45 protein-coding genes and 1 tRNA gene (1 of these 46 cut by a window edge) are annotated in these 45,247 nt (G+C 40.6%); 27 read left to right on the forward strand and 19 right to left on the reverse strand.

Translation table 11 applies throughout. The annotated features are described in order from the left end of the window. The 3 genes from GWP43_RS13905 to GWP43_RS13915 form a co-directional block, all read left to right on the forward strand. Positions 1-239, forward strand: the end of a protein-coding gene (locus GWP43_RS13905) for a 1-acyl-sn-glycerol-3-phosphate acyltransferase (protein WP_162664655.1). The gene continues 631 nt to the left of window position 1, outside the view; the window shows 239 of its 870 coding nt (coding positions 632-870); the start codon falls outside the window, past its left edge; the stop codon is at positions 237-239. Between the two features lie 95 nt (positions 240-334). After that, positions 335-544 carry a 30S ribosomal protein S21 gene (gene rpsU, locus GWP43_RS13910; protein WP_006188264.1) on the forward strand — a complete coding sequence of 70 codons (210 nt, stop codon included), beginning with the start codon at positions 335-337 and terminating at the stop codon, positions 542-544. Positions 545-751: 207 nt separating this feature from the next. Further along, complete coding sequence (locus GWP43_RS13915) at positions 752-1,408, forward strand: MBL fold metallo-hydrolase (RefSeq protein ID WP_162664656.1); 657 nt, start codon at positions 752-754, stop codon at positions 1,406-1,408. 14 nt (positions 1,409-1,422) lie between these two features. Here GWP43_RS13915 and pbp4b read toward each other — a convergent pair whose 3' ends face one another. The 8 genes from pbp4b to GWP43_RS13955 form a co-directional block, all read right to left on the reverse strand. Next, entirely contained in the window at positions 1,423-3,405 is a 1,983-nt protein-coding gene (gene pbp4b / locus GWP43_RS13920; RefSeq protein ID WP_162664657.1) for a penicillin binding protein PBP4B, read from the reverse strand. Beyond that, entirely contained in the window at positions 3,380-4,429 is a 1,050-nt protein-coding gene (locus GWP43_RS13925) for a hypothetical protein (RefSeq protein WP_230977743.1), read from the reverse strand. Before GWP43_RS13925 ends, pbp4b begins: the two co-directional genes overlap by 26 nt. A 55-nt stretch (positions 4,430-4,484) precedes the next feature. Then, a complete protein-coding gene (locus tag GWP43_RS13930; protein WP_162664659.1) occupies positions 4,485-4,814 on the reverse strand; it encodes a hypothetical protein in 330 nt (109 codons plus the stop codon). Positions 4,815-4,835: 21 nt separating this feature from the next. Continuing rightward, positions 4,836-6,206 carry a tRNA (N6-isopentenyl adenosine(37)-C2)-methylthiotransferase MiaB gene (gene miaB / locus GWP43_RS13935; protein ID WP_162664660.1) on the reverse strand — a complete coding sequence of 457 codons (1,371 nt, stop codon included), beginning with the start codon at positions 6,204-6,206 and terminating at the stop codon, positions 4,836-4,838. Between the two features lie 91 nt (positions 6,207-6,297). Beyond that, positions 6,298-7,461: a D-alanyl-D-alanine carboxypeptidase family protein gene (locus GWP43_RS13940; protein WP_230977744.1), complete on the reverse strand. Its 1,164-nt coding sequence runs from the start codon at positions 7,459-7,461 to the stop codon at positions 6,298-6,300. A 343-nt stretch (positions 7,462-7,804) separates the two neighbouring features. Continuing rightward, on the reverse strand, positions 7,805-8,707 hold the full coding sequence (locus GWP43_RS13945) for a M23 family metallopeptidase (protein ID WP_162664661.1): 903 nt from the start codon (positions 8,705-8,707) through the stop codon (positions 7,805-7,807). 227 nt (positions 8,708-8,934) lie between these two features. Continuing rightward, positions 8,935-9,528 carry a CDP-diacylglycerol--glycerol-3-phosphate 3-phosphatidyltransferase gene (gene pgsA, locus GWP43_RS13950; RefSeq protein WP_203232420.1) on the reverse strand — a complete coding sequence of 198 codons (594 nt, stop codon included), beginning with the start codon at positions 9,526-9,528 and terminating at the stop codon, positions 8,935-8,937. A 159-nt stretch (positions 9,529-9,687) separates the two neighbouring features. Further along, complete coding sequence (locus tag GWP43_RS13955) at positions 9,688-10,452, reverse strand: BamJ family beta-barrel-assembly machinery protein (protein ID WP_162664662.1); 765 nt, start codon at positions 10,450-10,452, stop codon at positions 9,688-9,690. Between the two features lie 91 nt (positions 10,453-10,543). On the opposite strand from GWP43_RS13955, the gene GWP43_RS13960 reads away from it, so the two are divergent. The 3 genes from GWP43_RS13960 to GWP43_RS13970 all read left to right on the forward strand — a co-directional run bounded on the left by GWP43_RS13960 (position 10,544) and on the right by GWP43_RS13970 (position 12,496). Further along, positions 10,544-10,978 (forward strand): hypothetical protein, encoded by a 435-nt coding sequence (locus GWP43_RS13960; protein WP_162664663.1) that lies wholly within the window; start codon positions 10,544-10,546, stop codon positions 10,976-10,978. A gap of 180 nt (positions 10,979-11,158) precedes the next feature. Further along, entirely contained in the window at positions 11,159-12,094 is a 936-nt protein-coding gene (locus GWP43_RS13965; protein ID WP_162664664.1) for a helix-turn-helix transcriptional regulator, read from the forward strand. A 36-nt stretch (positions 12,095-12,130) separates the two neighbouring features. Further along, entirely contained in the window at positions 12,131-12,496 is a 366-nt protein-coding gene (locus tag GWP43_RS13970; protein WP_230977745.1) for a DUF3784 domain-containing protein, read from the forward strand. Positions 12,497-12,593: 97 nt separating this feature from the next. On the opposite strand, the gene GWP43_RS13975 is transcribed toward GWP43_RS13970, so the two are convergent. The 5 genes from GWP43_RS13975 to GWP43_RS13995 all read right to left on the reverse strand — a co-directional run bounded on the left by GWP43_RS13975 (position 12,594) and on the right by GWP43_RS13995 (position 18,433). Continuing rightward, positions 12,594-13,535 carry a hypothetical protein gene (locus GWP43_RS13975; protein WP_162664665.1) on the reverse strand — a complete coding sequence of 314 codons (942 nt, stop codon included), beginning with the start codon at positions 13,533-13,535 and terminating at the stop codon, positions 12,594-12,596. Between the two features lie 29 nt (positions 13,536-13,564). Further along, positions 13,565-14,131, reverse strand: coding sequence for a hypothetical protein (locus GWP43_RS13980; protein ID WP_162664666.1), 567 nt, complete (start codon positions 14,129-14,131; stop codon positions 13,565-13,567). A gap of 453 nt (positions 14,132-14,584) precedes the next feature. Continuing rightward, the gene (locus GWP43_RS13985) at positions 14,585-17,137 is read right to left on the reverse strand and encodes a S8 family peptidase (protein ID WP_162664667.1); all 2,553 of its coding nucleotides are present in this window, start codon (positions 17,135-17,137) and stop codon (positions 14,585-14,587) included. A gap of 19 nt (positions 17,138-17,156) precedes the next feature. Continuing rightward, positions 17,157-18,140: an AAA family ATPase gene (locus tag GWP43_RS13990; protein ID WP_203232421.1), complete on the reverse strand. Its 984-nt coding sequence runs from the start codon at positions 18,138-18,140 to the stop codon at positions 17,157-17,159. 53 nt (positions 18,141-18,193) lie between these two features. After that, positions 18,194-18,433, reverse strand: coding sequence for a single-stranded DNA-binding protein (locus GWP43_RS13995; RefSeq protein ID WP_162664668.1), 240 nt, complete (start codon positions 18,431-18,433; stop codon positions 18,194-18,196). A 577-nt stretch (positions 18,434-19,010) separates the two neighbouring features. Between GWP43_RS13995 and GWP43_RS14000 the strand changes: the two genes are divergently transcribed. The 14 genes from GWP43_RS14000 to efp all read left to right on the forward strand — a co-directional run bounded on the left by GWP43_RS14000 (position 19,011) and on the right by efp (position 31,729). Further along, the gene (locus tag GWP43_RS14000; protein ID WP_021674464.1) at positions 19,011-19,622 is read left to right on the forward strand and encodes a TetR/AcrR family transcriptional regulator; all 612 of its coding nucleotides are present in this window, start codon (positions 19,011-19,013) and stop codon (positions 19,620-19,622) included. 88 nt (positions 19,623-19,710) lie between these two features. Beyond that, entirely contained in the window at positions 19,711-20,325 is a 615-nt protein-coding gene (locus tag GWP43_RS14005; protein WP_009643529.1) for an MptD family putative ECF transporter S component, read from the forward strand. Next, positions 20,325-21,026 (forward strand): energy-coupling factor transporter transmembrane component T family protein, encoded by a 702-nt coding sequence (locus GWP43_RS14010; protein ID WP_022848571.1) that lies wholly within the window; start codon positions 20,325-20,327, stop codon positions 21,024-21,026. The genes GWP43_RS14005 and GWP43_RS14010 overlap by 1 nt, the downstream gene beginning before the upstream one ends. 9 nt (positions 21,027-21,035) lie before the next feature. Further along, positions 21,036-22,502, forward strand: coding sequence for an ABC transporter ATP-binding protein (locus tag GWP43_RS14015; RefSeq protein WP_162664669.1), 1,467 nt, complete (start codon positions 21,036-21,038; stop codon positions 22,500-22,502). Positions 22,503-22,513: 11 nt separating this feature from the next. Further along, positions 22,514-24,244, forward strand: a complete 1,731-nt coding sequence (locus GWP43_RS14020) for an ABC transporter ATP-binding protein (RefSeq protein ID WP_162664670.1) — start codon at positions 22,514-22,516, stop codon at positions 24,242-24,244. Continuing rightward, a complete protein-coding gene (locus tag GWP43_RS14025; RefSeq protein WP_162664671.1) occupies positions 24,241-25,977 on the forward strand; it encodes an ABC transporter ATP-binding protein in 1,737 nt (578 codons plus the stop codon). Before GWP43_RS14020 ends, GWP43_RS14025 begins: the two co-directional genes overlap by 4 nt. Beyond that, positions 25,974-26,240 carry a hypothetical protein gene (locus GWP43_RS14030; protein WP_162664672.1) on the forward strand — a complete coding sequence of 89 codons (267 nt, stop codon included), beginning with the start codon at positions 25,974-25,976 and terminating at the stop codon, positions 26,238-26,240. Before GWP43_RS14025 ends, GWP43_RS14030 begins: the two co-directional genes overlap by 4 nt. 102 nt (positions 26,241-26,342) lie before the next feature. Continuing rightward, positions 26,343-27,131, forward strand: coding sequence for an ABC transporter permease (locus tag GWP43_RS14035; RefSeq protein ID WP_162664872.1), 789 nt, complete (start codon positions 26,343-26,345; stop codon positions 27,129-27,131). Next, on the forward strand, positions 27,112-28,134 hold the full coding sequence (locus GWP43_RS14040) for an ABC transporter ATP-binding protein (protein ID WP_162664673.1): 1,023 nt from the start codon (positions 27,112-27,114) through the stop codon (positions 28,132-28,134). The genes GWP43_RS14035 and GWP43_RS14040 overlap by 20 nt, the downstream gene beginning before the upstream one ends. A gap of 42 nt (positions 28,135-28,176) precedes the next feature. After that, complete coding sequence (locus tag GWP43_RS14045) at positions 28,177-28,968, forward strand: ABC transporter permease (RefSeq protein ID WP_162664674.1); 792 nt, start codon at positions 28,177-28,179, stop codon at positions 28,966-28,968. Positions 28,969-29,083: 115 nt separating this feature from the next. Then, the gene (locus GWP43_RS14050; RefSeq protein WP_162664675.1) at positions 29,084-29,686 is read left to right on the forward strand and encodes a TetR/AcrR family transcriptional regulator; all 603 of its coding nucleotides are present in this window, start codon (positions 29,084-29,086) and stop codon (positions 29,684-29,686) included. Positions 29,687-29,704: 18 nt separating this feature from the next. Further along, positions 29,705-30,478, forward strand: a complete 774-nt coding sequence (locus GWP43_RS14055) for an EFR1 family ferrodoxin (protein ID WP_162664676.1) — start codon at positions 29,705-29,707, stop codon at positions 30,476-30,478. Next, the gene (locus GWP43_RS14060) at positions 30,475-30,912 is read left to right on the forward strand and encodes a DUF2141 domain-containing protein (RefSeq protein ID WP_162664677.1); all 438 of its coding nucleotides are present in this window, start codon (positions 30,475-30,477) and stop codon (positions 30,910-30,912) included. The genes GWP43_RS14055 and GWP43_RS14060 overlap by 4 nt, the downstream gene beginning before the upstream one ends. Positions 30,913-31,165: 253 nt before the next feature. Next, on the forward strand, positions 31,166-31,729 hold the full coding sequence (gene efp / locus GWP43_RS14065) for an elongation factor P (protein ID WP_162664678.1): 564 nt from the start codon (positions 31,166-31,168) through the stop codon (positions 31,727-31,729). 216 nt (positions 31,730-31,945) lie between these two features. On the opposite strand, the gene GWP43_RS14070 is transcribed toward efp, so the two are convergent. Together GWP43_RS14070 and GWP43_RS14075 are read right to left on the reverse strand one after the other, a co-directional pair. Continuing rightward, on the reverse strand, positions 31,946-32,272 hold the full coding sequence (locus tag GWP43_RS14070; RefSeq protein ID WP_162664679.1) for a type II toxin-antitoxin system RelE/ParE family toxin: 327 nt from the start codon (positions 32,270-32,272) through the stop codon (positions 31,946-31,948). Then, positions 32,272-32,538: a type II toxin-antitoxin system Phd/YefM family antitoxin gene (locus GWP43_RS14075; RefSeq protein ID WP_162664680.1), complete on the reverse strand. Its 267-nt coding sequence runs from the start codon at positions 32,536-32,538 to the stop codon at positions 32,272-32,274. The genes GWP43_RS14070 and GWP43_RS14075 overlap by 1 nt, the downstream gene beginning before the upstream one ends. Before the next feature lie 146 nt (positions 32,539-32,684). On the opposite strand from GWP43_RS14075, the gene GWP43_RS14080 reads away from it, so the two are divergent. Beyond that, complete coding sequence (locus GWP43_RS14080) at positions 32,685-33,347, forward strand: hypothetical protein (protein ID WP_162664681.1); 663 nt, start codon at positions 32,685-32,687, stop codon at positions 33,345-33,347. A 179-nt stretch (positions 33,348-33,526) separates the two neighbouring features. Beyond that, a tRNA-Gly gene (locus GWP43_RS14085) sits at positions 33,527-33,598 on the forward strand. Between the two features lie 10 nt (positions 33,599-33,608). On the opposite strand, the gene GWP43_RS14090 is transcribed toward GWP43_RS14085, so the two are convergent. From GWP43_RS14090 to dnaN, 3 genes are read right to left on the reverse strand one after another with little or no spacing between them, the layout of a single operon-like run. Beyond that, positions 33,609-34,109: a DciA family protein gene (locus GWP43_RS14090; protein ID WP_162664682.1), complete on the reverse strand. Its 501-nt coding sequence runs from the start codon at positions 34,107-34,109 to the stop codon at positions 33,609-33,611. Next, entirely contained in the window at positions 34,099-35,175 is a 1,077-nt protein-coding gene (gene recF / locus GWP43_RS14095) for a DNA replication/repair protein RecF (RefSeq protein WP_162664683.1), read from the reverse strand. The genes GWP43_RS14090 and recF overlap by 11 nt, the downstream gene beginning before the upstream one ends. A 5-nt stretch (positions 35,176-35,180) precedes the next feature. Then, positions 35,181-36,284, reverse strand: a complete 1,104-nt coding sequence (gene dnaN, locus GWP43_RS14100; protein WP_162664684.1) for a DNA polymerase III subunit beta — start codon at positions 36,282-36,284, stop codon at positions 35,181-35,183. Positions 36,285-36,629: 345 nt separating this feature from the next. Here dnaN and GWP43_RS14105 point away from each other — a divergent pair, with 345 nt between their 5' ends. The 5 genes from GWP43_RS14105 to GWP43_RS14125 all read left to right on the forward strand — a co-directional run bounded on the left by GWP43_RS14105 (position 36,630) and on the right by GWP43_RS14125 (position 43,719). Further along, the gene (locus tag GWP43_RS14105; RefSeq protein ID WP_162664685.1) at positions 36,630-37,772 is read left to right on the forward strand and encodes an N-acetylneuraminate synthase family protein; all 1,143 of its coding nucleotides are present in this window, start codon (positions 36,630-36,632) and stop codon (positions 37,770-37,772) included. Next, positions 37,772-38,197 carry a J domain-containing protein gene (locus GWP43_RS14110; RefSeq protein ID WP_162664686.1) on the forward strand — a complete coding sequence of 142 codons (426 nt, stop codon included), beginning with the start codon at positions 37,772-37,774 and terminating at the stop codon, positions 38,195-38,197. Before GWP43_RS14105 ends, GWP43_RS14110 begins: the two co-directional genes overlap by 1 nt. A gap of 253 nt (positions 38,198-38,450) precedes the next feature. Beyond that, entirely contained in the window at positions 38,451-40,220 is a 1,770-nt protein-coding gene (locus GWP43_RS14115; protein ID WP_230977746.1) for a hypothetical protein, read from the forward strand. A gap of 114 nt (positions 40,221-40,334) precedes the next feature. Beyond that, on the forward strand, positions 40,335-42,164 hold the full coding sequence (locus GWP43_RS14120; RefSeq protein WP_162664687.1) for a phosphotransferase: 1,830 nt from the start codon (positions 40,335-40,337) through the stop codon (positions 42,162-42,164). Next, positions 42,157-43,719, forward strand: a complete 1,563-nt coding sequence (locus tag GWP43_RS14125; protein ID WP_162664688.1) for a BCCT family transporter — start codon at positions 42,157-42,159, stop codon at positions 43,717-43,719. Before GWP43_RS14120 ends, GWP43_RS14125 begins: the two co-directional genes overlap by 8 nt. 116 nt (positions 43,720-43,835) lie before the next feature. Here the strand turns inward: GWP43_RS14125 and GWP43_RS14130 are convergent, their stop codons facing one another. Further along, positions 43,836-45,023: a MalY/PatB family protein gene (locus tag GWP43_RS14130; RefSeq protein WP_162664689.1), complete on the reverse strand. Its 1,188-nt coding sequence runs from the start codon at positions 45,021-45,023 to the stop codon at positions 43,836-43,838. Positions 45,024-45,247 lie beyond the last annotated feature (224 nt).

Below are 45,247 nucleotides of genomic sequence, written 5' to 3' on the forward strand. Positions count from 1 at the left end.
ATGTGATGATGTTGGTTTCTATTAATGGTAACTGTCTACGCATTTCGGATGATCCCGCCAATATGCTTGGCGATATTGTTTGCCAAGACAAGGTTGTCATAGAGGTCAGTCCCGTTATCAACTGTAATGAATTCCGTGAGCGCGCCAAGCAACGCTGCCATGAAGGAGACGACAAAAAACAGGCTGTCGTCGATCTTGTTATGGAAGAGCTTGAAATTATGCACAACCGAAACGCATAGTGTAGCCGAATTTCTCCTTACTTGACAGGAAACCGGAAAATCATTATCGTACAAGAAGATACTAAGGATATAATCCATTGGAGGTGATTCTGTAAGTGGCAAGTATCGTTATCGATGATTCCGAAAACCTTGAAAAAGCGATTAAGCGTTTTAAGCGCCAAGTTGAAAAAGAGGGAATTATCCGCGAGTGGAAAAAGCGCGAATACTATGAAAAGCCGTCTACTATTTTAAATAGAAAGAAGAAAGCTCTTCAGCGCAAATTAATGAAAAAAAACCGCAAGTCATATGATTCAAAATCATACTAATTTTTAACAATCATCAACAAAGCCGGTTTATCGATTCTAATTTTTATTTATAATGAATTGATAATCGGCTTTGTAATCTTTCTACAAAAAAGCCATCCATATATTTTCAAACACAGTCGGATGTGTTTGCTTGTTGTGATTGTTTTAATCCATAAAATCGCCTATACTATTCTCAACCATCCTCCAAGCTTGTAAAAGGACTTTATTATGGAATATTCAATAGAAAAGTTTGAAACCGGCTACCTTATGGTTAACACATGGGTGTTCCCGTTGAGCGAAAAGAGTGTTGCCGTCATCGATCCCGGCGGATTGAGTCCCGAATTATCCCAGTATTTAGATAAACTTCATCCTACTCACCTTGAAATTATGTTGACACACGGACACTTTGACCATGTCGGCGGTTTGCCTGCCTTAGTAAGAAAATATCCCGATTACCGCTTGTGGATTCACGAAAAAGATGCCGCATATCTTGGCACGACCGGTACGGAAACCCATTTTAAAAGCTTTGCTCCGCTCCATGTTCAAAAACTGATTGAACCGTTGGAAAAGCATCCGCTCCCCGACCCGACAGATTTTTATAAAGAGGGCGATAATGTAAACGGCTTTACCGTGCTGTACACCCCCGGGCATACGCAAGGCTCTATTTGCTTGTGGAGCAAAGAAGCCGGTATTCTTTTCAGCGGTGACACTCTTTTTTACGGTTCCCGCGGCAGAACCGACCTACTCGGCGGTAATGAGATGCAGATATGCCAATCACTCAAGCGGCTTTTTACTGAATTACCCGGAAGCACGCAGGTGTATCCGGGACACGGCTCCAATACGACAATCGAATTTGAAAAGAAATATCAAGGGGCGTACATATAAACGCGCTCCCGTTTCTATATTCGGCCGTCAACAACTTTCAGAATCTGTGCAGCCTTCTCAGTTTTGAGAAATGCTCGTAAGTCGGCAGACTTTTGAGCGCGTTGTTTAACGATTTTCATAATTGCTGCGAGGTCATTGATATAGCCTTGGTTGTTAAAGGCTGAAATTTGTTGCAGCATTTCATATTTCTTTTCGGCAAGTTCGATGAGCATACTCTCCAGCTGGGCTTGCGTCGGCTGACGAAAAGCCTCGTAAATAAGTGCCGTGATCGCCCCATACTGCTTTGCCAAATAATAATCGCCTTCGAATCGGCTGTTACGGGTGTTATGCGCCGGAACCGTATTTTTTGCATTGGTTAATAAAATAATGATAAGATGTTCGACGGGATCGATAATGGTAAGTGTTCCCGTCCAGCCGGTATGCCCGAAGGTTCCGGCAGAGGCAAGGGGAGAAAAAGCCCAAGTATATTCCTGCGCTCCCTGCCGCCGCCACCCGAACCCGATGCTTGAAACAAGCGCCTGTTGCGCCGTAAAATATCCTGCAACGGACGGATCAAAAAAACGCTTGACACCATATCCGCCCTTATTCAGCATTACTTGAGCAAGTACTGCAATACTTTCCGCATTTGCAAACAGCCCTGCATGCCCGCTAATCTCTTCCATCGCCGTATATGCTTCCGAATCGTGAACAGTTCCATGAATGAGTTCCGTTGTCTGCGCGCCATCAATAGCAGCTTGAGTGCGCGGTTTTGCACGGATTTCCGTTGCAGCAATCTCATCGAGTGTAAAACCCTGCCGGAGTGGTGTAAAGCAAATCCTATCCAAACCAAGCGGGCGATAAAAATTGTCGGCAACATATTCCGCAACGCCTATTCCTGTTACCTTTTCGATAATATAGGTGAGCAGCATATAATTGATATCGGAATAGAGCACCGTTTGCCGCGGCAGATACACCAACGGAGTTTCCATAATCAAGTCAAAGGTATGTTCGCGGTAGCTTTTTTCTGAAACATTTTTAAGTTTCTTAATTTTCTGCGAATACGCCCTTCCGACGGGAAGCCCCGATTGATGAGTAAGAAGATCAAAGATTGTAATATCGGCTTTGCCTTTTATTTTACTTTTCTTAGCATCAACAAATTGCGGAAAAAAATGGTGAACGGTATCGGTGAGCGCAAGGCGTCGTTCGGAAATCAGTTTTTGAATGGCAAAATTAACCGCATACATCTTTGTATTGCTTGCAAGGTCAAATAAAGTCTTTTCCGTTACAGGAATCACTTCGTCAAGCGTATTGCCTGCGCTATCAACCCTGCTGATGGCGCCGTAAGCGCTGTTCTTAATCATCTTGCCATCTTTAATAATGACAAGCTGAGCGCCGGGAAACCCCGCTTCCGTTTCAGCAGTCAGGAGTTGATCAACTATTTCGAGCGTTTCGGCTGAATACGGTGCATCTTTCTGTTGTTTTTTTAAAGCCTCCTGCGAATTGGAAAGCGGCAAAATAACAGGGTAGGGTATCTTTACCTGTAATGAAGGTTGTTCTTGTGCCATACCGTTTCCGGCAGGAGTAAGCGCCGCAATATAGAGCATATTTCTACCATTTTGAATATATGGTGATGCATCAAAGCACATCGGTTTACCCGTACAGATGGATTGTGTCGGAACTTTTTGATTATTGATGTACAAATCGAAAGAAGCAAGCCCCTGTGCCCAAAAATAAATATAAGCCTGCCCTTTATACGCGGTAAACGCAAGATAGTTATTCGGTAAAATAGAATCGTCGTATTCCTTCATCGGAATCGGAAACGTCTGTTCCGCTTGCATTTGTGTATCTGCAGAAAATACTGCTTCAATCATTCCGGCATCATCGGTAGGCAATACGCTGTCGTGTTTACGGGCAGAGGCAGAAGCGCATCCCAAAAGGCTCAACAGAAAATATGAAATAACAACCGATACAGCAAACGGCCAAAGGAACAATCTAAGGGAAAATCGGGAAGGCTTCATATCCGGCATCCTTTAACCGGAGCCCCATATCTCCGGCAGCGTTCTCTTTAACAAGTACGGCAAAATAAACAGTGCCGCTGGGACGCATTTCTTCTTTTATAATGGGAGTAAAATGTTTTTTTTGCAAATCAGTGGCAAGCGCTTCCGCATATTTTTTTGTCTTATAAAATCCAAGCTGATAATAGGAAGGCTTCGCCTGTGTTTCGGAGCCCGCTGCTGTTTTTGAGGATTGAGCAGGAGTGGCCTCTGCTTTTGATGCAGCGCTCGATTGCAGTGAAGTTTTCGTCGCTTCCGATGGCGTACCCGTTTTAGAGACTGTGCTTGTTTTAGAAGCGGTGCTTCCGGCGGCCGGTTTTTGCGCAAGTCCGCTCCTTGGCATTAAGTACCAAAAAGTTGACGGCTGTACGGTAACGGTTCCATTCACCGCCGCCGCTTCCATACCGGCAGGGTACTCTTTCAGCAGCCGCTGCTTTGCATCCTCATCACCATTGACCCACCAGAGTGTAAACAGCAATGCAGGATGATATTCCGAAAAAGCCTTTTTCTTAGTATAGGCGGTAATGAGGGGTACAGCTCGATCAACCCGGTCTTCGGCGAGCAGTCTCCACGTATCATACACGGCGGCTCTCCGGTAATATGGATCTTCATCGCTCACCGGTAGCGCGGCGGCGATTTCACTTAACAGGCTTCGGGCAGAATCCATACTGCCGCCGCAAAGCAACACACGAACCGCATCCAATAAAAGCGCAGTTTTTTTATCGGTAGTATCGAACCCCGCCGCCTGCCGGTAACAGTCCGCCGCATTGGAATAATTCCCGTTATGTTGTTCATACTCTGCCAACAGCGTCAGCGCTTGAACTTTTGCCTGAGCATTCGGGAGTGTCGCCAAATTCTTTTCAAAAAATTGCCGGACAGCCGCATCTGTCTTTTGTGCAAAGGCTTTTTGCGCCAAAGTTTGCACGGCGGGCTGCAACGCCGGTTCCGAAGATTCCGCAAAGGCTCCGGCAGCGGCATTTATCATCATTGCTCCGACGATAATGATAAAAAAAAGATATGGTTTTCTAAATCCTAAACAGCAGCTACGCATCCTGCTTTGCCGTCCCGTTCTCTTCGGAATGTTTCTTTTTCCCGAACCAACGGCGTTTTTCAGGTTTTAATTCAACTTTTTCAACATCATGGTACAAAGCCGCTTGCTTTTCAGCCTTTTTCATTTTATGACGGCTGCTGATAAGAAAGGGCAAAACCGCAATATTCCCAAGCAAAAATGCAAACAGCATACTTAAAAAAATCGGCACATCTTTAAATACGTAAAAAATGACGGAAATATCGCAACGGTTCGATAGATTAAAGCCCATAAACAGCACAAGCATCAGCATTACAATAATAAAATACACTAACTTTCCCGGCATTATATCCTCCCATGGAATTCCTTATACGACAGGGACAGCCCTAAACGTTTTCCCTTTTACGGATTGTAATTGAACTTTCATAAAATGTCCAATATGTTTCGGATCACACTTTTCCGCAAGCACAGTCATCTCCCCCTGTTCGGTATGTCCGAACAATTCATCGGGATTATTTCTCGACTGCGATTCAACCAACATCATAACGGTTGAACCAACCCGTTGCTGCATTTTAAGATCGGTAATATGTTGCTGTAAATCGATAACCTGTTGCAGCCGGTTAATCCGCTCGACATCGGGAATCCGGTCGGGAAAATCGTACGCTTTGGTTCCTTCACGCGGGTTATAATGATACATAAAAGCCGAATCAAACTGCACCGTCCTCATCAAGTTGAGCGTTTTTTCAAACTCTGCCTGTGTTTCTCCCGGAAACCCGATTAAAATATCGGTTGTCAGTACAATATCCGGTATCCGTTTACGGAGCTTTTCAACAATAGTAAGGTATTGCTCAACAGTATAGCAGCGATTCATTCGCGCAAGAATTTCGTTGGAGCCGTTTTGTACCGGCAAATGGAGCGATTTACATATCCGCGGATCCGCCGCCATCACCTCAATCAGCTCATCCGATAAATCTTTCGGATGACTTGAGATAAAGCGTATCCATTTAATAACGTCCTGTTCGGCACACGTCGCTGAAACGGCACGAAGCAAAGACGGAAAACTCACCGCTGCTCCCGTGGCAGGGTCAACTCCGTGATACGAATTGACGTTCTGCCCCAACAGCGTAATTTCCCGAACATTCTTTCCGCTTAAAAACCGAATCTCATCCAAAATGCTTTCAACCGGACGGGAAATTTCCCTCCCACGGATATACGGCACAATGCAGTACGTACAAAAATTATTACAGCCGTTCATAATCGGGACAAAGCTTTGAAAAGCCCCTTCGGTATACGAACATTTGGAAAAATGATAGCGCTGTTCATTGCTGGACTGCGGACTAAGCGCCGTCAGCTCAGCGATACCTTCCTTCGTGCCTGCCCAAAGCGTTTCCCTTTCAACTGCATCGAAGATTGCTGTAAATTGATCCCGTTCAAACATCCCGACGACATAATCAAGCAGCGGGAATTTTTCCTTTATCTGATCATGCAGCCGCTGTGCCATACAGCCCATTAAGACAATCGTAAAATTCCGCTTCTTTTTCATCGCGGAAAAAAGACCGAGCCGCCCGAATACGCGGGTTTCGGCGGTTATCCGTACTGAACAGGTATTCACAATCAGCAAATTGCAGTGCTGTATATCTTCGGCAGCCTCCCAGCCGCGTTCCCGCAAGAGCTGTTCCAATGCCGCAGACTCGGCAAAGTTCATTTGACATCCATACGTTTCAATAAAGTATTTCAAAATATGTATTCCTAAAATTATCTATAAAATAAATAAGGCAGCTCTCAACACTGAGTTTTTTAGCGATGCCTAATATAAAAAGTTTTCCACCTTACCGACGATTTAAAAAGCGATGCAATTTTAATGCAAGATTATCATATTTCCAACGGAGGACGCTCCCTTTTTCAAGGGTTTTGTTTGCAATAAGCGGAAATTCGGCAAGTACCAGCGGTTTCCCCTCATCTTCCGCAAAGAATTGCACCTTTCCGATTTTTTCTCCTGCTGCAATGGGAGCGGCGAGCGCACCGGGCACGAGTATACGCGAATGAATTTCAGCGATATTCTCTGCTGTACCGTTTAATTCAGTACCGGAAAGAGGAACGGTAAAAGCTCCGCCATTTCCGCACGGATCATCCGGCAGCGGCAACAGCGCCGTTCTGTTCGCCTGTTCTTTTGCCCCGACAACGGGAATAGCCGGAATATCCAATGGAAAATTCTGTGCATATCTTGTGGAAAAGTGAGAAAACGCCCATTCCATCAATATTGAGCAGTTCTCTTCCCGTAGTGCCTTCCCTTCCGCCATATTTTTACCGGCGCCGCCTAAAATAACCGCAATGAACCGGATACCGTTCCGCTGTGCGGTAAGCGCAATATTAAAACCGGACTCATAAATAAATCCCGTCTTAATGCCGTCGCATCCGTCCAGTTTACCCAATAGCGTATTCGTCGCCGGCTGGCGGATAATTGTTTGCGCTTTAAGCATATTATGCGGCTGCGGATAGCTGAATTCCCGCAGCGAGTGAAACTGTGCAAGGTGGTCAGGGTATTTCCGCACATACACTGCACAAAAACGGGCAAAATCACGGGCAGTTGTGCGGTTATATTCACTCAAGCCGTTTGCATCCTCAAAGTGCGTATTTTGTAAACCGAGCGCTGCGACGGCTTCATTCATCTGCCGAACAAAGGCCTCCACAGAACCGGCGGTATGCATTGCAAGCGCCACCGCCGCGTCATTACCGGAAACGACCGCAATACCCCTCATCAGCTCCTCAACGGTTACCCGCTGATTTTTTCCCAAAAACATTAGCGATGACCCCGATGGAATATTTACCGCCCACGATTCTGCAGGCGGCATGATAGTATCGGTCAAGCTGATTTCTCCCCGCTCAACAGCCTGCATCACCGTGTACATCGCAACCAATTTTGTTAATGAAGCAGGAGGAATACTTTGATCGGGATTTTTTTCGAATAAAAGAGCTCCACTCGCAGCGTCCATCACAACAGCGGAACGAGCGCTTATTGCAGCCGGTTGCGGAATACCTTGCGTACAAGGTGCAGGATGTAATAAAGGAGGTGTATAAAAAGATCTGCGAGCTTCGTTTCCAAGGGAATCGCGAGCAGCGGTTATATCTGCGCCGAAAGCCGCGTCCTGTCGAGCTTGTTCTTCCGGCAGGATAGTCAGTAATTGCGTACCGCGAACATACAGCGCAATGCCCGAAGCGACAATCCAACCGGCCGCTACGGCAACGGCTATGAGAATATAAAAAACCGATTCTATGGGATTTTGTATTAGTCATGTACAATTATTATAGAAGCTGCAATCTTTCAACAGCGCAGCGTTAATTTAATAGACCGGCAGGGTTAAGCGTTGCTCCGTTCCGATAGACGGTAAAATGAAGGTGCGGGCCGGTGCTCATTCCGGTATTTCCGACCGTTCCAATCTTTGAAGACACGGAAACAAAGCTGCCTTTGGAAGTAAGAATTGTATTAAGGTGTCCGTATAAAGTTTGATATCCTGAATGATGGCGGATCATAATGTAATTTCCATACACGGTACTGTATCCGGTCGCAATAACCTGCCCGTTTAATGCCGCATAAACAGCGGTTCCTTTAGGAGCTGCCATATCCATACCGTTATGAAAGCTTCGCTGACCGCTGAGGAATGGATTATCCCGCCAGCCGTAACGAGAAGTGATATAATAACTGCTATGCAACGGCCTTCGGAAAAGATCACCGTTGATTTCCTGCAAGGTAGCCCAATCAAGTTTGGCATCGGGCAAAAAGATAATAGAGGCCGTTTCTATCGTGTTATCGGTAAGCGTATTTATTGTTGCAAGTTTTTCCAAGGAAATTTTATATTTGTCGGCAATAGATTCAGGCGTATCGCCTTTTTTTACCGTATAGGAAATACCATCAATAGATGGTATCTTTAATATTTGACCGATTTGAAGTGTCCGCGTATTTTTGAGTTTATTAAGGCTGATAATCGCATCCTGACTTACCCCGTATTCGGCAGCGATGGTGCCGACTATATCACCTTGTTTAACCGAATATGCCCGATAATACAAGGACTGAGGAGCAGGAGACACCTCATGTTCTTCCGGTAATTCAGCAGGCAGAGAGGTGCCGCCGCCTACACCATGGTCAAAAGCGTCATTTTTGCCGCTATCGGACAACCATAAAACGAGGAATACGGAAGCGAAACATATAATACCAAAAATAAAAATACGCGTTACTTTCATTTTAATAATCACTTAGGCCTATTTGTATAATTATACCACGTATTGGGAAAAAATCAAGCGAGCTTTTGCAAATAGGCAGGGCATCTACTGCGTTACTGCACAAAAATTAATCCTCAACGTATCAAAGATACGCCTGCGGTTAATTTTTGCTCGCGCCTTGTATCTGCCTCGCCTATTTGCAAAAGCGCTGGATATGCAGAACTGCCACGTACGGCGTAACAATGAGGTCAATTTTTGGACTTGCCACGGATACTCTTCCTATATGATACAAGGTAGTCGATAAACGAGCAAACCGACAATAAGGCAGCGACCCAGTAAATACTTTTGTTGATAATAATCATCGTATCGGTAACGGATTTTTCCGCAAGCGAAAATACAATCAGCAGTTCAATCAGCAGCGTAAAACCTTCAGCAAGAATATAGCATACCGTTTTAGTCTTGCCACCTTTTTTCGCACCGATGGTAATACCATTCCCTCGTGCAAGCATCCGTAAAAATAAAATATTTAACTCACGATATAAAATAATGATAAAAACAGGCAGCGGCACATAACCTGACAGCATAAACGCCAACAACACCGTCAGATTTGCAAATACATCCGCAAAGGGGTCGAATAACTTACCGAAATCGCTCACTTGCTTCAACTTACGAGCGTAGTATCCATCTAAAAAATCGGTAAACTCCATGTAAATAAACAGCGGTATAAGAATAAGCATTACTGTTTGTTCCGATATTCCTACATAACGCGGAAGATAATAGATACAAATAAAAAGAGGAGCTGCGACCATTCTCGTTGCAGTAAAAAAATTTGCGATGTTCATAGTTTAAGTATCCAACATTAATTTGGTTTTATCAACTTGTATTCTTCTTATACCAAGTTTTTCTATTATTGATTATCGGCAGCAATACTGAAAAAAAAAGCCGCTCGATACCAAGTAATACCTTTGATATCGGGCGGCTCTTTTCGTAATTTTTTACGCTTACTTTGCCGGTTTTTCAGCTGCAGGGGGTAGGATTTCCAATAATTCAACTTCAAAAACTAACGTTGAATTAGGCGGAATAACCTGCGAAACACCGCGTTCTCCATAAGCAATTTTAGAGGGGATATAAAGCTTATATTTTGAACCGACTTTCATCAGCTGTAAACCTTCCGTCCAACCCGGAATAACGGCATTTAACGGAAATTCAACGGGATTCCCACGGTCGTAGGAGCTGTCGAAAACCGTACCGTCAAGTAATGTTCCTTTATAATGTACTTTTACCGTGTCGGTTGGCAAAGGTAAGGGGCCGGTTCCTTCGGTAATAACTTCGTATTGCAGGCCGCTTTCGGTTGTCTTTACACCGTCATTTTTTGCATTTTTTTCAAGAAATTCTGTTTCTTTTGCCAAGTTTTCCGCTGCCTCTTTTTTATGAGCAGCTTCGCTTGCCCGCTGTAATACCTTCTGTGCAGCAGCAACATCTACTTCTTTGTTCTTTTCGACATCCTTTAAACCTTTCACCAATTCACCGTAATCGACAGCCAGTTTAAAGTCTTTAAGCGATGTTCCCATCATAACACCAAACGCATACCCGACTTCTTTTTTCGTCGGAGGAGGAAGCTCTTTTCCTTCCTCTGTTTTGGTTTCTTCCGCGTTAGTGCCTGCTGCCGGAGCAGCAGTCTCGGCTGCCGATTGCTTTTTACAGCTTACTGTAAAAGAAAACACAAGAAGTGCCGCAGCAATAATCGATAGAATCTTTTTGTTCATTTTTCACATCCATAAATAATAAAATTAGGTTTTATGACGATACTAACAATGACTAAAAAAGTCAATGTTTTATGGTAGAAATGGAGAAAAAATGCGGATACTTATTGTTTGTATTATATATGCTATCGCAGTCACGGTTCTCGGTTCAATTGCCGTCAAAACCTTTTTAAATATAAAAGCGAAAAATGACCCGCTGCAGCGGCAGTACTTTTTTACCGCACTTATCTTCTTATTTCTCCTCATCATTTCTTTTATTGCAATCCTTTTAAAGCTGAAAGGCGATATACTTATCGGCAACGGCTCAGGTTCAGACATCTTTATAGGGTATTCCGATAAAACCGGCTATGGTCTTATTGGTTTTATCATCTTAATTATCCTTGGAATAGCAGCAATCGTCTTATTTGATCGGTTCTTCCTCAAACGGAGATCAAAAACCGAGCAAGAATACCGCACACGTCGAAAATTAGCCATCGCTATCGTCATAATTCTGATAGGAACGGTCGCAGCGCTGAAATTGATTTGGTAACAAGCACGGTTTTATTCGTACGGAGGATTTTATACCGCCGTTTTTCTACCGCCACGGATGGCGGTGGCTCCATACAGTAGCGATGTTTTGGTATATCCACAACATCGCAATCAAAACTATACACGGATGTATGGTTTTGACAAAGGCTCCGCGCCGAGGATGTTGATTGAAATTTTATCTATGAAACTTGAACGGATTCTTGAAATCATTATCTACTTATTAAATCATGAAAAAGTCTCTGCAAAATACTTAGCCGAGTATTTTAATGTATCGGTGAGGACTATTCAGCGTGATATGGCGAGTATCGCTGAAGCCGGTATACCGGTGTATACATTAGGCGGAAGGTACGGCGGTTATGCCGTTTTAGAACATTATAAAATAAAGAACCTCACTATCAAAAACAGCGAACAGCAAATCATTGTCAATGCATTGGAAAGCCTTGCAACGTCATACACAAACGAGAGCTTAAACTCTTTAATCAAAAAATACAATGCAATTATCGAAAAAGGAGACGGGCAAAAAGTCTTTTGGGATTTTAGTGTTACAAAAGAAAATAAAAAAGTACAAGATTTCAATCTGCTGTTGGAAAAAGCTATAAGCGATAAAAAATATATCGTATTCGATTATCGTAATTCAGAAGGAAAAAGTTCGCATATTTGTGCGGAACCGCTTGCCATTCATTACAAATGGTATGCGTGGTATTTGTTTACATACCTTAAAGAAACAAAAGAGTATCGAACTTTTAAAGTTGCACGGATTCAAACGCTTGCCATCTCAAAAGAAACTGCCGCTGCAAATCACGGTGATATACAGCAGAGGATGAGAGAAGCCGAACTTGCGTATTACAAGACCTGCATTGATATAGAAATCGTTTTTTCCGAAGCGGAAATTCCCCTCATCGAAGAGTATTTTCCCGACTCCGTTATCGAAACGCTGCCGTCTCAAAAATATAAAACCCATATCCGTGTTCCTGCAAAAGAACGGTTGTGGAAGGCCTTACTCCTCAGCTTCGGGAATGCGGTTACCGTCGTATCTCCAAAAGATTATCAGGCGGAACTTGTAAAAACAGCAAAAGGTTTTTTAGCTAATTACGATAATACTCAATTTTGCTTATGAAATGAATAAACACGCTAACGTGCTCGGAGGTGCTTTATGTTATATATTATTTTACTATTAATGTTCCTTTCATTCGCCGGCGGCGGTATTATAATTAGAGAATTAAAAGCATACGACTTAATAGCGGGGTACAATACTATGCCGGATGAAGAAAAGGCACAATATGATATTGAATCGGTCGCAAATCAGTTAGGTATACTATTATATTTTTTTGCGTTATTAGCTGCGATTGTAATGATATTGTTTTATTTTGCTCACCTTTCTTTACCAATGAAAGAGCTAATAATGTTTTGCTATGTAGCAATTATTTTGTTTATACTAGGTATAGCTATGTTGGTATTTAATAAAAAAAAAATATTCGTAAAATTCTTCCGGTTTTCATTATTTACAATGTTGTTATGATAGCATCATTAATACCGGCTTTCTTGAAGCTGGTAAAAAACTTTTGTAAAAAAATGTAATTTTTTTATCCAATTACGACAGATAGCGGTTCCTTTTTTTATTCCATCGCTCCGACAAGATAAAGATATTGAATTGGCAGCCCATATATTTCAGCTTCTTCAATATTTTCAACCTTGGGAAAATAGGTGTAGGTACGCCCGTCGATAAGTTCAATAATAATCATAAAGTCAGGCTCGCTATCGGGTACATTAGGATTTAAGCTGTAGGTTGCCTTTTTTATATCTTCCAGCCTATTCGGTGCAATGTAGCCAATGTTTTCAGTTTGGCCTGCAATAAGTTTACAAATGAATTGTTCAGCCCGTCCTTGGAACATATCCATACATTGGAATACGATATATTCAGGTTTAATATACTGCAAACAAGAAGCCGCATCATGGGCTTTAAGAGCTTTTACAAAACCGCTCAATAATATACTGTAAACATCTGATTCATCATCGGTTTCTTTTAGCACATAGTCGCTAATGCGGACAAATTTTTCATTTTTCCACTTAAAAATCATACAATCAAGTTGGTTTATCATTACCGCAAGCGAAGTGTTGTCCCGCAGCGGATAAAAACGTATCAAATCATTCATACCTTGAAATGCAGGGCTTTTTTTGATCTGTTCTTTTACGGTTTTTATGTCGAAATCGTTCGTTTCGGAAATTTTGCCTTTATTGTAAAGATAAAAGACTCCAGAGCCGGCACCGTCGTAACTTACCAAAATAAGTTTTTTACCGCCTTTTACATCCCAATAGCACATTTCAAAACCGTACTTGCTTTTAAGGCTCAAATACCGGTTTTTCTCATCGCAGACCTCAATGTACGAATCTCTGTTTGCCGTATCCAAGTTAAAATTATCAAAAACAGGCTTTAATGCTTTTTCAGGTAAGAGTTTAAAGAGCGTTTTGATCGTTACAGGTTCCTCTGCAAAAAGAGCGGAAGCTCCTGCAGTTAAAACGGCAAGAGTGAAAATAATCGATACAATTTTTCTATTCATATTGTGTTAACTCCATATTGCAAGCCTGATTACTCGGCTTTTTTGTAACGGGTCGTAACAAATGTCAATAGACCGTTTTCGATAACACATTTTTCCCAATTAGGTTTTTGGCCTTGACCGTCAAAAAAATCAACCGTTCCGATTTGTACCCATAACTCACCGTTCCTGTCTTCCCAAGGCTGAGGTTTACCAAGCATCATCATACCATGACGGAGCGTGATTACCCCCGCTTCGACGGCTTTATCAATTTTTTCTTGAGGTACATTATCAGGAATCGACATAAGCATATAAATCATACCGTCTTTACAAATTTCCAACACAGAGTTTATCCTAGTCTTTCTCTCGCGTCGTTCTTCTTCGACTGCAGCTGTATTATTTTTATCGATGAAATCAGGCAACGTGTTTAGATACTCCTCGGCATTAAGGAACGTAGTTCTGCCGCTTTCATCCATACTCATAATTGAATGAAATACCCATTTTCCTACATAGGACATAGAATTCTCCTTATTTTTTTCTGCAAAAAGCAGAGAATTAAAGCCCGTAAAAAGTGCAATACTTAGCATAATCAATGTGATGTTCTTTTTCATATTAAACATAGTTTTTCTCCGTAATATCTTATGTTTATTATAAAACTTTAATAACTAACCATCAAACCCCTTGAAATACAAGGATATTTGCAAGAGAACAGATTGAATTTACTACCAATTTACTACTTTTGAGGAAAGAACCTTGATGTGCTGTAAAAACTCTTACAGATAGAAACATTTTACCACAGATAGCACAAAGCAGGTTGTGGGGATCAAAATTAAATAGGAAATCTTAAAAGCGGTGATCTTTCGCTTCTCTAAAGGAAGCATAGAAACACCGCTTTTTTCATGCCCATGTTACGAAGTAGAAGTAAATAAGAGCTTGAAATACAAGGCTTTCATAGGGCGATTTTGAGAAAGTAAGGGTAATATACCTTTTCTTTCAAAATTGCCCTTTTACTGCATAACAAAATTGCACTGCCATAAAAACAAGTATGGCGTTTTTCAGTCAAGACATCACAACTACTGTTTATTATTTGATAGTTCGATTTCAATTTCACCACTTTTAACAGCCAATTCAATTTCAGTACGTATCGGTTCATAGATTGGTATGTCCTGATTGATAGCCTCAAAACTAATGGCTAACGAATACTTTGCTTTAAACAACCCTCCCCAACCTTTATGACCACGAACTGCAATGCAAAAGGCATCACTCAATTGATGAGATTTGACTATGCACCAATCCTTTTGGAGAGTACCATTTTTTCGTGAATATCCATACGCTATACCCCGATTAGTTGCCTCTCCTAGTACCCAATTAAAATCACCATCATCATCAATTATGGATCCTGTTTCAAAAATACGACGAGCAAATGTATCTGCATTCTCTCCAATCCGACTACAGCACCAATCTAACCATGTTGACAGATACCCTTTTACATAGCGCCGAGTACGGCGAGGGTTCGCTGCATAAGAAAGAGTAACTTCAACTAAAATATCATAATCCTCACCAATATTAGATAACTCTTCTGGGATAGGAACTTGAAAAATATGAGCCTCATCATCACCAAGTTCCATTTGAAAGGGTGTTACTAAGGTTATTCGATACTCGTTATTATGTGTAGCACGTTCAATATCTGGAATACCATATCCTATATGGCGTAGCGTAGAAACACACTCTTCCTTACTTATATTATTAACATTCTTGGTCCATCGGGCAGATTGAGCTATTAACGCTCTATATAGTAGTGCCGGTGATTCTGGCAAGACCTTTTCAATCTGTGATGCGATGTAAGTAACTTTTGGTGTTGAAAAAGATGTACCCACCTGATCATGTGCAAAAGCAGGCCCTTCCGGAGATTTACGAATTAGTTCCGGACATACCTCATAAGGAGTTGTAAATTGAGGTGGAAAACTTTCTTTAATGTATACATGTGTTCCGCCATATTCGACTACTTCAGGTTTTAATACATCCCATATACCTGGTCCCGAGCGTGAGAATGAAGAAATCTCCATTTGCTTTCCCAAGGCAACAAAATCATCCGTCTCCATTTCAGTCGCTGACACAGAGCCAACAGTGATTGCCTGTAGACTCTGCGCTGGATTTGAAATTCTACACAACTCTCTATCAAGATATTCTGGATAGGGATATCCCGCTTGCCAATAAGCTGATATTATATCTGTAGAAATATTCCCAGATGCTTGTATGAACAGGACGTCATTATTGTAAGACTGACTATCAATTTCAGCAGCCCAAGAAGTCATATGCTTCATTTCGCAAGAATTACGGCTCCCAATAGAATGATTAAATATTTTGGTTGGCGGTGCACCCTCAATACTATATTTTTGGACTGCAATAGCTACTGTCTTGGGTGGATATATATCCTCTGGTAGACAATTGTTTTTATCAAGAATTCGCATGTTTCGAATCCAACAAGGAAGTTGATAAACTCCATCTGTAGGAACTGTCTTTGGGTACAAGATTGCTCCAGTCACTCGTGTTCCATGTCCCCCTCCAGCAACTTCGTCACTTGTTTCCATATTATCTGGGAGCAAACTGATAGATTCACCACTAATAATTGCTGATTTTAAATACTTATGTTCTTCTTGAACTCCACTATCCATTACACAAACAATGGGAGCAGATTGGATAGGAGCTTCAATTTGTACGTTTTCAGTAAGAATATCGTTATTTTCGGGAGCTTCTCCCATAACTATTGTTTCCGCTTCAGATACTTCAAATATATACGCAAAATTCAACACTAAGTCAAGCAAACATTTACCGGATATTTTTAAACGTGCTGAAAAACTATCAGGTAAATCAGTCATTACTGATGTGCCATCGGCGAGTTGCATAATTTCACCACTATAGTCATCAATAAAATTTTCTATTGCTTCCTCTCGTTTCATCTTGATTTCGTCCCAAGTCATATAGGCAGCATTAAATTTTTCCGTCCACCGTTGCTCACGAATATAATAGTGTTCGTCGGTTTCACCATCTTTACGTTCGGGACGTTTTGGTAATTCGATGTTTCCGCAACAGCTTACACCAATATCGATTATATATACTCCATCTTGTGAAATAGTTGCCCATTTTTCATAGAGTTCTTTCGACAAAATCCGTTTAAGCCTATCATCGTCTTCGCAGAGTGCATAGACTCTTGCTGGCGAATTGCACCTTGCGGTTATATTGGTAATAAAAGCATCAGCTTTTTCATTTAAAACCGAAAGGTCAATATCTTCCGTAGCAACTATAATAAAGCCTTCCTCAATTTCGCAGACAATTTCAAATCCTAGTCCGCGTAGGAAATCAATATCAGCAGAAGGATCTATTTCTAACAGGATGGGAATGCCCGTTTCTATTCTGGGTAAGGTGTTTTCTAAGCGTTCTGCACGTCGCTCTTTCCAAAAGCGGGACAATTCAGCAGAGCGACGTTTTACATATCCACCATGATCAATTCGATTAATAATATTCTTCTTCGTCTGGGTAGATGTTGTGCCGCCGCCATGCAATTTAGGTTTCCCTTGAAATAAAAGCGGAAGAGGCAAATGTGTAAAATCTTTATTTTCTGCCATAGTAGTACCTCCTTATATATCAAAATTTAGAGCTTTCTTTCAATGCTTTTACAACATGTTCCTTACATACTTTTTTGCACCCTGCTAAAATAGCAATTTTTGCAGCACGTTGTGCAATTAGTACAATATTGGCGGCAGAGTATTCTTCTAGTTGGTTTGATATTTGATCCATATCAATATCTGGAGAAACGGGTATTGCAGATAATGTCATTTCCAATAGACGCTTGCGTTCTGATTTTCCCGGCATCGGTATTTCAATAACATCATCAAATCTACGGAAAAGTGCCTCATCAAGCGATATCTTCAAATTGGTAGTAGCTAAAACCAGTCCTGGCGCATCATATTCGTCTAGCAAAGTAAGTAGCATGTTAACAATTCTAGGGACTTCCCCAACATCCTGTGTCGTAACACGAGATTTAGCAATAAAATCACACTCGTCAAGAAGTAACACTACAGGTTCGGTTTTGCAATAGTCAAATACCATTCGAAGATTTGACGCTGACTCTCCAAAATAGGAAGAAAGCAAAGAATCAAAACGAACTTTCAACAATGGTAACCCGAGATTCCATGCAATTCGTTCAGCACTTAAAGTTTTCCCACATCCTGGAGAACCATAGAGAAGTATTTTTCTTTTAGGTAAAAGATTGAACTTTTTTAACCTTTCACGTGCAACATACTCTTGCTCAATTGAAAGAAGTCGCTCTTCAACTTCATTTGGTAAGATCATGTGATGCTTTAATTGTCCTCTCGGAATATAAGACATCAATTGTGAAGCTGTACGTTTGCTCTTTGGCAAAGTGGATAATCCATTTTCACTTTTTCTGCTCTCAAACAGAGTATATTTGGGCTTTTCTTCAATTGAAATTTTTTCTAATGAATTTGCAAGAATATTATGACCAAGTTTACGTTCCTCTTGAATGATTATCATAGCAATTTTCTTTAATGATGGTATATCTTCGGAAAAAATTGCTCGAAATAATCTTTTATATAATTCCGCTTTCATATAATTAATCCTCCCTTATAGAATAATTGTTCTTCTAATATTGTATAAAAGCATCAATTACCTATAACTTTATACTTTTGTTGTCCAGAGGAAGTTTTTTCGATTGGTTCTAAACAAGTTCTGGATGTGTGAACATAATTTAAAAATAAAGTCCCCAATAACAACCTGTCGCTTCTAGATATCCGGTTCCACTCATAACCTTTAAATAAATCTCGTACAAGAAAGATTTCATTAGTATTTAGATACTTTGTTTCTTCTATAGCTTGAGCTAACAAATCGTTTGCATTTAACATTTACATCCTCCACATTATAAATAATCTTATAAACAATGTTGTATATAGTATAATACGGAAATATAGAAAAATCAATGAATTTATATGTGAGGTGCTTTAGGATGAAATACACCACATTTATAAGTCTTAAATCTTATGTTTCTAATGTTATTAGAGGGTTTGGGACACTTCCCAAGGGTATACCCCAGCAGGCTTTGGCCTGCGAGGGTACAAGTAAAATCTCTGATGCCGGAACTGCGGAAAATAGAGATTTTTTACGGAAAGGGTACCCCTTTCCTATGCTTGCTATTCCACTTATTCCTTAATCTCTACAACAATGGAAAGTTGCTTTTTGCCAAAAATTCAAAAATCCAAATTTCTTGAAAAAACTTCAAAAGGTAGGTATGGAGAAATAAAATTTCATAGAGAGTTGGGATGATAATCAAACTTGATTTTCGTGCAAAGATTTTTATGATGATAGTTTTCATTGATAAAGTTTGTAGGTTTGTCAAATAAAAATAACACTGCTATCTTGACAAGGGTGTAAATTTAGGTATAATAAAAATAGCACCGCTATTTTTATAAAAAGGAGTTCATAATGAGTAAAAGCGACGATACAAAACAATTGATTTTGGATACGGCAAAAATCGAGTTCATGGATAAGGGTTATAGTGATGCTTCGGTTCGTAACATTGCAAAACAAGCCGGACTGACCACCGGAGCAATCTTTCGATATTTTGCTGATAAGGAAAGTTTGTTTGCGTCACTTGTTTCACCTGTAGCAGACCATATGTTGGAGTTATATCGCAAAGGTGAAAAAAGAGGATTTGATTCTCTAACAGATGGATGCCCTGAAAACATGTGGAACATTTCGGAAGAGGTCATTTCTATGCTGGTGGAATACATTTTTGCTAACAATGATGCATTCTATCTGCTCATCAGCAAATCAGCGGGAAGTGCTTACGAAAACTTTGTAGATCAGCTTGTTGCGGAAAGAGAAAAGCAAACTTATGAATTTCAGCAGGAGATGATCCGGCGTGGTTACCCTTGCCGTGCGTTAACTCCGGATGAAATCCACGTTCTACTTAGTGCACAGTATTATGCGATCTTTGAGATTGTACGTCATAAGCTGGAAAAAGAGGAGGCACTTGACAGAATACGCCTCATTGCGGATTTTTTTGGCAGTGCATGGAAATTGTACTTTGCGTAAGGAGGTGTTTTTTTGTACGTTAGTTAGCCTAATCTAACTTATCGCTTTGTGTATCCTACAGATCTATTTTTTGAAAGGAGTTATCTATATGAATACTACGACTGAAAAGAAAAAATTTGTTACACGAGATGTGATGGTGATTGCAGCCATGATGGTCTTGACCTTTGCAGTATACGGAGCCGTTGGCACGCTGACACTACCGTTTCCATTTTTCTACCTCTACCTTGCTGCCGGCATTCAGGAGTTTTTCTGCGCAACATTTTACCTCGTTGTTGCCAACCGTCTGAACAAACATGGGATTTTGCTGATTTGGAGTACTGTGTTTGGCATCATCAGCGCTCTCGGAGGTTATGTGTTCCTGCTTCCTTATTTCTTGCTGGTAGGCGTTCTTTGCGAGCTTGTTATGCTTGGTAAGGACAGTTATCGGAAACCTTTGCGCAACGCTATTGGTTGGTCTTGCTACGGGCTTGGTATGATTATCGGAAACGCTGTTCCAATTTGGGCAGCATGGGAAAGCTATGTGGCGAAGGCATCTACGGAGGGATTTTCAAAGGAAGTATTTGATATGCAACTGGGTATGCTCTCCAATCCGTGGCACATGATTGGAGCCTGCGCTATCACGGTGGTTCTTGCCTTACTCGGTTGCCTCTTCGGACAGCGGATTTTGAAACGCCATTTTCAAAAAGCCGGGATCGTGAAGTAATGGGGGAAATAATAAACAACGGAAAAATAATTCGCCGTGTCAATATTTTTACATTGCTGATACTGTCCATCTGTGTTTGTACCGTAGCCTTTTTCTGCAAAAATATGTGGCTGCATATTGCTTATACGACTGCGTTGTTTTTGGTGATGGCGATATTCGGATGCTTAAAAACGGGATTAAAGTTTTTAATCTCTTTTCTCATCAGCTACGGATGGCTCATTTTCAATGTGCGATATGGGATCAATATACCCTCTCCAATGCTCTTTACCTTTCTGATTGAGTTGATTCCCGTTTTTATGGCGGTCTACCTGCTTTCACAGGCACCGTCTGGCAAACTCACAACAGCGCTTCGGCAACTGCCGTTGCCATCCTCTATAAGGTTGACGGTGATTGTTATCTTGCGTTTTATTCCTACGGTCGCTTCGGAGTTTTCCGATGTGCTGGACGCTATGAAAACACGAGGACTTATGCGTTCTCCTTTTCAAGTCATCTTACATCCTCTTAATACCTTTGAGTATGTGATTGTACCTATGGTCTTTCGTTCGCTAAAAATTGCGGACGAACTTGCCGCATCCAGTGTTGTCCGTGGGATTGAGAGCCCATATAAGAAAAAGGGTTACTATCTGAATAAAATGGCTGTAAGCGACGGCATTATGATCGTTTTGTTTGTATCAACAGCGATAATATGTATCTTATTGTGAGGTGAGAAATTGAATCCGACAATTGAAATAAAAAATCTCAGCTTTTCTTATACAAGCACAGATGACCAGTTAAAAAATATCAATCTCAACATAAGACCGGGAGAGGTCATTGTACTTACAGGTCCATCCGGCAGTGGGAAGAGTACGCTAACCCGCGTAATAAATGGTTTGATTCCATATTTTTTTACAGGAGAATTGAGTGGCGAAGTCAAACTTTTCGGAAAAAACATGAATGAAATTCCCTCTTGGGAACGCGGCAAATATGTGGGGAATGTATTTCAAGATCCACGCAGTCAATTCTTTGCCAATGAGGTGGCCGGAGAAATTGCTTTCGGCTGTGAAAATTACGGTATCTCCCATGATGAAATTGTAAAAAGAGTTCAGGGTGCAGCGGAGACGCTGAGTATTACAAACCTGTTAGAACAAAAGGTCAGGTATCTTTCCTACGGTATGCGTCAGCGTGTAGCAATCGCCTCCGCCGAGGCCATTGACCCAGATATTTATGTTATGGACGAACCCTCTGGCAATCTGGACATGGGAGCCACGGAGGATTTTGCTGCATTTGTACGTCTTTGGAAAAAGCAAGGAAAAACGATTCTGATTGCGGAGCACAGACTCTACTATCTTCGTGATATTGCGGATAGGTTTGTCTATATGAATAATGGCGAAATTATCAGCATAATGACTCCGCAGGAAATGAAGGAATTATCCTACGAACAGATTTCGGAGTGGGGGCTTCGCAGTATGGAGCTTTTACGTTTGCCGATTTCTGCACAGATCTATAAAGAAACTGCATCCGGTCCGGTACTGAAAGTGGAGAATCTGTGCAAGCATTTTGGAACTCAATCGGTCTTGTCGAATGTTTCGTTTTCCTGTGCACCGGGAGAGATCGTTGCAATAATCGGTCCAAACGCTGCGGGAAAAAGTACGCTTGGGAAACTGCTGTCCGGACTTTTACAGGAGGATGCAGGTATGATTCGTTTCGCGAAAAAACCGATGAAAAAGAACAAGCGACGCGGACTAATCTGGTATATCATGCAGGATTTGGACAGTCAGCTGTTTGGAGAAAGTCTGACCGATGAGCTTTTGATCGGCAAAAAGGAGACATCCGCTTTGATGCAGCGGGCGAATAAGCTGTTGGCGCTCCTGAATTTAGATGAATTCTCAGAGCGTCACCCGGCTACCCTATCAGGTGGACAAAAACAGCGTCTTGCCTTGGCGATCGCGCTTTTGAATGAAGCTCCGGTGATTGTTTTGGATGAACCTACCAGCGGTCTGGATGGTCGCAATATGCACGCTGTAAGTGAGCAGCTTCACGCACTTGCGGCAAAGGGACACATCATCCTTATGATTACCCACGATCTGGAATGTGCTCTTGCCACTTGTAGCAGGGCTCTGGTGATCCGTAATGGTACTTTAATTGATGATTTTCAAATTGAGGAGGCGGCGAAGCTAATGGCTGCCATGCGGGAATAACAGGAGGAAATATGGAAAAGAAAAGAAAATCCGGCGCTGCTTACCTAATGCAACTGGCCGGGAAATACAAATTACATCTATTTGTATCTGCGTTGTTTGGAATAGCCAGTGCATTATGTACATTTTTGCCTTATGTTATGGTGTACCGAAGTATTCTGGTTTTGCTGGGTGGTGAAGGAAATGCCCTGTACTATGGTCTGATTGCCACAGTATCGATCCTTGGGAAGTTTATTTTCTCCATCATTTCGGGAACATTTTCTCACGTTGGAGCTTTTAATACGCTTTACAATGTTCGCGTGCAAATTAGCCGTCATATTGCGAAGATAAACTTGGGATTCTTTACAGATCATGCTTCGGGAGAAATCAAAAAAGTCATCATTGAGGATGTGGAACGGATTGAAAAATTCTTGGCTCATCAGATTCCGGATGTGACCGCAGCCATCTGCGTGCCGATCATTGTCTTTATTCACCTGCTGACAATCAATATCCCGATGTCCTTATCTCTTCTGGTTCCGGTGATATTGGGGCTCATCATCCAAGGCACGGCTATGGCGATTACCGGCAAGCAAATGCCGACCTATCATCGTCTGTTGGAAAAATTGAACACGGCAATCATGCAGTTTATCAACGGAATGCCTGTTATGAAAGCCTATAATATGACGGCAGAGAGCTATCGTGATTATGCAAGCACCGTAGATGAATACAACGCCTTTTGGAAGCAATGCACCAAGAGTCAGGGCTATACCTATGGACTTTTCGTCGCTCTCGTAGAAAGCGGAATCCTATTTGCACTGCCATTGGGCGGTATGCTCTACTTCCGTGGAACACTACCTAAGCACGATTACCTTTACTTTATGATTATGAGCATAGTATTTCTCTCCGGCTTGCTGAATTTGTTAAACCTCGCCATGATGTTCAGTCAGATCATGAGCGGCGTGGGACGGATACAGGACATCATGGAGTTGCCTTGCACGACCGAGGGAGACAGTACACTAGACCGCACACAGCCTCATGGCGTAAGCTTTGAGAATGTTACTTTCCGCTATGATAAGTCCGACGTGCTAAAAAATATCAACCTCACCATGCCTGCGGGCAGTCTAACCGCTTTTGTGGGAGCTTCCGGAGCAGGAAAAACGACCGCCGCACAGCTGATTCCCAAATTTTGGGAAGTCACCGACGGAAAAATTTGCATCGACGGCAAGAATATTTTGGATCTGAAAAATGAAAATCTGATGGACTTGGTATCCTTCGTCTTTCAGGAAACCTTTACTTTGCACGACAGCATTCATGAGAATATCGCCATAGGAAACAAAAATGCTACTCGCCAACAAGTGGAGGATGCCGCTAAGGCTGCGCAAATCCATGATTTTATTATGAGTCTTCCAAACGGCTACCAAACCAAGCTGGGCGAGGACGGAGTGAAATTATCCGGAGGTGAGAAGCAGCGTATCTGTATTGCACGAGCAATCTTAAAGGATTCGCCCATCATTATCTTTGATGAGGCAACAAGCTTTGCAGATTTGGAAAATGAGCATAAGATCCAGCTTGCCCTGTCACACTTGTTGAAGGGGAAAACAACCATTATGATCGCTCATCGGCTTCATACAATTACCGGGGCGGATCAGATTTGCGTATTCCACGAAGGACAGCTTTCAGAAAAAGGAAAGCATGATGAGCTCCTGTCCGAAAACGGGCGATATGCTGATATGTGGAAAAGCTATACTCAGGAGGTAGCCATATGATGTATATATTCAAAATGATTCAACAGGTCGCCGGCAAAAACAGCAGATCTTTGTATTTACCGGTTGCATTGTCCTGCGTGGACGCTTTGCTTCACATGGGGATGTTCAGCACGATGATATTGACGATTATTGAACTGATCGGCGGCATCTTTACAGTGGAAAAACTGACTTTATACAGCATTGTCCTCGGGATTCTGTTTTTGGTGCGTGCGATCCTCTTTTCTATAAACTATACACAAGTTCAATATCGGGGTGCGGATATTTCGGCACAACAGCGTCTTTTCCTCGGAGACCATATCCGCAGCTTAAATCTCGGATATTTCAACAAGAACAGCATTGGACGACTGATGAGCACATTGACAACCGATATTACGGACTTTGAACAGATCTTAACCCATTCTTTGGCAAGCTTAATTAAAGTGCTGTTTTTCAGTGCTTTGACGCTCTTGTTTGCCTTCATGGTTTCGTGGCAATTCGGATTGACTGCTACCGTGCTGATTCTAATTGCTTTTCCCTTGATGCAGCTCAGCGGAAAAATGTCTCAGAAGTACGGCGGCAATCAGCGCACGAGTATCAACCGAGTGATTTCTCGAATCGTGGAATACATTAACGGGATCAAGACATTTAGGCTCTATAATTTGACCGGAGAAAAATTTGAACGATTGGATGACAGCTTTACCACCTTAAAAAGAGATTCTGTAAAATTGGAGCTTGCGATTATGCCGTTCTCCGTTTCCTTTGGCTTTATGACATCGTTGATTCTTCCTGCCGCATTGATTTTGGCTCCCGGTTTGTATCAATCGGGAGTGATTGACACAAACCGGATGGTCGCTCTTCTGATGATCGGCGTTTCTCTCTCCAGCATGATGGCGACACTGGGCAGTCTGTACCCGGAATTAAAATATTTGAGTAAGGCGGCAGAAAATATCTTGGCGGCTCGTCAGGAGGAGCCCCTATCGTATCGTGACGATGCGGTACAGCTCAAAGCATTTGACATCAGTTTTTCTCATGTAGATCTTTCATACGAGAAAAATGTTCCTGTGCTACATGATGTCTCTTTTTCTGTAAAACCCGGAACGACCACGGCTTTGGTCGGTCCGTCCGGCAGCGGTAAAACCACAATTATCAGTCTGATTTCACGGTTTTGGGATGTGACGAAGGGCACGATTACCATCGGAGGCTGCGATATTCGAGAACAATCGCCGGATACACTCGCTGAGAATATCGCTATTGTCTTTCAGGATGTATATCTTCTACACGATACCATTGCAAACAATATCCGCGTCGGAAAGCCGAACGCTACGATGAAGGAAATTGTCGAAGCGGCAAAGGCGGCACAGTGTCACGAATTTATTTCCGCACTGCCGGACGGCTACGATACGATGGTGGGTGAAGGCGGCAATACACTTTCCGGAGGGGAAAAACAAAGGATTTCCATCGCCCGCGCTTTGATTAAAAATGCACCCGTCGTTTTACTTGACGAAACCACTTCCAGTCTGGATGCGGACAACGAAAAAGAAATTCACAAGGCATTGGACGCGCTGATGAAAGATAAAACGGTAATCGTCATCGCTCACCGTCTGAACACGATTATCGGCGCCGACCAAATCCTTGTGCTGGACAAGGGGAGAATCCGTGAACAGGGAAATCATGAGCAACTGTTAGCACAAAATGGCTGGTATGCTCGCATGATTGCGGAGCAAGCCAAGGCACGAAACTGGAGTATCGAATGAGTACAAAAAATATACAATGCAAAAAGAGAAAAATTGTTGTATGGATTATTTCTATCGGCATTATCGCGGCATTGTTCTTTGGTATAAGTAAGTTTATCTCATATCGAACGATGCCACCTTTTGCTGCGGAACGGGAAGCTCTTGAAATAGACTATGGTGATTATTTAGAAATCGATGGCTTCAAACTTTGGTTTGAACTTCTGAATGAAGATTATTATAACACACTTTGCAGTATTCTCCATAACAGAAATTTCCCTTACTGAAGAATTTCTCAAAAGGTTTTATCCAATTACGACAGATAGCTGTCGCTATCCTGTAATAATATCTGTTATAACTTATTTTAGACGGATAGGATACACTGTTTGATGAAAAGATACCTTCTACTATTAAAAGCCTATTTTAAAGGTTCCCTTATGAACCTACTGGAATATAAGTTTGATTTTATAAGCGGCGGCACCTTTGAGCTTGTATGGCTTTTTATGTATATCATTTTTATAGACACGATTTTTATTCATACCAACACGATAAACGGGTGGGATAAATATCAAATGCTGATGTTGACTTTTCAGGGCGGATTGACGGATTCTGTGTTTACTTTTGCGATAGTACCGGGATTAAAAAGACTGCCCGAAATGATCAATACCGGTACCTTGGATTTTATATTATTAAAACCGTTAAATCCGCGCTTTAATATTTCATGCCATGCATTCGACATTCCGCAAATAAAAAACATCGCAATCAACACTATCGGTTTGATATATTGCCTTATACAATTGAATATTCCTATCACACCGTTAAAAGGAGTGATGTATATTCTGCTTTCACTGAATGGCCTTTTTTTAATTTATTCGATTATGTTTATATTGATGAGCCTTGCTTTTTGGTTTATGCGGATGGATATTGTCATGGGGATAGGCTCGGAATTAATTACTATTGGAAATAAACCGATGCAAATATATCCGAAAGTGATTCAAAAAATTCTAACCTTTGTTATTCCCTTGTTTGTTTGCTTTAATTTCCCTGTTTTGTTCATCGTTAAACAATTATCTGTACGCGCTATTTTCTATGCTTTTATCTTAAATGTACTATTTTTGTTATTATCAAATTTTATTTTTAAAAAAGGAGTAAAGCGTTATGTCGGATCAGGCAGTTAGAAGCGAAAAAATTATTGTTGCAGAAAATATTTGCAAAAGTTATACGTATTATAAAAAAGAGGCAGGGCTGAAAGGTAGTATTAAAAACTTGTTTAAACGTGAAAAATTATATAAGCCTGCGGTAAAAAATCTTTCTTTTCAAATTAATCAGGGCTCGATAACGGGGTTAATCGGTTTAAACGGCGCGGGAAAAACGACGACCCTTAAAATGCTATCCGGTTTAATACTTCCGACGACAGGAAATCTGAGTGTCTTGCAACATAATCCCTTTGAAAAGAAAAAAGAGTATCTGCAGCAAATTTCGATGGTGATGGGAAACAAGAGTCAACTTTGGTGGGATCTACCTGCCATCGATTCTTTTGAACTTAATAAAATAATTTATGAAATTGAAGATGCCGACTATCAAAAAACGCTGCACATAATGATTGAAATACTCGGTGTAGAAAAACAGGTAAATGTTCAGGTGAGACGGCTGTCGTTGGGCGAACGGATGAAGATGGAATTGATAGCTGCTTTAATTCATAAACCGAAACTCATTTTTCTTGATGAACCTACAATAGGCCTTGATGTCATTACGCAATACAACATACGAGATTTTTTAAAGCACTATTGCAGTACGTATCATGCGACGCTTATATTAACAAGTCATAATTTTAACGATATTGTTTCTCTTTGCAGCGAATTGATTTTGATAAATAACGGAGAAAAGATATACTCGGATTCTTTTATTAATTTTAAAAACACCTTTCTCAATCAAAAATATTTTATCCTCAAATTAAAATTTCCGACAGCTGAAAAAATAATAACTATGCTTCAACAAAAAGGCGTCGGCACTGCAGAAAAAACAGCTGACGATACGGTAAAAATTTCTGCGGATTCAACTGAAAGTTTAGATATACTAAAAAATATTTCCAATGAGTTTATTGAAGATTTAAGCGATATTACCATTGAAAATATATCAATGGAAGACGTTATCAGAAAATTGTACAAAGCAGACGAGTGATTTTTTTATGGCACTATTTTTAATTCATTATAGGAAAAAATTATGAATATCTATTATAAAATTTTTAAGATAAGCTTAGCAAATCAATTGGAATACAGAGCTAATTTTATTTCCGGATTTTTGTTTTCGCTTGTTCCTTTTACCGTTAATGTCTTATTGTGGCTTGCCGTTACTGCTCAGAGCAGCACCATTCCTCTTGAAGCAAGCGGAATAGTGTCGTATTACTTTTTAACGTTAATTACATACAATATTACTTCGACGACTTCCGTATTCAAAATTTCAGATGATATAAGACTCGGTTCTCTCAATCAGTATCTGATAAAACCGTATAACTATGCATTGTATCAACTTGCCGTCGATTTACCGTATCGTTTTGTTTTTATTGTTATGAATGCCCTTCCGATTACGGTTTTATATTTTGTGTTGCACGGATATTTTATATTTATGCTGTCCGTATGGAAGATTGTCTTTTTTGCAGCTTTTTTAGTTACAGGGTATCTTATCAACTTTTTAATTGATTTTTTGATAGCGCTCTATAGTTTTTATTTTTCTCGAGTTTCTTCACTGTATACCTCAATACGGGTACTTAAAAATATTTCCGCCGGTATTATTTTCCCGCTCGTTCTTTTACCAAAATCCGTATTTACCTTTTTAAAAAACCTCCCCTTTGCCTTTATCTCTCATATTCCGGTAAGCCTTTTACTTGATGATATGCCGATACATACTGCTCTCTTTTCTTTATGCAAAGCATTTTGCTGGATAACAATCCTTAGTATATCGTGTAGAACGGTGTGGAAAAAAGGAATGAAAGTCTATTCTGCCTATGGGGGATAGCGGATTTCAGGAACAATTTATCATATATCTCTTCAATATTGATACTCTAATCTTGACATTGTAAAGATTTTTAGCTATCATCTTAACAATGTCAAGATTAGAGAGGAAGGTGTTTATGTGTGAATCGAATCTGCCGTATCATCGCAAGGATCTAAAAAATCTATTAATTGAAAAGGGTATCGAGATCGTCAATACCGAAGGCTTGCAATCTTTTTCGCTAAGAAAAGCTGCCGCAGCTTGCAAAGTCAGCCATGCTGCTCCCTACAGTCATTTTCACAACAAAGAAGAATTACTTAATGCAATGCAGCTGCATATCACCAAGCGTTTTTCAAAAGCACTCGAAACGGCTATCAGTGAAAATAAAGATACTGCCGGATTGTTAAAAAATCTAGGTATAGCCTATGTTTCTTTTTTTATTGAAAATCCCGCCTATTTTCAGTTTTTATATTCCAAATCCGATATAAAGGTGGATTTAACGTTATCTATACCAGATGAGGAAAATTATAGCCCTTATATTCTGTATAAAAATAACGTTCTGTCATTACTCAAGCAAAATAAATATCCGAAGGAAAAACAAAATGATATTTTAATAACAATATGGGCTTTTATACACGGGCTTACAGCGTTGGCGACAATGAAAAATGTCTACTACGACAAAAACTGGAAAGAAAAAATCATCGATTTTATGGATTTACTTGAACCGTCTTTTTTAAAATAACGGCGCATGGAATAGTATATGAACGGAATTTATTTCAGTGGAACGGGCAATACAAAATATTGCATGGAAGTATTGACAAAAACGACAAATGGCAAAGCTGTCAGTATAGAAGCACCCGAAGCGCTCGAAGTCTTACGCATATCGAATGAAATTGCACTGGGTTACCCCATTTATTTTAGCGATATTCCGCGTATTGTAAAAACATTTATTTTGGAACATGCCGATATGTTTTGCGGAAAGCACGTTTTTGTTATTGCGACAATGGGACTTTTCAGCGGCGATGGAGCGGGCATTGCAGCACGGCTGCTTCAAAAATACGGAGCCGTCATTATAGGTGGTCTACACATACGTATGCCGGACTGTATTGCCGATGTAAAACTATTGAAAAAAAAGCCGGATGAAAATACCGCACTCATATCGGCAGCGCAAAAAAAGATTATACAAACGGCGGAATGTATAAAACACGGAATATACCCAAAAAACGGTTTATCTTTTTTACACAGAATTGTAGGTCTATTTGGACAACGCCTATGGTTTAAACGACATGCAAAAAAACTGAGCGAACGGCTCAGAGTCCGAATGGAGCGCTGCATCGGCTGCGGAATATGCGCGGCAAATTGCCCTTCAAAATCATTATATATCGAAAACAATAAAGCTGTATTTTATCCCGGAAACTGCACAATATGTTACCGGTGCATAAACAACTGTCCTGCAAAGGCGATCACACTTATAGGTACGGATGTATTCGAACAATGCCGTTTTGAAAATTATATAAAGGAAGATATACTATGAAAAAAATATTTACTATATTTTTCTGTATGACGTTTCTCGGTTTGGTGTATTCCCAAACAACGCAGAACGAAACGCTTTATGACGTAGAAATCGTCATCACCGATATAACAGAAGATTCGGGAACGTTAGTTATAAGTATTCATAATTCGGCTGAAAGTTTCAACAAACGGCTTCCATATCAAACCGTCAAGCTAACGGCATATAAAGAAAAAGCGGTTTATCACATACAACTAAAAAGCGGTGATTACGCTTTTTGTGTTTACCATGATATCAACAACGATGGAAAATTAAACACAAATGCAATAGGTATACCAAAAGAGCCGTTCGGATTCAGTAATTATAACGGAAAAGGCTTCCCTGGAAATTTCAAAAAACATAAAGTTTTTATAGGAGATGCAATGACAATAAAGATCCCTTTGGTTAAACTGAATTAAATATCGCTTTTTATTTAATACGAAGTTGATATACGAATCTTGTATAAGTTAAAAAAAACTGATATGATTTTTCATTCGGTATATTCAAAAAGATTATTTGTGAAACAAGTCTGTTTATTAAATAAATCATTATACAATAACGATTTATAAAATTTCAGACAGTTCAGAAAAGAAAACCCTTTTAAATTATCACTTTTTGAACTTTCCTTCACGCAGTTTTTGAAATACTAATTTATTTTATATGAGGTGAAATATGATTAGAGGCGGAGATATTGCAAAAGGCACGGTGTTATTACACAAAGGTAGTCCGTATTTAGTGGTCGAACGGGAATTTGTAAATCCCGGAAAGGGAGCTGCGTTTGCACGTGTTAAGATGAAGAATTTAAAAGATGGAGCTGTTTTAACTCAAACAATAAAAACAGCCGATACGGTAGAAGACGCAACAGTAGATACACACAAAGGACAGTATCAATATGAAGACGGGGAAAGCTACCTCTTTATGGACACCGAAAGCTATGATCAAATTTCAGTTCCTTCAGACATCATAAATGATAAAAAATATTATCTGCGAGAAGGTGATGAATACGAAATCCTTATTTGGGAAGGAAACCCTATCGATGTAAAAATTCCGGCAAAAATGGTGTTTGAAGTTGCAGAAAGCGAAAATTATGTAAAAGGCGATACCGTTTCAGGAGCAACAAAGCCCATCACAACAGAAACAGGTCTTGTAGTTCGTGTTCCGCTCTTTATTAAACAGGGCGAAAAAATATTGGTCAACACTGAATCAAATGAATATCAAGAACGTATCAACTCATAACTACTTTCAAAATCAGCAGTTTTAATCAACACTTTAACGAAAAGCCCTTCACATATTTGAGGGGCTTTTTTATTCGTGCGGAGAGTTTAATATTCTATTGCTGTACAATATATGCTCTGTATCAAGGTTATTTATTTTTACAAGTTTCACAAATAGTATCCCAGAATGTTTCACGTGAAACATTTAAAGGATTGTAAGAAAATACGAACAGATACATTAATCAAAATCATTTTTCTGTCCGTATTCCCTTTTTGTATACCTTGCGTAGATAATACGAGCAACAGTTACTATACGTTTTTCCTCATTCACCCAATAAAAGACAAAATAATTTTTTACGAGTAATTTACGATATTCATGAAAAAGAGCTTTTACTGATCTGTAATACCGTGAAGAATAAGGAATTTTAGCCAACAAATTAATTTTTTTAATAATTTCTTGTCCAAGATTTTCAGCTGCGGCAGGATTCTTTAAGTTACATGTAATATAATAAACGATTTCTTTTAAATCTTCTAGTGCTAACGGTAAATATTCAATAGCATACATTATTCTTTCATTATCTTTTGAAATTCTCTAAGAACTTCTTTGGAAGAAAAACGTTGCCCTGTTAAAGCGGCTTGTTTTTCAGCTTCCTGCAATTTATAGTATACTTCACTTTCGAATTGCATAGTTTCAAATGCTTCCATACTCATAACCACCATATCACCATACCCGTTTTTTGTAAGAAATATCGGCTGTTGAGTCTGGTGTACTATTTTTGAAATATCGGCAAAATTATTACGCAAATCGGAAACAGGACGTATCGTTTTCATAAAACCTCAAGTATGTTATTTAGCATAATTATGATAATTATTCAAGTGTCCGGAACATTTTAAACTATCCACATAAATAAAATATTTCCCTTGACTTTTAAAAGAATAAAAATTATTATCAAAGAAGTTTCATATTAGGAGGATATATGAAAAAAATATTTTTTGTAGTAATGTTTGCACTTTTAGCAAGCTCACTGACCTTTGCAGCAGCAAAGGGTACCGGTAAAAAAAGCGCCGGCGGCGGTAACGGAAATGGAGGAATTGATAAAATAGGCGGATATGTAGGTTCCCCTTTTGGTTTATCCTATTCACATGAATTTAACGATTTAGTTGAATTGGATTTAGTTGCCGGTTACAGTGGTCTATGGCGTTATCACAGTTTAGATGTTCAGATTGGTGCACTTTTTACCGTATTTGATCCGGTAATTTCCGGACTTGGAGATCAACATTGTCCGTTATCGTTAGGACCGGTATTAGGCGGTAGTGTTGATTTTGTAAAGTATCCTGTTTTAAAAAAAACAGGCTCTGGTTATTTTCCATATAGCTATGTAAATGAAACTCTCGTAGGAGGTTCTGTATCTCTGTTACTGCCGGTTCGGTGGGAAATAAATTTCGGTAATATTCCTGATTTTAACCTTTTTATCGAATGGGCGCCTGTAGGTATTACCATGAGATTAGTACCATATAAAACTTTTGATTCATACACATCATCAGGAGATATTGTCTATAAAAAAGGGATTACAACATCCTGGCATTATGACACACGCTTCGGTGTTGGTTTAAGATACCGTATTCCGAATAAAAAGTAAAAAGCTTAAATCACCATACCCTGATGTAAAGTATCGGGGTATTAAACCGTTCGCATGAATAGACCAGCAGTTTTTTTCTTAATAAAATTAACTGCTGGCTACCTAATATTCTTCATTAAAACTATAAAATCTTACATCTTGACTTACCACACCAATAAATGATATTCTTTAAAAGTTCTGCGGATGTCGTATAACGGCTATTACCCGAGCTTCCCAAGCTCGTGACGGGGGTCCGACTCCCCTCATCCGCTGTTCTCCATTCTAATCTCTTTCGCTAATAGACATCCTCAATCTTTCAAATGCCTTTTGTACTTCTTGTGGTAATTCTGTTTTGACAACATCATCAGTTTTTATCGACGTTTCCAGCTGTGTTGATAGTACGGCAGCTTTTTCAGTCACTTTTTGCTTATCGGGAACCGCTCTACCGCTATTTTCAGTATTTCCAAATTGATGAGAAATCTCATAATATGATGAAACAATAACCGAAATATTCTTAACTTCCAGTTGGGGATATCTTTTTTGAAAGTTGCGCAAAATATATTTCTTGTTTAATAAAATCTGCTGACTCCAACCGGGATGATCAACTTCAATAACCGCCGTTTGATGTTTAATATCAAGCAGCTTGGAATGGGCAGCTTGCTTCTCCCCGACAATAGACGCCCATGATGAATATACTTCCAATACTTTTGATTGTTCAAAAAGCCCTACCTTATCAAGATAGTTCATAATCAACTCTGAAAGCTTTTTTACGTCATTCTGCACGGAAGCTGCCCTCCGAGACAATATATACACGGCTTTTTTCGCGTATGTAATTTTGATACGGTTCACCCGGAAGAAAAGTACAGATAAGCTGATCATAGCGAGGTAAATGCTCGGTAAAATTTTTTCGTTTTTCAGGATCAAGTTCCAAAAGAACATCATCCATCAGCAATACCGGCAACCGTTTCGTCTTTTCCGTATAAAAATATGCCTGAGCTGCTCTCAAGACAAGAGAGAGCAAGCGTTGTTGCCCCATCGAAGCGGTTTGTACAAATGGCTTTTTATTACGGATAAAGCGTATCTTATCGCGATGAGGCCCTGACATACTGGTATTCATGGTAAAATCAAGCTGCCGTTTTTCTATTAATGATATTAACACTTCATCAAAATTCGTTGATTTCCATGAAGGGCTGTAATCGATCATCACGGAATCTATCCCACCGATATTTTCATATAACGAAGAGAATATTTTATTAAACGATTCAATAAGTGCACGACGTTTTTCTATAATTTCTATACCTATGGGAATGAGCTGCGCATCAATAACGTCCAGTATTTCACTTTTTTTTTCTTTTAATACGAGGTTGCGTGATTTTAATAATTTTGTAAAGTTACGTAGAATATCAATATATGACGGATCATATAGAGAAAGAGATTGATCGATAAAAAAACGACGGCGTTCCGGCGCTCCTGTCGCAAAATCCAAATCATCATGGCAAAAGAGAATGCAAGGAATAGTTGAGATGAAATCTTTTCTGTCGTGAATTTTCTTTAAGTTTTTTTCTATGATTTTTTTTTTATCTTTTGAAATAATCGATATGCTATGGCTCCGTTCTTCATTTTCTTTAAATAAGACACGGATACTATATTCATTCGTATTTTTTTTATATATTTCCGCTTCGTTTCTGGTTCTAAAGGAATTTCCATAAGCGGCAAGGTATAACGCTTCCAGTAGGTTTGTTTTACCTTGCCCATTTTGACCGACTAAAAAAACTTCAGGAGCGGAGAGGTCAATTGCCTTGTCCTCAAGGTTCCTGAAGTTATAAAGAGAGATCGACAAAAACGGCACAAATACTACTCCATTTGCATCGGCATAATGATATGAAAGAAATGAGTATCTGTTTCCGGCCGTAACGTGATTGCACGCATCGGATCGGTAAATTCTATGCGGATATTTTCCGAACCGAGTACCTTGAGCGGTTCTTCAAGGTACATATAATTTAAGGCGATGGTTATTTCTTCACCTTCATATTTACAGGGAATTTCTTCGTTTGCCGTTCCAAGTTCATTTTCATTTGACGTGATGGAGAGCGTACCGGCAGAAATTTTTAAGAATATCCGTTTGGATTTTTGCTCTACAAGCAAGGCAACTCGTTTTAAGGCTTGTAGGAAATCATCGCAGTTAGTTTCAAAACAATGTGCTTGAGATTCGGGAATAACTCGTTCATAGTTCGGAAATTGACCGTCTATTAAAACTGAGGAAAAGTTATAAGCATTGAAGCGGAAGAATATGTTTTTTTCGCTTATTCCGATGGAAATCATGCCTTCTTCCGACGATCGTCGTTGTACAATAGAAAGAATTTTAGGAGGAATAATGCTTCCTTTAAAATCAGGTAAAGCAATCCCAAAATCATGTTGAATAAATGCTAATCTTCTGCCGTCGGTAGCTGCAAAAATCAGATTGTTTTCTTTCTTTTCCATGTAGACACCGTTCATAAAGTAACGAGTTTCATCATCGGAAACAGCGAAAATCGTTTGAGTTATCATTTCTTTAAATTCTTTTGCAGGAACTTCGAAGAATTGAACATTTGAAGAATCCGTAAAAGGAGGAAAGTCGTTATCTGATATGGTTTTAAGGGAGAATTTCGCTTTTTTGCTGATGGATCGGATAATAAGTTTTTGATCTTTTTGTTCCGCTTCTATTTCGCCTGAAGGCATTGAAGCGATAATACTGGTGAATTTATCACAGAATACGGTTGTTGCACCTTCTTCGGCAACATCGACAGGAATTTTTGTTTCAAAGGCTACTTTTATATCGGTTGCACGAATTGTTAAGCTGCCTTCTTTTGCTATGAGCAGGACATTTGATAGTATGGATATTGCTGTTTTATTTGAAATGATTTCTTGAGCAATAGCCATTTCTTTCAGTAAAACTTCTTTAGTAAATGTAAATTTCATGATTTCTCCTAAAAAGAGGTTATCTTTATTATAATATAAATTTAGTAATAGTAATAGTAGGCGCTGTGAATTTCTTGATATTTAGGTTAAAGCATTGTTTAGCCGTTAGTTAGCGCTTGAATAATGATGTTTGAATTGTTCACAGTTTGTATCATTATACACAGCTGAAAAAGATATACACAGTAGAATGAGTCTTATAAACAAGTTTTACATCGATTATGCAGAGGTTATGAACAGTGGAGAAAATGAGAAATTGACTACTGAAATAGCTTGACTGAAAAGCTCTGCTACTGAAAATTTTTTGAGATATACAGAATTGGCGGTTTTTACTATACTAAGCTCAGTATGATAAAAGCGTTTACGGTAGGAAAAAACATATTTTCATCGCAAGAGCATGTGTTGATTATTGCGGAGATTGGAACAGGGCATAACGGCAGCTTGCAGAAGGCGAAAGAATTGGTAGCGGCTGCTAAAGAAAGCGGAGCCGATGCGGTTAAATTTCAGATTGTATATGCGGATGAAATTTTGCATCCCGATACCGGTTTTGTGAATTTACCGACCGGAAGGATTCCTCTCTATGAACGCTTTAGAGAGCTGGAATGCAGTATTGATTTTTACGGTGAATTGGCACAATACGCGCATAAACTTGGAATGCTTTTTTCCGCTTCGGCATTCGGACTTCGTTCCGCCGATGAATTGCGGCAGCTTAATCCGGCTTTTATAAAAATTGCGTCGCCGGAACTCAATCATTTTCCGCTGCTTGAGCGTGTTGCTTCATTCGGACTGCCGGTTATTCTTTCGACCGGTGTTTCTCGGCTTGGCGATATTGAACGTGCCATAAGCTGTTTGGAAAGTAACGGGTTACCTGCCGATATGCGGGCGTTGCTTCATTGCGTGACGGCGTATCCTGCGCCGGAAACGGATTATAATACGGCGGCGCTGCAATCCTTGTCGATGTTGTTTAACAGTCCTGTCGGTATCAGCGATCATTCTCTTGATCCTGCTGCAGTTCCGATAGCGGGGTTGTTGAGCGGCGCCTGTATTCTTGAAAAGCATATTTGTCTTTCCCGCAGCGATGCCGGTCTTGATGATCCTGTTGCGTTGGAACCCTTACAGTTTTTGCAGATGTCAAAAACTGTAAGGGAATTAACCGGTAAGTCCGATGAAGATATTTTTAACGCAGCACAGGGTTACGGCTATTCTAAGGATTTTCTACAGCGCATTATCGGTGACGGTGAAAAAAAACTTGCTGCTGCGGAAAAAGATAATTACGGTAAAACGAATCGTTCGCTGCATTATATAAAAGATTTACAGAAAGGCACCGTGCTGAAAAATAGCGATATTGCCGTTTTACGAACTGAAAAGAATTTAACGGCCGGAGAGTCTCCTGAGTATTTACATTATTTTATCGGATCGGTTTTGCAGAAAGATGTTACCGGAGGTTCCGGCGCCGTATTTGATGATATTATAGAAAGGAAAATACGATAATGTCTGATTATTACGAAACTCTTGGCAGTTTGCTGCGTGATAGGCTTGGAACGGATGAGGATCCCTTTGAACAAGCGGTAGAAGGCCGGCAGGGTAAATACCGAAGCGCCGGAAATAAAATCGAGCGGCGTGTTCCTAAAAAAAGGACGTACAAAGAACCTGAACGAAAGGTTGAACCGATACGTGTGCCCGTTCCCGATGTTTTAACGGAAGATTTTGCCGTTTTACAAGTGCTTCCGGGTGTTCCGCTTGACTATTGCAAAAAAGCATGGAAACACTTATTGAAAAAATATCATCCCGATGTCATTGCTGAGGAATCTGCACGGCAACAAGCTGCGTCTATTGTCCGAAGGATAAATCGTTCGTATAAGCGTATCGAAATATGGTTTTCAACCGGTAAGGTACAGGATTATGACAGTTTATGAGTTGCGTGCATAACTATTTATTTCAGAGAGTATTGTTACCGGCAGTACGTTTGTGTTGGGTATTCTTTTTTTCTTCTTTTACCGGTGCAAGGTCTGATTGCAGAAAATATTTTTTATGAATTTGGGCCTAAAACGGATAAGGTCATTGTCTTTACCGCATCGGTAGGTAGTGATAATCAAGCTACTGCTATAACCCTGCAACTGCAAAAATATGCACAAAAATTATCCGCTGAGGCGCCGGATACCCATATCATTGTTGCTATTACGAAAAAATGATATTTCCGAATTACCGGTTGACATTCCCGTAAAGCGGTACGAGGGGACTAAGGCGTTAATTCAGACTTTGATCACATATCCGAATGCCGCTGTATGTCTTGTTGCCCCCGATAAATCTGATAGCGCGCGGATTATTACGGGAACATCGAAAGGGACAACCCCTGCATGGTTTCTAAAAGCGGTATACGCTTCTTTGGAACAAAAAAATATTCCTATTGACTTTTATACTAACGCAGTTGTGTTTCACCGTCTCGGGTGGCTGCCTGATGACCCTGCTTTACGGCTCTATAATGAGGCAAATATTCCAGCAATAAAAATAGAAACCGGTGCGGATTTATCGGATTTTTTTTCTTCGGTTGCGCCTGCAGTTATTCAGAGTATGAGTAATGAATGGGATACTCATTATTTTGTTTTTAAACTGCATAAAAAGCTTGTTATCATCAACGAGCAGCATATAGTTATAACGCTTATCGTATCGTCAATACTCTTTTTATTATGGTTGATGTTTTTTAGCTTTTTATTCGGAAAAAAACGGGATCAACATGTAAAAGATTTATTTAAATTGTGGTGGATGCCGATCTATTTTTTCTTGGTCAATTGGCTCAGTTTTTTCTTAGGTTCTAAGATAACGGAAGTGCTTTTTTACCTGCGTTTTTCGTCTGTGAGCGAACTGAATTCATTTCCATTGACAGCGCTATTGATTAAATATGTGTTTGCACTGTTTTTTATGTTTACCGTTACCGCATTTAATAAATTTATTCCACTTCCAGCCAATCGCTTTATTTACGGATTTATTGCTCATGTCGTTTGTTTATTAAATATTTTAATTTTTTCTTTTTTTTACCTTTCGTTTTCAATCATCTTTATGGTCATTTATTTTGTTTCGGTGGCTGCCTATCATTTTAAAAATATCGTACTGCAAATTATATTTATTATGTGTCTTTTTTTACCACTTCTGCCGTTTGTGACGCATATTATTCTTTATCGTGAGTATATGTTTCATATCATATTTTTTATCAACCTTGCATCAGCCTGTATTTTTGTTCCGTTTGATCTGTTTTTAATCAGGCTTGGTCTTAGTATTGATAAGAAAAGAAAAATTACTAAACCGTTTTTTAGGATACCGATTCAATGTAAGGTTATGGGCGGGCTGTTTCTCGTATTAATGCTTTGGGTATTCGTTATGCCGGCAACGAGGAACACCGTTCATAATCGCTGGATGTTAATTCAACACCTTAACGGTGATGAAAGCAGTGTTGTAAAAAAATATATCGATTCTCCGACGGAAGAAAAGATAATGGATTACACCCGCGGCAATACACAGGGTTCAGCGGAAACCGCGGATAGTTTTTTAACTGTTCGTACCTCATTTGAAAATTACTTTGAGCGTAGCATCGGGACTATTACCATTGATTCGCCGTTAAAAATTGAAGCTTTTTCCGTAACATTGAGCGCACTGAATGATATTGCAATTTTTGAATCCGATGTTCGATTTGAACAAAATGCTTCCGGGGATACGGCAACGTTTGTGTCTTCTCCTCGTCCGGGTTTTCCTGTTATTATTCATTTTTCCGGTAAAAAGGATGCTGCGCTTACACTTTCGGTTGTGGTGTGGTCAAATGATAATCCGTTTGAAATAAAGTTGCCTGTCGATAATTCCAAAGATGCTGCCGGTAAAACGGAAGCGATACCGTTCCTCTTAAAGATAGAGAAAACGCTGCATATTACGGCACAAGATAAGGGGTAAATAGCGTTGCAAAACTGCATTATCAGTCTTCCGATGCGATGCCGCTGCATTGTTGTTCACTTTTGGCTACTGCTGCTATTGACAGTGAACAAAACCTAAAATATACTCCGTTACATGAAAAGACGGTACTTTCAGATTATCGAATTGATGAAAAAAAATCCGGCGATTACGCAACGAGATATTGCCGGAACGTTAAAAATATCGCTCGCGTATGTCAATCAAATTCTCTTTGCTATGGAACAGGACGGCCTTCTTAAAACGAACGGATTACCCGCCATCGGTAAAAGAGTTCTGACGATTAAAGCGCATACCGAATACGATTCATGTAAGGTTGATAATGCTATTATCATGGCGGCGGGTTTCGGTTCGCGGTTTATTCCACTCACCTATGCCATCCCTAAGGGGCTGCTGGAAGTGTTCGGCGAGCGGATGATTGAACGCCAGATCAAACAGCTGCAAGAAGTAGGCATTACCGATATTACCGTAGTCGTCGGCTACCTGAAAGACACCTTCGAGTATCTTATCGATAAATATAATGTAAAACTTGTGTATAATCCCGATTTTGAAAGCAAAAACAATCTTTCAACACTGTATCATGTCCGCGATAGGCTCAAAAATACGTATATTCTTTCCAGCGACAACTGGCTGCGGAAAAATATGTATCACGCGCATGAATACGATTCATGGTATTCGTCGGTCAAAATGAACGAGAAAACCAACGAATGGGTGCTGCAGCTCGGTTTACACGACAAGATAATGAAGGTAAAGGTCGGCGGCAGAAACGCATGGGTGATGTACGGGACGGTCTATTTTTCGCACGCCTTTTCCGATGCTATTCGCCCGCTGATTGAAGATGCATATTACCGTGATGACACCGACGACTGGTACTGGGAAGACGTGTTGCGTCGTCACTTAAATACGCTGACGATGTTTGCTAATAAGCAGCCTGCTAATCAAGTATATGAATTTGAGTCACTGGAAGAGCTGCGCCAATTCGACACCTCATACATGGTTTCCACACAGAATAAATGGATGGAATTGATTTCCCGTGTGTTCGGAAAGCCTGAAATGCAGATTAAAAATTTGCGTCCGTTGCGGCTTGGGATGACCAATAAATCTTTTATATTCGAATTGAATAACAACAAATATATTTTCCGCATTCCGGGCGCCGGTACTGATATTCTTATCAATCGGAAACAGGAACATGCAGTGTATAAGGCGATTGAACCACTCGGTATCTCCGATAAGGTTATTTATTTTGACCAAACGACCGGCGTAAAAATCAGTCAGTTTGAAGAAAATATGCACATAGCGGATCCTCGCAATCCGAACGATTTGGAAGCGTGTATGTGGATAGCCCGTAAACTGCATACTTCCGGTATTACGGTGCGGCACCGTTTCGATTTTAGAGAGCGGATTAATTTTTATGAAAAACAGGCAGAAGCAAAGCATGGCATTCTGTTTTACGATTATGCCGAAGTCCGGGAAAAGATGAATGCCTTGCTTAATTTGCTCGACACGCTGAAAAAACCGGAAGCGCTGACTCATATCGATTTAATCTGCGATAATTTTATTATCAGCGACAGTGAGGTAAAACTGATCGACTGGGAATACGCCGCGATGTGCGATCCGCTAGCTGACCTTGCAATGTTTTCTATTTACTCTTACTTTTCCGAAGCTCAAATAAACGATCTCATGCATCGCTATTTCCGCCGCGATCCGGAAGGAGAAGAAAAACTGCGAGTCTATATCTATGTTGCGCTTGCAGGATTCTTATGGGCGCTGTGGACATGTTATAAACAAGCGCTGGGAGAAAATTTCGGTGAGTACGGGCTAAAGATGTACCGGTACGCAAAAGATTATTATAAACACGTTATGCAGCTACACGGTATACAAACAACAGAATTTTCAGATGAACAAAATAACGAGACAGCAAATGAATAAACACAACATGAGCACTCGGAAGCTCAATAAAAAGCACGGTTTCGGAGAAATCGATTGGGTTATTACGCTTTTACCGCTTGTCATTGTAAGCGGTATTGCGGCGTTATTGCTTACCTTTCCGCAGCAATCGATGAAGGTCATCGATACTTTATGGAACATTTTTGTCAATAAGCTTGGATTTTTCTATATACTTCTTGGCTTCGGCCTAGTGTGTACAGCGTTTTATCTTGCTTTTTCAAAATACGGAGCAATACGATTAGGCAGCCTCGATAAACCGCGCTATAGTAATTTTACATGGGGTTCCATGATCTTTACCTCTACGATGGCGGCCGATATTTTATACTGGTCGCTCATTGAGTGGGGATATTACTACACAGCATCACCGTTCGGGCAAACGGCGCTTACGGCAGCTGAACGGCAAGATTGGGCAGCAGCATACCCGCTGTTCCACTGGGGCATAACCCCGTGGAGCTTCCATATCGTATGCGCCGTTGCATTCGGCTATATGCTCCATGTACGGCAGCGGAAAAAGCAAAAACTTTCCGAAGCGTGCCGCCCCTTGTTCGGCAATAAAATCGACGGTATGCTCGGTACCGTCATCGATGTGTTTTCGGTCGTGGGACTGTTAGCGGGAACCGCGACAACGTTCTCACTGGCAACGCCGCTGTTGTCGCTGGCAATCTCCACCATCTCCGGCATTCCCGAATCGAGGGAGCTGACCTTAGTTGTACTCTGCATTATTGCAGCGGTATATACTTCGGCCGTTTTGCTGGGGATAAAAGGTATTTCTCATCTGGCAAAAATTGCCGTTGTGTGTTTTTCAAGCCTTATTGTATTTGTATTTTTACTCAGTCCTAAACTTTATATTATCGAAACAAGCATAACCGGCATCGGGAAGATGCTACAAAACTTTATCTTGCTTTCCACATGGATGGATCCCTTGCGGATTTCGGGCGCAGACGGCGCAGGATTCCCGCAGCAGTGGACGATTTTTTATTGGGCATATTGGATTGCATGGTTTGTCGCAACGCCGTTCTTTATCGGGACAATCTCGGAAGGGCGGACGGTACGGAATACCGTACTGGGCGGGCTTATGTGCGGCATCGCGGGAACCTATTGCTCATTCATTGTATTGGGGAATTACGGACTCCATTTAGAAACGCACGGATTGTTACCGGCAGCGGAACGGCTCGCTGTGGGTATTGCACCTGCCGAGATTATTTTAAGCATTTTGGAAACGCTGCCGTTTGCGAAAGTCGGACTGGTGCTGCTCATCATCACGATGATTGCTCTTTATGCGAGCACTTTCGACGCGATTACGATGGTTATCGCTTCTTATTCGCAACGGCAGCTTGAAGGCAGGGAGCCTAAAAAAAGCTTGCGGGCTTTTTGGTCGGTTGTTTTTATCTTATTGCCCGCTGCGCTCATCCTTACCGGCAGCAATCTCAGCCAGCTGCAAAGTTTATCGGTTATTGCCGCATTTCCGCTCGGCATCATTATGATCTGTATTATTGTCAGCTTTTTTAAAGATGCAAAGAACGGGAAGGCAGGGTAAACGCATCAGGTCGTTTTTTTAATATCCCCGCGGAAAAATTGATTCTATTCGACCAGAGTTGTCCTGAACGGCAAGGCTGATTGACTTGCATGCAGCCCATGCGCGATATAATTATTTTACCGTTTCAAGTTCCGCAATGCGCCGCTCAGCCGTTCGAGGGTCTCGGTAATAATCGATGCGGGAGCTGCAAGGTTAATTCGTTCAAAACCGCGGCCTTCGTCACCGAAGATATATCCTTCATCTAGGAATACTTGCGCCGTCTGCGTCATAAACGTTTCCAAAGCCTTATGTTCCATTCCCAGCGCCCTAAAATCGAGCCATTGCAGATACGTGCCTTCGATGAGCGGCGCTTTAATTTCGGGATGGTGCGTTTGGAAAAACTGCTGCACAATACGCTGATTGGCATCGATTACGGATAAAAATTCGTCGAGCCACGCCGCGCACTGTGTATAGCAAATTTCGCAGGCCTTATAGCTCAATGCCGTGAACAATGCTCCGGACCCAAGCTCTTGGGCATTTACAAAAGTTTTCCGCATATTCTCATTTTTAATGATGATATTGCTGATTCCCAGCCCGGCGATGTTGAATGTCTTTGAAGGCGCGGTAAAAGTGATTGTCCGCTCGGCAATATCATCTCCTAACGATTGAAAAACGGTGTGTGCATACCCCGGCATCACAATATCAAAATGAATTTCATCCGAAAACAGCAAAAGATCATTTTTTAACAAGATTTCTTCTATTTTATGCAGCTCTTCTTTTGTCCACACTCTGCCGATAGGATTATGAGGAGAACAAAAGAGCAGGGCTTTATTACGCGGATCCGCAGCGAGCCGTTCCAATGCTTCAAAATCAATCGTATAACGGCCGCCGTTTTCCTGCAACGAACACGCTGCAACATTCCGCTCCTGCAAGCGTATTGCCCTAAAAAAAGGATAATACACCGGCGACAGCAGAATAACGCCGTCTCCCGGTTCGGTAAAAGCTCTAACCGCATTAAAAATCGCAGGCACAACACCCGCAGTGGGAACAATCCAATCGGGTTCAATCGCCCAATTATGCCGTGTCTTCATCCAATTTTGCACTGCCCCTTTATATGCAGCTGTTGGTCCCGTATAACCCAGTACGGAGCTGTCAAGATAGTGCTTGAGCCCTTCCGTTAACTCCGGCGGCATTTTAAATTCCATATCGGCAACCGAAAGCGGCACAACGGACGAATCGACGTGCGGATTTACCTGATACATCGCATCCCATTTACGTGAACCTGAACCGGCTCTGTTTATTCTTGTTGTAAAATCATATTTCATAGAAAAGCCTCCTCTATAGGGCTGTCCAAAAACTGAAGTTTTTGGATAGTTTCCCCTAAACCTATACTGGGAGCGCTTTTTATACAAGCCCTGCTTTCAGTGCGAAATTTCATAGGTATAAGATGAGCGTCTACAATGGCGCCACTCACCTTAAAAATGCCAGATGTGTTTAGCCTAAAATTTCATATTGTCAAAAAAAGGAAAGTAGTAGTATAATAATCGTC

The organism is Treponema vincentii, from assembly GCF_010365865.1.
Taxonomy (GTDB): domain Bacteria; phylum Spirochaetota; class Spirochaetia; order Treponematales; family Treponemataceae; genus Treponema.

Bases quoted from the DNA above. Each gene is read 5' to 3' on its own strand.
- GWP43_RS13915 (WP_162664656.1), top strand. From the start codon at position 752: ATGGAATATTCAATAGAAAAGTTTGAAACCGGCTACCTTATGGTTAAC.
- pbp4b (WP_162664657.1), bottom strand. From the start codon at position 3,405: ATGAAGCCTTCCCGATTTTCCCTTAGATTGTTCCTTTGGCCGTTTGCT.
- GWP43_RS13925 (WP_230977743.1), bottom strand. From the start codon at position 4,429: ATGATGATAAATGCCGCTGCCGGAGCCTTTGCGGAATCTTCGGAACCG.
- GWP43_RS13930 (WP_162664659.1), bottom strand. From the start codon at position 4,814: ATGCCGGGAAAGTTAGTGTATTTTATTATTGTAATGCTGATGCTTGTG.
- GWP43_RS13940 (WP_230977744.1), bottom strand. From the start codon at position 7,461: ATGGACGCTGCGAGTGGAGCTCTTTTATTCGAAAAAAATCCCGATCAA.
- GWP43_RS13945 (WP_162664661.1), bottom strand. From the start codon at position 8,707: ATGAAAGTAACGCGTATTTTTATTTTTGGTATTATATGTTTCGCTTCC.
- pgsA (WP_203232420.1), bottom strand. From the start codon at position 9,528: ATGAACATCGCAAATTTTTTTACTGCAACGAGAATGGTCGCAGCTCCT.
- GWP43_RS13955 (WP_162664662.1), bottom strand. From the start codon at position 10,452: ATGAACAAAAAGATTCTATCGATTATTGCTGCGGCACTTCTTGTGTTT.
- GWP43_RS13960 (WP_162664663.1), top strand. From the start codon at position 10,544: ATGCGGATACTTATTGTTTGTATTATATATGCTATCGCAGTCACGGTT.
- GWP43_RS13965 (WP_162664664.1), top strand. From the start codon at position 11,159: ATGAAACTTGAACGGATTCTTGAAATCATTATCTACTTATTAAATCAT.
- GWP43_RS13970 (WP_230977745.1), top strand. From the start codon at position 12,131: ATGTTATATATTATTTTACTATTAATGTTCCTTTCATTCGCCGGCGGC.
- GWP43_RS13975 (WP_162664665.1), bottom strand. From the start codon at position 13,535: ATGAATAGAAAAATTGTATCGATTATTTTCACTCTTGCCGTTTTAACT.
- GWP43_RS13980 (WP_162664666.1), bottom strand. From the start codon at position 14,131: ATGTTTAATATGAAAAAGAACATCACATTGATTATGCTAAGTATTGCA.
- GWP43_RS13985 (WP_162664667.1), bottom strand. From the start codon at position 17,137: ATGGCAGAAAATAAAGATTTTACACATTTGCCTCTTCCGCTTTTATTT.
- GWP43_RS13990 (WP_203232421.1), bottom strand. From the start codon at position 18,140: ATGAAAGCGGAATTATATAAAAGATTATTTCGAGCAATTTTTTCCGAA.
- GWP43_RS13995 (WP_162664668.1), bottom strand. From the start codon at position 18,433: ATGTTAAATGCAAACGATTTGTTAGCTCAAGCTATAGAAGAAACAAAG.
- GWP43_RS14000 (WP_021674464.1), top strand. From the start codon at position 19,011: ATGAGTAAAAGCGACGATACAAAACAATTGATTTTGGATACGGCAAAA.
- GWP43_RS14005 (WP_009643529.1), top strand. From the start codon at position 19,711: ATGAATACTACGACTGAAAAGAAAAAATTTGTTACACGAGATGTGATG.
- GWP43_RS14010 (WP_022848571.1), top strand. From the start codon at position 20,325: ATGGGGGAAATAATAAACAACGGAAAAATAATTCGCCGTGTCAATATT.
- GWP43_RS14020 (WP_162664670.1), top strand. From the start codon at position 22,514: ATGGAAAAGAAAAGAAAATCCGGCGCTGCTTACCTAATGCAACTGGCC.
- GWP43_RS14025 (WP_162664671.1), top strand. From the start codon at position 24,241: ATGATGTATATATTCAAAATGATTCAACAGGTCGCCGGCAAAAACAGC.
- GWP43_RS14030 (WP_162664672.1), top strand. From the start codon at position 25,974: ATGAGTACAAAAAATATACAATGCAAAAAGAGAAAAATTGTTGTATGG.
- GWP43_RS14035 (WP_162664872.1), top strand. From the start codon at position 26,343: ATGAAAAGATACCTTCTACTATTAAAAGCCTATTTTAAAGGTTCCCTT.
- GWP43_RS14040 (WP_162664673.1), top strand. From the start codon at position 27,112: ATGTCGGATCAGGCAGTTAGAAGCGAAAAAATTATTGTTGCAGAAAAT.
- GWP43_RS14045 (WP_162664674.1), top strand. From the start codon at position 28,177: ATGAATATCTATTATAAAATTTTTAAGATAAGCTTAGCAAATCAATTG.
- GWP43_RS14050 (WP_162664675.1), top strand. From the start codon at position 29,084: ATGTGTGAATCGAATCTGCCGTATCATCGCAAGGATCTAAAAAATCTA.
- GWP43_RS14055 (WP_162664676.1), top strand. From the start codon at position 29,705: ATGAACGGAATTTATTTCAGTGGAACGGGCAATACAAAATATTGCATG.
- GWP43_RS14060 (WP_162664677.1), top strand. From the start codon at position 30,475: ATGAAAAAAATATTTACTATATTTTTCTGTATGACGTTTCTCGGTTTG.
- efp (WP_162664678.1), top strand. From the start codon at position 31,166: ATGATTAGAGGCGGAGATATTGCAAAAGGCACGGTGTTATTACACAAA.
- GWP43_RS14070 (WP_162664679.1), bottom strand. From the start codon at position 32,272: ATGTATGCTATTGAATATTTACCGTTAGCACTAGAAGATTTAAAAGAA.
- GWP43_RS14075 (WP_162664680.1), bottom strand. From the start codon at position 32,538: ATGAAAACGATACGTCCTGTTTCCGATTTGCGTAATAATTTTGCCGAT.
- GWP43_RS14080 (WP_162664681.1), top strand. From the start codon at position 32,685: ATGAAAAAAATATTTTTTGTAGTAATGTTTGCACTTTTAGCAAGCTCA.
- dnaN (WP_162664684.1), bottom strand. From the start codon at position 36,284: ATGAAATTTACATTTACTAAAGAAGTTTTACTGAAAGAAATGGCTATT.
- GWP43_RS14105 (WP_162664685.1), top strand. From the start codon at position 36,630: ATGATAAAAGCGTTTACGGTAGGAAAAAACATATTTTCATCGCAAGAG.
- GWP43_RS14110 (WP_162664686.1), top strand. From the start codon at position 37,772: ATGTCTGATTATTACGAAACTCTTGGCAGTTTGCTGCGTGATAGGCTT.
- GWP43_RS14120 (WP_162664687.1), top strand. From the start codon at position 40,335: ATGAAAAGACGGTACTTTCAGATTATCGAATTGATGAAAAAAAATCCG.
- GWP43_RS14125 (WP_162664688.1), top strand. From the start codon at position 42,157: ATGAATAAACACAACATGAGCACTCGGAAGCTCAATAAAAAGCACGGT.
- GWP43_RS14130 (WP_162664689.1), bottom strand. From the start codon at position 45,023: ATGAAATATGATTTTACAACAAGAATAAACAGAGCCGGTTCAGGTTCA.